The organism is Haloarcula halobia (assembly GCF_029338255.1).
GTDB lineage: Archaea > Halobacteriota > Halobacteria > Halobacteriales > Haloarculaceae > Haloarcula > Haloarcula halobia.
In genome coordinates, this window is record NZ_CP119787.1 from 1595176 (window position 1) to 1650014 (window position 54839).

The 54839-nt window shown below is 67.0% G+C and carries 57 protein-coding genes, 3 rRNA genes and 2 pseudogenes (2 of these 62 only partly in view); 28 read left to right on the forward strand and 34 right to left on the reverse strand.

Features of this window, described 5'->3' with window-relative positions; genetic code table 11:
- Positions 1 to 338: the start of a CAP domain-containing protein gene (locus P1K88_RS08495; RefSeq protein WP_276414028.1), read on the reverse strand. The gene continues 430 nt to the left of window position 1, outside the view; 338 of the gene's 768 nt are visible here — the first part of the coding sequence; it begins with the start codon at positions 336 to 338; the stop codon falls past the left edge of the window.
- Positions 339 to 476: 138 nt separating this feature from the next.
- Here P1K88_RS08495 and srp19 point away from each other — a divergent pair, with 138 nt between their 5' ends.
- From srp19 to P1K88_RS08510, 3 genes are read left to right on the forward strand one after another with little or no spacing between them, the layout of a single operon-like run.
- Complete coding sequence (gene srp19, locus P1K88_RS08500; RefSeq protein WP_276414029.1) at positions 477 to 755, forward strand: signal recognition particle subunit SRP19; 279 nt, start codon at positions 477 to 479, stop codon at positions 753 to 755.
- A complete protein-coding gene (locus P1K88_RS08505) occupies positions 752 to 979 on the forward strand; it encodes an H/ACA ribonucleoprotein complex subunit GAR1 (protein WP_276414030.1) in 228 nt (75 codons plus the stop codon). Before srp19 ends, P1K88_RS08505 begins: the two co-directional genes overlap by 4 nt.
- 46 nt (positions 980 to 1025) lie before the next feature.
- Entirely contained in the window at positions 1026 to 2057 is a 1032-nt protein-coding gene (locus tag P1K88_RS08510; RefSeq protein ID WP_276414031.1) for a presenilin family intramembrane aspartyl protease PSH, read from the forward strand.
- Positions 2058 to 2065: 8 nt separating this feature from the next.
- On the opposite strand, the gene P1K88_RS08515 is transcribed toward P1K88_RS08510, so the two are convergent.
- Complete coding sequence (locus tag P1K88_RS08515) at positions 2066 to 3073, reverse strand: ornithine cyclodeaminase family protein (RefSeq protein WP_276414032.1); 1008 nt, start codon at positions 3071 to 3073, stop codon at positions 2066 to 2068.
- Between the two features lie 115 nt (positions 3074 to 3188).
- Complete coding sequence (locus P1K88_RS08520) at positions 3189 to 3407, reverse strand: DUF8015 family protein (protein WP_276414033.1); 219 nt, start codon at positions 3405 to 3407, stop codon at positions 3189 to 3191.
- A gap of 499 nt (positions 3408 to 3906) precedes the next feature.
- Between P1K88_RS08520 and P1K88_RS08525 the strand changes: the two genes are divergently transcribed.
- Entirely contained in the window at positions 3907 to 4071 is a 165-nt protein-coding gene (locus P1K88_RS08525; protein ID WP_276414034.1) for a DUF7331 family protein, read from the forward strand.
- 88 nt (positions 4072 to 4159) lie between these two features.
- Here the strand turns inward: P1K88_RS08525 and P1K88_RS08530 are convergent, their stop codons facing one another.
- On the reverse strand, positions 4160 to 4579 hold the full coding sequence (locus tag P1K88_RS08530; protein WP_276414035.1) for a DUF3054 domain-containing protein: 420 nt from the start codon (positions 4577 to 4579) through the stop codon (positions 4160 to 4162).
- 36 nt (positions 4580 to 4615) lie between these two features.
- Entirely contained in the window at positions 4616 to 5179 is a 564-nt protein-coding gene (locus P1K88_RS08535; RefSeq protein WP_276414036.1) for a class I SAM-dependent methyltransferase, read from the reverse strand.
- Positions 5180 to 5304: 125 nt separating this feature from the next.
- Here P1K88_RS08535 and P1K88_RS08540 point away from each other — a divergent pair, with 125 nt between their 5' ends.
- From P1K88_RS08540 to P1K88_RS08555, 4 genes are all read left to right on the forward strand, one after another.
- Positions 5305 to 5457: a hypothetical protein gene (locus P1K88_RS08540; protein ID WP_276414037.1), complete on the forward strand. Its 153-nt coding sequence runs from the start codon at positions 5305 to 5307 to the stop codon at positions 5455 to 5457.
- A 67-nt stretch (positions 5458 to 5524) separates the two neighbouring features.
- A complete protein-coding gene (locus tag P1K88_RS08545; protein ID WP_276414038.1) occupies positions 5525 to 6046 on the forward strand; it encodes a GNAT family N-acetyltransferase in 522 nt (173 codons plus the stop codon).
- A 155-nt stretch (positions 6047 to 6201) separates the two neighbouring features.
- Complete coding sequence (gene fen, locus P1K88_RS08550; protein WP_276414039.1) at positions 6202 to 7182, forward strand: flap endonuclease-1; 981 nt, start codon at positions 6202 to 6204, stop codon at positions 7180 to 7182.
- Positions 7183 to 7340: 158 nt separating this feature from the next.
- The gene (locus P1K88_RS08555) at positions 7341 to 7484 is read left to right on the forward strand and encodes a hypothetical protein (RefSeq protein WP_276276968.1); all 144 of its coding nucleotides are present in this window, start codon (positions 7341 to 7343) and stop codon (positions 7482 to 7484) included.
- Between the two features lie 49 nt (positions 7485 to 7533).
- Here P1K88_RS08555 and P1K88_RS08560 read toward each other — a convergent pair whose 3' ends face one another.
- The 4 genes and pseudogenes from P1K88_RS08560 to P1K88_RS08570 form a co-directional block, all read right to left on the reverse strand.
- The gene (locus P1K88_RS08560) at positions 7534 to 8091 is read right to left on the reverse strand and encodes a hypothetical protein (protein ID WP_276414040.1); all 558 of its coding nucleotides are present in this window, start codon (positions 8089 to 8091) and stop codon (positions 7534 to 7536) included.
- An 87-nt stretch (positions 8092 to 8178) separates the two neighbouring features.
- Positions 8179 to 8640, reverse strand: a complete 462-nt coding sequence (locus P1K88_RS18435; RefSeq protein WP_379786854.1) for a TOBE domain-containing protein — start codon at positions 8638 to 8640, stop codon at positions 8179 to 8181.
- Positions 8634 to 9316: pseudogene (locus tag P1K88_RS18440) on the reverse strand (ABC transporter ATP-binding protein). The gene P1K88_RS18435 and the pseudogene P1K88_RS18440 overlap by 7 nt, the downstream one beginning before the upstream one ends.
- 7 nt (positions 9317 to 9323) lie before the next feature.
- Positions 9324 to 9719 (reverse strand): annotated as a pseudogene (locus tag P1K88_RS08570) (carbohydrate ABC transporter permease); the annotation flags it as partial.
- Positions 9720 to 10042: 323 nt separating this feature from the next.
- Between P1K88_RS08570 and P1K88_RS08575 the strand changes: the two are divergent.
- A complete protein-coding gene (locus P1K88_RS08575; RefSeq protein ID WP_276414042.1) occupies positions 10043 to 11449 on the forward strand; it encodes a class II fumarate hydratase in 1407 nt (468 codons plus the stop codon).
- Between the two features lie 34 nt (positions 11450 to 11483).
- Here P1K88_RS08575 and P1K88_RS08580 read toward each other — a convergent pair whose 3' ends face one another.
- Positions 11484 to 12311 carry a hypothetical protein gene (locus P1K88_RS08580; RefSeq protein ID WP_276414043.1) on the reverse strand — a complete coding sequence of 276 codons (828 nt, stop codon included), beginning with the start codon at positions 12309 to 12311 and terminating at the stop codon, positions 11484 to 11486.
- Between the two features lie 82 nt (positions 12312 to 12393).
- Here P1K88_RS08580 and gatE point away from each other — a divergent pair, with 82 nt between their 5' ends.
- Together gatE and P1K88_RS08590 are read left to right on the forward strand one after the other, a co-directional pair.
- Complete coding sequence (gene gatE, locus P1K88_RS08585) at positions 12394 to 14268, forward strand: Glu-tRNA(Gln) amidotransferase subunit GatE (protein ID WP_276414044.1); 1875 nt, start codon at positions 12394 to 12396, stop codon at positions 14266 to 14268.
- A 70-nt stretch (positions 14269 to 14338) separates the two neighbouring features.
- On the forward strand, positions 14339 to 15811 hold the full coding sequence (locus P1K88_RS08590) for a DUF7504 family protein (protein WP_276414045.1): 1473 nt from the start codon (positions 14339 to 14341) through the stop codon (positions 15809 to 15811).
- Positions 15812 to 15818: 7 nt separating this feature from the next.
- Here the strand turns inward: P1K88_RS08590 and P1K88_RS08595 are convergent, their stop codons facing one another.
- Genes P1K88_RS08595 through P1K88_RS08605 form a run of 3 tightly spaced genes read right to left on the reverse strand, consistent with a single transcriptional unit; the run spans position 15819 to position 17684 of the window.
- On the reverse strand, positions 15819 to 16538 hold the full coding sequence (locus tag P1K88_RS08595) for an RNA methyltransferase (RefSeq protein WP_276414046.1): 720 nt from the start codon (positions 16536 to 16538) through the stop codon (positions 15819 to 15821).
- Positions 16535 to 17059 carry a DUF8114 family protein gene (locus P1K88_RS08600; protein ID WP_276414047.1) on the reverse strand — a complete coding sequence of 175 codons (525 nt, stop codon included), beginning with the start codon at positions 17057 to 17059 and terminating at the stop codon, positions 16535 to 16537. Before P1K88_RS08600 ends, P1K88_RS08595 begins: the two co-directional genes overlap by 4 nt.
- A 52-nt stretch (positions 17060 to 17111) precedes the next feature.
- A complete protein-coding gene (locus tag P1K88_RS08605; protein WP_276414048.1) occupies positions 17112 to 17684 on the reverse strand; it encodes a DoxX family membrane protein in 573 nt (190 codons plus the stop codon).
- 432 nt (positions 17685 to 18116) lie between these two features.
- On the opposite strand from P1K88_RS08605, the gene P1K88_RS08610 reads away from it, so the two are divergent.
- On the forward strand, positions 18117 to 18800 hold the full coding sequence (locus tag P1K88_RS08610; RefSeq protein ID WP_276414049.1) for a 6-hydroxymethylpterin diphosphokinase MptE-like protein: 684 nt from the start codon (positions 18117 to 18119) through the stop codon (positions 18798 to 18800).
- A gap of 1 nt (position 18801) precedes the next feature.
- On the opposite strand, the gene P1K88_RS08615 is transcribed toward P1K88_RS08610, so the two are convergent.
- The 15 genes from P1K88_RS08615 to P1K88_RS08685 form a co-directional block, all read right to left on the reverse strand.
- Positions 18802 to 19800, reverse strand: coding sequence for a TIGR04024 family LLM class F420-dependent oxidoreductase (locus P1K88_RS08615; protein WP_276414050.1), 999 nt, complete (start codon positions 19798 to 19800; stop codon positions 18802 to 18804).
- A gap of 160 nt (positions 19801 to 19960) precedes the next feature.
- Positions 19961 to 21070 carry a glycosyltransferase family protein gene (locus P1K88_RS08620; RefSeq protein ID WP_276414051.1) on the reverse strand — a complete coding sequence of 370 codons (1110 nt, stop codon included), beginning with the start codon at positions 21068 to 21070 and terminating at the stop codon, positions 19961 to 19963.
- A 3-nt stretch (positions 21071 to 21073) separates the two neighbouring features.
- Positions 21074 to 22252: a dihydropteroate synthase gene (gene folP / locus P1K88_RS08625; protein WP_276414052.1), complete on the reverse strand. Its 1179-nt coding sequence runs from the start codon at positions 22250 to 22252 to the stop codon at positions 21074 to 21076.
- A gap of 48 nt (positions 22253 to 22300) precedes the next feature.
- Complete coding sequence (locus P1K88_RS08630; RefSeq protein ID WP_276414053.1) at positions 22301 to 22801, reverse strand: dihydrofolate reductase; 501 nt, start codon at positions 22799 to 22801, stop codon at positions 22301 to 22303.
- Between the two features lie 186 nt (positions 22802 to 22987).
- Complete coding sequence (locus tag P1K88_RS08635; protein WP_276414054.1) at positions 22988 to 23500, reverse strand: HTH domain-containing protein; 513 nt, start codon at positions 23498 to 23500, stop codon at positions 22988 to 22990.
- A 564-nt stretch (positions 23501 to 24064) separates the two neighbouring features.
- Positions 24065 to 25138: a methionine synthase gene (locus P1K88_RS08640; protein ID WP_276414055.1), complete on the reverse strand. Its 1074-nt coding sequence runs from the start codon at positions 25136 to 25138 to the stop codon at positions 24065 to 24067.
- Between the two features lies 1 nt (position 25139).
- Positions 25140 to 26132 carry a 5-methyltetrahydropteroyltriglutamate--homocysteine methyltransferase gene (locus P1K88_RS08645; RefSeq protein ID WP_276414056.1) on the reverse strand — a complete coding sequence of 331 codons (993 nt, stop codon included), beginning with the start codon at positions 26130 to 26132 and terminating at the stop codon, positions 25140 to 25142.
- A gap of 64 nt (positions 26133 to 26196) precedes the next feature.
- On the reverse strand, positions 26197 to 26820 hold the full coding sequence (locus P1K88_RS08650) for a HemK2/MTQ2 family protein methyltransferase (protein WP_276414057.1): 624 nt from the start codon (positions 26818 to 26820) through the stop codon (positions 26197 to 26199).
- Position 26821: 1 nt separating this feature from the next.
- Positions 26822 to 27679 (reverse strand): 16S ribosomal RNA methyltransferase A, encoded by an 858-nt coding sequence (locus P1K88_RS08655; protein ID WP_276414058.1) that lies wholly within the window; start codon positions 27677 to 27679, stop codon positions 26822 to 26824.
- Positions 27680 to 27716: 37 nt separating this feature from the next.
- Positions 27717 to 28289, reverse strand: a complete 573-nt coding sequence (locus P1K88_RS08660; protein WP_276414059.1) for a DUF655 domain-containing protein — start codon at positions 28287 to 28289, stop codon at positions 27717 to 27719.
- 96 nt (positions 28290 to 28385) lie between these two features.
- Positions 28386 to 28742 (reverse strand): RNA polymerase Rpb4 family protein, encoded by a 357-nt coding sequence (locus P1K88_RS08665; protein ID WP_276414060.1) that lies wholly within the window; start codon positions 28740 to 28742, stop codon positions 28386 to 28388.
- A 3-nt stretch (positions 28743 to 28745) separates the two neighbouring features.
- Positions 28746 to 29039: a 50S ribosomal protein L21e gene (locus tag P1K88_RS08670; RefSeq protein WP_276414061.1), complete on the reverse strand. Its 294-nt coding sequence runs from the start codon at positions 29037 to 29039 to the stop codon at positions 28746 to 28748.
- Positions 29040 to 29154: 115 nt separating this feature from the next.
- Entirely contained in the window at positions 29155 to 29421 is a 267-nt protein-coding gene (locus P1K88_RS08675; RefSeq protein ID WP_276276993.1) for an elongation factor 1-beta, read from the reverse strand.
- Positions 29422 to 29423: 2 nt separating this feature from the next.
- Entirely contained in the window at positions 29424 to 29603 is a 180-nt protein-coding gene (locus tag P1K88_RS08680) for an HVO_2753 family zinc finger protein (protein ID WP_276276994.1), read from the reverse strand.
- Between the two features lie 76 nt (positions 29604 to 29679).
- The gene (locus tag P1K88_RS08685) at positions 29680 to 30276 is read right to left on the reverse strand and encodes a DUF2391 family protein (RefSeq protein WP_276414062.1); all 597 of its coding nucleotides are present in this window, start codon (positions 30274 to 30276) and stop codon (positions 29680 to 29682) included.
- Between the two features lie 256 nt (positions 30277 to 30532).
- Between P1K88_RS08685 and P1K88_RS08690 the strand changes: the two genes are divergently transcribed.
- The gene (locus tag P1K88_RS08690; RefSeq protein WP_276276996.1) at positions 30533 to 31492 is read left to right on the forward strand and encodes a transcription initiation factor IIB; all 960 of its coding nucleotides are present in this window, start codon (positions 30533 to 30535) and stop codon (positions 31490 to 31492) included.
- A gap of 121 nt (positions 31493 to 31613) precedes the next feature.
- Here P1K88_RS08690 and P1K88_RS08695 read toward each other — a convergent pair whose 3' ends face one another.
- On the reverse strand, positions 31614 to 32321 hold the full coding sequence (locus tag P1K88_RS08695) for a bacteriorhodopsin (RefSeq protein WP_336407602.1): 708 nt from the start codon (positions 32319 to 32321) through the stop codon (positions 31614 to 31616).
- A gap of 2 nt (positions 32322 to 32323) precedes the next feature.
- The gene (locus tag P1K88_RS08700; RefSeq protein ID WP_276414063.1) at positions 32324 to 34645 is read right to left on the reverse strand and encodes a methyl-accepting chemotaxis protein; all 2322 of its coding nucleotides are present in this window, start codon (positions 34643 to 34645) and stop codon (positions 32324 to 32326) included.
- A gap of 181 nt (positions 34646 to 34826) precedes the next feature.
- Between P1K88_RS08700 and P1K88_RS08705 the strand changes: the two genes are divergently transcribed.
- The 8 genes from P1K88_RS08705 (at position 34827) to P1K88_RS08740 (ending at position 43779) form a co-directional block, all read left to right on the forward strand.
- Positions 34827 to 36233, forward strand: coding sequence for a protein kinase domain-containing protein (locus tag P1K88_RS08705; RefSeq protein WP_276414064.1), 1407 nt, complete (start codon positions 34827 to 34829; stop codon positions 36231 to 36233).
- Positions 36223 to 36948, forward strand: coding sequence for a hypothetical protein (locus P1K88_RS08710; RefSeq protein ID WP_276414065.1), 726 nt, complete (start codon positions 36223 to 36225; stop codon positions 36946 to 36948). Before P1K88_RS08705 ends, P1K88_RS08710 begins: the two co-directional genes overlap by 11 nt.
- 88 nt (positions 36949 to 37036) lie before the next feature.
- Positions 37037 to 37747, forward strand: coding sequence for an SDR family oxidoreductase (locus tag P1K88_RS08715; protein WP_276414066.1), 711 nt, complete (start codon positions 37037 to 37039; stop codon positions 37745 to 37747).
- A 480-nt stretch (positions 37748 to 38227) separates the two neighbouring features.
- The gene (locus tag P1K88_RS08720; protein ID WP_276414067.1) at positions 38228 to 39571 is read left to right on the forward strand and encodes a sodium-dependent transporter; all 1344 of its coding nucleotides are present in this window, start codon (positions 38228 to 38230) and stop codon (positions 39569 to 39571) included.
- 54 nt (positions 39572 to 39625) lie between these two features.
- The gene (locus tag P1K88_RS08725) at positions 39626 to 41026 is read left to right on the forward strand and encodes a sodium-dependent transporter (RefSeq protein ID WP_276414068.1); all 1401 of its coding nucleotides are present in this window, start codon (positions 39626 to 39628) and stop codon (positions 41024 to 41026) included.
- A 51-nt stretch (positions 41027 to 41077) separates the two neighbouring features.
- Entirely contained in the window at positions 41078 to 41992 is a 915-nt protein-coding gene (locus P1K88_RS08730; protein ID WP_276414069.1) for a DNA-3-methyladenine glycosylase family protein, read from the forward strand.
- Between the two features lie 25 nt (positions 41993 to 42017).
- On the forward strand, positions 42018 to 42293 hold the full coding sequence (locus P1K88_RS08735) for an acylphosphatase (RefSeq protein WP_276414070.1): 276 nt from the start codon (positions 42018 to 42020) through the stop codon (positions 42291 to 42293).
- Between the two features lie 52 nt (positions 42294 to 42345).
- Complete coding sequence (locus tag P1K88_RS08740) at positions 42346 to 43779, forward strand: NAD(P)H-hydrate dehydratase (protein ID WP_276414071.1); 1434 nt, start codon at positions 42346 to 42348, stop codon at positions 43777 to 43779.
- Between the two features lie 12 nt (positions 43780 to 43791).
- Here P1K88_RS08740 and hflX read toward each other — a convergent pair whose 3' ends face one another.
- The gene (hflX, locus tag P1K88_RS08745; RefSeq protein WP_276414072.1) at positions 43792 to 45102 is read right to left on the reverse strand and encodes a GTPase HflX; all 1311 of its coding nucleotides are present in this window, start codon (positions 45100 to 45102) and stop codon (positions 43792 to 43794) included.
- 971 nt (positions 45103 to 46073) lie between these two features.
- Here hflX and P1K88_RS08750 point away from each other — a divergent pair.
- The 7 genes from P1K88_RS08750 to P1K88_RS08780 all read left to right on the forward strand — a co-directional run bounded on the left by P1K88_RS08750 (position 46074) and on the right by P1K88_RS08780 (position 53045).
- Positions 46074 to 46310: a UPF0058 family protein gene (locus P1K88_RS08750; RefSeq protein ID WP_276414073.1), complete on the forward strand. Its 237-nt coding sequence runs from the start codon at positions 46074 to 46076 to the stop codon at positions 46308 to 46310.
- Between the two features lie 137 nt (positions 46311 to 46447).
- Entirely contained in the window at positions 46448 to 46678 is a 231-nt protein-coding gene (locus P1K88_RS08755) for a DUF7120 family protein (protein ID WP_276414074.1), read from the forward strand.
- Between the two features lie 69 nt (positions 46679 to 46747).
- Positions 46748 to 47044: a translation initiation factor eIF-1A gene (locus P1K88_RS08760; protein WP_276277008.1), complete on the forward strand. Its 297-nt coding sequence runs from the start codon at positions 46748 to 46750 to the stop codon at positions 47042 to 47044.
- A gap of 752 nt (positions 47045 to 47796) precedes the next feature.
- Positions 47797 to 49264 (forward strand): 16S ribosomal RNA (locus P1K88_RS08765).
- 364 nt (positions 49265 to 49628) lie between these two features.
- A 23S ribosomal RNA gene (locus P1K88_RS08770) occupies positions 49629 to 52556 on the forward strand.
- Between the two features lie 124 nt (positions 52557 to 52680).
- Positions 52681 to 52803: ribosomal RNA gene (gene rrf, locus P1K88_RS08775) — 5S ribosomal RNA — on the forward strand.
- The 16S, 23S and 5S rRNA genes sit together here, the layout of an rRNA operon.
- Positions 52804 to 52886: 83 nt before the next feature.
- The gene (locus P1K88_RS08780) at positions 52887 to 53045 is read left to right on the forward strand and encodes a hypothetical protein (protein WP_276414076.1); all 159 of its coding nucleotides are present in this window, start codon (positions 52887 to 52889) and stop codon (positions 53043 to 53045) included.
- A gap of 18 nt (positions 53046 to 53063) precedes the next feature.
- On the opposite strand, the gene P1K88_RS08785 is transcribed toward P1K88_RS08780, so the two are convergent.
- The 3 genes in view from P1K88_RS08785 to P1K88_RS08795 are tightly spaced (at most 13 nt apart) and all read right to left on the reverse strand, a layout consistent with a single transcriptional unit that may run on beyond the window.
- Positions 53064 to 53846 carry an ABC transporter ATP-binding protein gene (locus P1K88_RS08785; RefSeq protein ID WP_276414077.1) on the reverse strand — a complete coding sequence of 261 codons (783 nt, stop codon included), beginning with the start codon at positions 53844 to 53846 and terminating at the stop codon, positions 53064 to 53066.
- Positions 53837 to 54640, reverse strand: a complete 804-nt coding sequence (locus tag P1K88_RS08790; RefSeq protein WP_276414078.1) for an ABC transporter permease — start codon at positions 54638 to 54640, stop codon at positions 53837 to 53839. The genes P1K88_RS08785 and P1K88_RS08790 overlap by 10 nt, the downstream gene beginning before the upstream one ends.
- Before the next feature lie 13 nt (positions 54641 to 54653).
- Positions 54654 to 54839 carry the 3' end of an ABC transporter substrate-binding protein gene (locus P1K88_RS08795; protein WP_276414079.1) on the reverse strand. The gene runs 825 nt beyond the window's last position, so 186 of the gene's 1011 nt are visible here — the last part of the coding sequence; the start codon falls outside the window, past its right edge; the stop codon is at positions 54654 to 54656.

A 54839-nucleotide genomic window follows, 5' to 3' on the forward strand; every position in this document is an offset into this window, starting at 1 on the left:
TGGAGCGGGTCCAGCCCCCTGGACTGTCGCTCCTCGTTGATGAACTGCTCGACGTACTCGGTGACGTTGTCGTCGTTGAACTGGCGCGGCGAGACCGGAGTCTGAGCCGTCTCAGTCTCCGTTTCGGCCGGTTCGTCGTCTGACGTCGGCGTCTCGGTCGCCGCTGTGCCGTCGCTGTCGTTACCCGTCGGTGTCTGCGTCGGTTCGTCGGGCGCGCCGCCGTCGGCCACTGCCGGCGCCGGACTGCCACCGCCGATCTGCATACCGATGAGGGCGCCGACACCGACCGCAGAGAGCAGGACGATTATCCCGACCACGATGATACCCTTGTTAACCATCTCGAAACCGGGTAGACGACGTGAGTATGTAAGTGTAAGGTCGATTCTACCGCGGTGACGAGGTCCTCCCTAAGTTGCGACCCGGAACCCACCTGTCGGTTCGGAAAGGCACATAAGGGTACGGTGGCGACGTTCGGTATGGTCGACAACGTCATCTGGCCGGCGGCGCTCGACGCCGGGGCCACCCGAAGCGAAGGGCGACGCGTCGCCCTGGACCTCGCGGTGGAGGACCCCACCGTCGACGAGATCGCCAAGGCGGTCCAGCAAGTCGGGTACGACTCGGTCATCGAACGGGACAAGACGTACCCGCGCGAGTACGAACAGCGGGGCCGGGTGCTGGTGAAAAACGCCGACGACGCGAGCAAGAGCGATCTGCTCGGTGCCGTGGCGGCGTACCTCCAGGTACTGCGCGAATGAGACGCGTCGGGGCCGTCGTCCGGACTGCACAGGGCCTGGCCGTCGTCCGGGCACCCGACGAGACCTACGCGGACGTCGGGACGGGCGTCCTCGACGAGGACTTGCGCCGGGTCGGCACCGTCGTCGACGTCTTCGGGCCGGTCGAGCGACCCTACCTCGCGGTCGACCCGACGGACGCGGTGCACCTGCCCGGCCTGCTCGGACAGACGCTGTACGCCCGCTGAGTCGTGGCTTCGAAACGCTGAAACCGACGCTCGCCGACCGTCCGGTATGGACACGCGCTGGCGAGTGGCCGCCGCGAGCGGGCTCATCGCACTCATCTTCCTGGTCGTCCAGCTGGGGGCGCTGGCGCTGGTCGAGCCCTTCCAGTCGGCGGGCTACCAGGCCGTCGAGGACCCGTCGGACCCGACCAACAGCCTCGCGTACGTCTTCGCCATCCTCGTCGCGACGGCGGTGATGCTGGCGGCGTTCAAGTTCAACGTCGACCAGCTCATCCGCGCGGTCATCGTCTTCTCGGGCGCCTGGCTCTCGCTGTTCGTCTTCCGGGTGGTGGTCCCCCCGGTCCTGACCGTCGGCGGGCTCAACGTCGTCGCCTGGGGCCTCGCGGCACTGATCGCGGTCGGCCTGCTGGTCTACCCGGAGTGGTACGTCATCGACGCCGCCGGCGCGGTGATGGGTGCGGCGGCCGCGGGCCTGTTCGGTATCAGCTTCGGCGTCCTCCCGGCGCTCGTCTTACTCACTGTCCTGGCCGTCTACGACGCCATCAGCGTCTACGGGACCGAGCACATGCTGACGCTGGCCTCCGGCGTGATGGACCTGCGCGTCCCCGTGGTGCTGGTGATTCCCCTCTCGCTCTCGTACTCGTTCCTCGACGCCGAGACGCCCGCACCTGACGAGGACGACGACGCGGACGGGCCCAGCGCCGACCCGGCTCTCGCCGACGGCGAGGGAGCATCCGGGCCCGACGAGAGCCGGGCCGACGCGAGTACCGGCGGGCCACTGGACCGGGACGCGCTCTTTATCGGCCTCGGCGACGCGGTCATCCCGTCGGTGCTGGTCGCGAGTTCGGCGTTCTTCGCCCCGGCGGGCGTCGCCACCGTCCTGGGCGTCCCCTTGCCGGCCGTGACGGCGATGGTCGGCACCTTCGCCGGCCTGGCGGTGCTGCTCTGGATGGTCCTCAAGGGCCGGGCCCACGCCGGGCTCCCGCTGTTGAACGGCGGGACCATCGCGGGGTACCTCGTCGGTGCGCTCGCGGCGGGTATCACGCTGGTCGACGCGCTGGGGCTCGCGCCGTACCTGTGAGTCTCCGGTTACCGGCCGGTGAGCGCCTGGCTCGCCGGGGCGAACGCGATCTCCTCGCCCAGTCCCGCTTCGAGCGCGCGGTCGTAGAGCAACTTACCGGCCGCCACCGTCTCGATGGCCGTCCCGCCGGAGTCGAAGACGGTCACGTCGTCGCGTGACTCCCTGCCGGGGGCCGAGCCGGCGACGACGTCGCCCAGTTCGGCGTGGACGTGGTCCTCGTCGACCACGCCCGCCTCCAGCGCCGCGATGAACGACCCGGCGTCCCGCGTGACGCGGGCCCGGAGGTCGGGTACGTACGTCGCCCGCGCGACAGTCTCGGCGTCGAGCTCGCGCTTCTCGGGATGGTACTGTCCCATCGCTGTGACGTGCGCGCCGTCCTCGAGCACCGCCCCGTCGAAGACCGGTTCGCTCGCGGTGGTCGCGGTGACGACCACGTCGGCCCCCTCGACGGCGGCGGCGGAGGACGCCACGGCCGCCACCGTCGGGTCGAGCTCCTCGTTCAGCTCCGCGGCGAACGCCTGGCGGTGCTCCGGGGTCGGGGAGTACACCTCGACCCGGTCGAAGTCCCGCACCGTGACGGCCGCGCGGACCTGACCCCGGGCCTGTGCGCCGCTGCCGATGATCGCGAGGTCAGTGGCGTCAGCACGCGCGAGCGCGTCGATTCCGACCGCGCCGGCCGCGCCCGTCTTGAACGGGTTCATGCTCGCCCCGTCGACGAGGGCCAGCGGCGCGCCCGACTCGGCGTCGAATATCGGGAGCGCGAAGTGGGCGTCCTGGGCCCCGAAGCCGGCGGCGTAGGTGTACCCGCCCATCGCGCCCGTCTCCGGGAGGATAGCGAGGTAGCCGGTCAGCATGCCACCGGGGGCATCGTTGAACAGCGTCGTGCGTGGCTCTGCCGGGGCGCCCTCGCCCCGCTCGCGGTACCCCTCACGGACCGCGTCGACGTACTCGGCGGGCGTCGCCAGGTCGGCGACGTCGTCGCTGGTGAGAAATAGCGCGGTCGAATCAGCTGTCATGTGTCGGTGTTTGCCCGAGCGGGCCTTAACCCATGTGGCGGGTGATCGAACGGGAAAATTCTCGAGCAATCGCTCGGAACTGGACGGAGGAAAGAACGCTGACGGGTTCAGCGACTCAGTCGGCGGTCTGGAGCGACTCTGCCTGCGAGGTGTCGGTCGGGGTCGGGTCGACCGGGGCACGGACGAACATCGCGTGACCGATGAGGCCGACGGCGACGACTGACGCCAGCGGAATCGCGGTCGTGAGTTCGAAGCCGGAGAGCGTGAGCCCACCAGTGATGCCTGCCATCGCGAGCGGGATGAGACCGAGGACAACGTCGTAGTAACCCGTCATGAGTACGATTATTCCTATGTACCATGGGTACATAAGTGTTTCCCGTAGCCAACAGATAGTATTCTCAGTAGGTACTAAGTAGTTATTGTGTACCCAAGGAAAAACTAACTCATAACTTATGAGTCGAATCTGTGTGGAAACTTCCGGTAACGTCCTCCTACCGTTTATATTGTGCCGGGTGAGCGGCACCCGGACTGGGGCGGGCGCACTCGCACACAGTGGAGTTCGCGTTCTATCTGGTCGTCGGACCAGTGGATCTGGGGGGCGGCCGCCAGTGCCAGCGGAGGACACAGCGTATCGAGGCGTAAGAACAGCCCCCTGGACACTCTCAGCGGTTCGCAGGCGACGAGGACGTCCCTCGGTTCCGTCGCGGTCGGGCCCGCCACTCGTCGCGGGAGCCGATTTTCCCCGCTGATAATCGGGAAGGAGCGCTTATTATGTGAGACCGGATACCACGATATGGAGGGACAGTGCGGCAAGGGACCTGTCCTCAGCATCAATGAGCACCAACGCTACGGACGATACCGCCGACGTCGCGGGGAACGCGAAGACGCGATACGCCGAGTTGAGCATCGGAGACGACGAGTTCGTCATCTACGACCGTGAGAACCACCAGGCGTGGATCCAGTCCTCGAAGACAGTCCCGGTAGGCGACCTTCGATAGCCACGTCACCCCTGGCGTGGGGCCGGGCCCCGGCGACAGCCGCCGCCGGACGCTGCGTGTGACACCCCCTTCCCGGAGCCACCTTTTTTTACTCTGATAAGATCAGCGTCGCGAGCAGGCGCCACCCACAGAGGAGCGCCCCCCCGACGACCGTCGAGACGAGCGCGAACGTGAGCGCGGCGTCCCCGTGGAACACCGCGGTGGCCCGGAGCAGCTGGGCGACGACCACGGCGACGACCCACCCGCCGAACGTCGCCGCGAGGGTCCGCCCCGGTGGCAAGTGCGACCGGGCGGCGTAGAACCCGCCGGCGACGGCGACGAGTCCCCACCCGACGAGAAACGGGGCCAGCGTCCCGCCGACCCGGCCGGGGTTTACCAGCGGGTCGATGCCGTGTGAGTACTCGCCGGCGACGACGAAGACCAGGAGCGCGAGCACGTCCCCGAGCGCGAGCACGGCGGTCCTGGACGACAGTTCGACTCGACCGCTCTCGACCGTCGAGACGCTCATACCCGCCGTTGGGGATGGCGGTACTTTGCTCTCCCGCTATCGACGGCCGGCGACCGTGTAGGCGAACCCACCCTCGACGACCGTCGGTGTCAGTCCGGCGTCGTTCATCGCGGACGAGAGGTCCGACGGCGTGTAGAACGCCGAGTCGAACCCGACGAGCCGCTCGGCGGCGACCAGGCCCCGGCCGCGCACGGTGGTCGGGTCGAACTCCCTGACGACGAGGACGCCACCGGGGCGCAGGACCCGGGCCGCCTCGGCGAACACCGCGTCCACCTCCCGGATGTGATGGAGCGCGTCGACCACGAAGACGGCGTCGACGGCCGCCGAGCGAACCGGCAGTCGCGTGGCGTCGCCGACGACCCCGGCGATGCCGTTCTCGTGCGCCCGGGCGATCATCCCCGGCGCGGCGTCGACCACCGTCCGTTCGGGGACGTCAAGTCGCCTGACGGCCCGCCCCGGGCCCCCGCCCACGTCCAGCGCGTGTGCTATCTCCCGGTCGGCGACGGCGAGTCCCGCACGGAGCTTGCTCACGCGTGCGCGGGGCATCACCAGGTCGTAGGCTCGTGCGAACCGGTCGAACCGGTCGACGTCGGCGTGCATGTCCCCTCGTTCGCGACCCGGGTACTTACAGGCCCGTCCCCCGGCGGCGGCCGCGGTCACAGTGAGAGCGGGTCCCGCCCAGCAGGCCCATAACCGCCCGGCCCGTAGCATCTCGCGCTCCCCACATGATTCCACCACTCGCCCGGCGCTGTCCCGCGTGTGGCTACTGGACCTGGAGCCGGCGGTTCGCCGCGGTTCCGGACGCGGACCCGCGACGCGTGACCTGTCCCGCCTGTGGCCACCAGTTCCAGGTGCCCGACGACCCGCGGGTGCTCTGAGCGGTGCGAGGGTTCTCGTCGTCTTCGGACTCCAAACGTACTTTTCGCCGGGCGACGACTCCCGGATATGGAGTTCGCCCTGCTGGGCTGGCCAGAGGACGGCCATCGCCTCCGTCTGGACCACGAGCACTTCGCCTACGCCGGGAAGTTCGTGATGACCACGACGGGGAAGGCCGTCGTCGGCGACGACGGCGTCGTCGCGGCCGCCGCGTTCGATGCCGACCGGACCGACCCTGACACCCTCTGTATCCGCTACGTCACGGTCCGTGAGGACCGGCGGGGCGAGGGAATCGGGAGCGAGTTGCTCCGCTTCGTCAGGGGGCGGGCTGTCGACCGGGGCTACGAGCGGGTCACGATCGGCGTCAACAACCCCTTCTCGTACCAGGCTGCCTACAAGGCTGAGTTTGCCTACACCGGGACCGAGCAGGGACTGGGCGAACTCGAACTCGCGTGGCCGGGTGACCGATCCGCCGGGCGCTATCAGGCGGGCCTCGATGCGTTCCGCGAGCGTGACCTCTCCCAGGAAGAAGCGGCCTTCCTGCGCGCACACGAGGGGACCGCTCCGCCGCACGCAGACGAGGGTGGGTGAGGGGCGGCCACGATCGGCGACGCCTCGCGTCGCTCCAACATCCTGCACTGCCCTCCACGGCTCCCTTCGGTCGCCGTTCCGGTTCGAGACGCCGACCGAAGGGAGGCGTCTCGCTACCCGGGAGCTTCAAACCGATGTCGGCCCAACCTCCGCCGATGGGAAACGCAGACCTCCGCTCGCTCGCAGTCATCGAGGACGTCTCGTTCGACGACCTGGACGGGAGCGTCGTCGCCGTCGACGCCCACAACTGGCTCTACCGGTATCTCACGACCACGGTGAAGTTCACCGGCGACGGGAAGTACACCACCGCCGACGGCGAGGAGGTGGCCAACCTCATCGGCGTCGTCCAGGGCCTGCCGAAGTTCTTCGAGCACGACCTGACGCCCGTGTTCGTCTTCGACGGGGCCGTCACCGACCTCAAGGACGACGAGGTCCAGAAGCGACGCGAGCAACGCGAGCGATACGAGGCGGAATTAGAGGCGGCCCGTGAGGCCGGCGACGCCGTGCGCGCGGCGAAGCTCGACTCGCGGACCCAGCGCCTGACCGCGACCATCGTCGAGACCACCCGTGACCTGCTCGACCTGCTCGACGTGCCCGTCGTCGACGCGCCCGCCGAGGGTGAAGGCCAGGCCGCCTACATGGCGCGAAAGGGCGACGTCGACTACGCCGGCACCGAGGACTACGACGCGCTGTTGTTCGGGGCGCCGTTCACGCTTCGCCAGCTCACCTCGAGTGGCGACCCCGAACTGATGGACTTCGAGGCGACCCTGGAGCGCCACGACCTCACCTGGGAGCAACTCGTCGACGCCGCCATCCTCATGGGGACGGACTTCAACGAGGGCGTCGCCGGCATCGGACCCAAGACGGCCGTCAAGACACTCCACGAGCACGGCGACCTCTATGGCGTCCTGGAGGCCCGCGGCGAGCACATCGACCACGCCGACCGCATCCGCGACCTCTTTCTCGACCCCGCGGTCACCGACGACTACAGCGTCCGGACGGACCTGGACCCGGACGTCGACGCGGCCCGGCGGTTCGTCACCGAGGAGTGGGAGGTCGACGCCGACGAGGTCGCTCGCGGGTTCGAACGCATCGAGGAGTCGATGGTCCAGACCGGGCTGGACCGCTGGACGTGATGCGCAAACCCGCCGGGAGACTGGGTAATACGACCTTACTCCGGGTTTGAACGTCATTACTCCAGTTCCGTTGACGCAAACTATCTAGCGGGTCAGACGCGGGGGTTCTATACACATAGCGACCACGCTCATACGCCTCTCCCCGTTCTATACAGTTGATGAGTGACGCAGTGTACCTGGTCCAGAACAACGGCGAAACCCGAATCGAGCTCGACGAAGAGAGTTATGATCGGATTATCGACAGCCCCCGGGCGAAGGTTATCGGGCACCGCCGCAACGGTCCCATCGTGAAGATCCGGTAACCACCTCTCGTCGCCCTGCGGCACCGCTCGCGAAGTACCGACGCCACCCTCAGGATTCCTCGATCAGCTGGTCCCTGAGCTGTCGTATTCGCTGCTGGAGGCGCTCGACCTGTTCGTCGACCTGGCTCTCCGCCTCCCGCTGGATCCCCTCGAGCTGGCGTTCGGTCTCCTCGAGGAACGACAGCGTCTGTGACTCGAAGTCTTCGTGGACCGCAAGCAGCATCTCGAGTTGCTTATCGACCGTCTCGAGGTACGACGCCGACGCGTCCTCGAGGCCCTCCACGCTCGACTCCGCGGCCTCGACGGCCTGCTGTCCGGCTTCGCTCGCCGCGTCGAACTGCCCGTCGATGGCCGTCCTGACCTGGTCGATGCCCGCCGCCGATTCCGGGACGAGCTGTTCGATAACGTCGAGGGTCTGGTGGAGCGTCTCTCGGGTGGTCTCGGCACCGCGCTCGTTCATGTCCGCCCCGCTCTCGAGGCCCGAAAGCATCGCGCGATTGAGCTGGCGCTGGAACTCGAGGCTGTGTGTCAGTGCGCGCTGGCTCCCCTCTATGGTCTGGCGCTGGAACTCGAAGGCCGACTGGAACGGGTTCGTGTCGTCCGCCATACGGGGCCGTAACGCCGCGATATCACATCAAGCCTCGCCTGGAGGCCGACCGTGCGGCCAGACGGACGTGCCGTCCTCGGCCGTCGGTCAGACCGCCGACTCGATCTGCTCGACCGTGTCCATGTCACGGTTCAGGATGGCCTCGCCGGTCGCTCCGTCGAAGACGTGGATCGCCTCCTCGGGGAACCGGACGGTGACCGCGTCGCCGGCCGTCACGGTCCGCATCCCCTCGACCGTCGCGATGAACGACTCGTGGTCGCCGGCCGCGAAGTGGAGGTGGACCGTGTTCACGTTCCCGCGGGGCTCGACGACGTCGACGACGGCGTCGTAGTCGCGGTCGTTGTCCGCTCCGTCGACGAGTTCGACGTCCTCCGGCCGGATGCCGAGCGTGAGGCCCGTCTCGTCACCGAGGCTCTCTGCGACCGACGCCGAAAGCGGGTACTCGAAGTCGCCGGCGACGAGCGTCGCGCCCTCCCGGGTCACCCCGAAGAAGTTCATCGCCGGTTCGCCGACGAACCCGGCGACGAAGCGGTTGTTCGGTTCTAACACTCGAGCGGCGTCGCACACTGCTGGAGCGTCCCGCCGTCGAGGATGGCGATGCGGTCCGACATCGTCATCGCCTCGGTCTGGTCGTGGGTGACATAGACCGTCGTCACGGCCAGGTCCTCCTGGAGGTGCTGGAGTTCGGTGCGCATGTCGGCGCGCAGTTTGGCGTCCAGGTTCGCCAGCGGCTCGTCCATCAGGAACACCTCCGGATCCCGGACGATGGCACGGCCCAGCGCGACGCGCTGTTGCTGGCCACCCGAGAGTTCGCCGGGCTTGCGATCGATGAGGTCGTCGATGCCCAGCAGCTGGGCCGTTTCGTCGACGCGCTCCCGTAGCTCGTCTTTCGGGAGGTCCGTCGACTGCTCAAGCCCGAACGCCATGTTCCGCGGATGGTCATGTGAGGGTACAGCGCGTACGACTGGAACACCATCGCGACGTCGCGCTGGGCCGGCGGTTGGTCGTTGATGACCCGATCTCCGAGCCGTATCTCGCCGCTGGTGACGTCCTCCAGGCCGGCGATCATCCGGAGCGTGGTCGACTTCCCACAGCCGGAGGGACCGACCACACAGAGGAACTCGCCGTCCTCGATGTCGACCGACACCTCGTCGACCGCGCGGATCTCTCCCTCGTCGTCGTCGTAGAATATCTTCGTGATGTCGTCGAGTGTCAGTTGTGCCATCGGTAGATCACTCCGCGACTCCCCTCGCGAACTGTTCGCCGAAGACGATGTACACGAGCAGGGTGGGCAGCGCCGCGATGACCGCGCCGGCCATCGTCAGCGTGAAGTCCTGCTGGACCCCGCCGGTCAGCCGGACCAGGCGCTGGGTCGCCACCTGCGTGTTCGGGTCGTTCAGCAGGACGAGCGCGAACAGCAGGTCGTTGTACACCTGCGTGAACTGGTCGATGAGCGTCACCGCGAACATCGGCAGCGACAGCGGGAAGATGATGGTCTTGGAGATGCTGAACGCCGTCGCCCCGTCGAGGCGGGCGGCCTCTACCATCTCGTCGCTGATGGCCTGGTAGTACGCCCGGAACAGCGGCCTACAGATGGGGATGCCGTAGGCCGCGTGCGTGATGGTGATCGAAGGCCGTGCGGGCGCGAACCCGCCCGGCGTGGTGCCTGCGGTCCGCGCGGGTCGCCCCCGGACTGCGAACTCACCGTGCGTCGAGACAGGTGACACTTAACGATTCCGAATGGTAATGCACAATTCTACGGGGTTTAGACGGTGCAATTCGAGTGATTCGCGGTTCTCGACTCCGCTCGGGGGCCTGCCACATCGAGGTCGTCCGGCGGCGGTCCGGGACGATGGCAGGTGAGCGTTTCTCCCCGTGGACATCGACGTCTCGCTGCACAGTTCGGGTGTACCGGTGGCTTTTACGACCCGGCCGTCGACCGTCCAGCTGTATGACCGACGAGTTCCGGACCGAACAGGACAGTCTCGGTGAGATGGCGGTCCCCGCGGACGCGTACTGGGGGGCACAGACACAACGAGCGGTCGAGAACTTCCCCATCAGCGGCGAGACGTTCGGTCGGCGGTTCGTCCGTGCGCTGGGCGTGGTGAAGAAGGCGGCCGCCCGGGCCAACCGCGACCTGGAGGCGATTCCCGAGGACAAGGCCGACTGTATCCTCGAGGCCGCAGACGAGGTCATCGCCGGCGAGCACGACGACCAGTTCCCGGTCGACGTCTTCCAGACCGGTTCGGGCACCTCCTCGAACATGAACGCCAACGAGGTCATCGCCAACCGCGCGACCGAACTGTACGGCGGCGAGGTCGGAACCCGGGAGATCCACCCGAACGACCACGTCAACTTCGGGCAGTCGAGCAACGACGTCATCCCGACGGCCATGCACGTCGCCGCCCTCGAGGCCGTCGAGAAGGACGTCATCCCCGGGCTGAAGGTCCTGCGCGACGAACTCGCCGCGAAGGAAGCCGAGTTCGACGACGTCGTCAAGACCGGTCGCACCCACCTCCAGGACGCCACGCCAATCACGCTGGGCCAGGAGTTCTCCGGCTACCGGACCCAGATAGAGAAGGGCATCTCCCGGGTGCAGGACACCCGTGGCCGACTCGCCGAACTCGCGCTCGGGGGGACCGCCGTCGGGACGGGACTCAACACCCTGCCTGAGTTCCCCGGGAAGGCCGCCGAGTACATCAGCGAGGAGACGGGCATCGAGTTCCGGGAGGCCGACAACCACTTCGAGGCCCAGGCCGCCCACGACGCCATGGCCGAGGCCCACGGGGCGCTCCGGACCGTCGCCGGGTCGATGAACAAGATCGCCAACGACCTCCGGTTGCTCGCGTCGGGGCCACGCAACGGGCTCGGCGAACTCGACCAGCCCGAGAACCAGCCCGGTTCCTCGATCATGCCCGGGAAGATAAACCCGGTCGTCGCCGAGTCCGTCAACCAGATCCACAAGCAGGTCGTCGGCAACGACGCCGCCGTCTCGGCCGGCGCCGCCGAGGGGCAGATCGACCTCAACCTCTACAAGCCCGTGCTCGCCCACAACTTCCTCCAGTCGGCCCGCCTCGTCGCGAACGGCAGCGAGGTGTTCGGCGAGAAGTTCGTCGCCAAGCTCGAGGCCGACCGCGAGCACTGCGCCGAGCGCGTCCAGCAGAGCATGGCGCTGGCGACGGCGCTCAACCCGGCCATCGGCTACGACAAGGCCAGCAAGGTCGCCAAGCGCGCCCTCGCCGAGGGCAAGACCATCCGGGAGGTCGTCCTCGAGGAGGGGTATCTCGACGAGGACGAGGTCGACGAGGTGCTCGACCCCGTGAAGATGACGAAACGCGGCGTCCTCGGCGACGACTGAGCGAGGGGCAGACGACAGTCTGGTCGCGGTAGCGTCAGTCCCCCGCCGTTTCGTTGGCGGTGTCGATCCGCGTTTTCGCCTCCCCGAGCCACCCCGGCGGTTCGACGGTCGTCCCGCCCAGCGCCTCGTAGCGGAAGCTGTAGCGTATCTCCTCTCTGGCCGTGACGTAGCGGATGTCCATGCGGGAGACGAGTCCCGTGACGTCGACGAGCAGCGCCACCCGGTAGGTCTCGGGTTCCGACAGCAGCGAGGCCCAGGGCGGCGCGCCGCCGGCGCCCACGACCCGGACGTACTGGCGCCCGTCGCGCTGGACGCGCGCGGTCCAGGTCTCGTTCGTGACGAGGTACCGGTCGACGTAGAAGGCGGTCTCGTAGGCGTACTGGTCGCGGTCGAAGTGTATCTCGCCGCCACGGTAGGTGACCGACCCGCCGGTGGCGCGGCGCTCGTACCACTGCTCGCCGTCGCCGTACGTCGACTGTCGGTACTCGGTGTGGTTGCCGTCGGCCGAAGTCCGGACCCGCTCCAGGTCGTGTCGGTACGTCCGCACTCCGGTGACGACCGTCGTCTCGTTGCGCCGGAGCGTCGTGGTCGTTCCGTTGTCCAGCGTCCGCGTCGCGACGTACCGCTCGTGCATCGTGTACGAGCGGTTCTCGAGGGCGTCCCGGTGGGCCGTCGCGAGCGTCTGCGCGCTGTGCAGACCGTCCTCCGAGATGCCCGGGGGCCACACCGGGGGCGGCGACGCGGCGGTCGGGACCGGGGCCGGCGTGACGGTCCTCGCAGGCTGCTCGCCGACCCCCGCGAGGGACGTACACCCGGCGGTGACGACGAGGACGGCCAACGCGGCCCAGTAGTGCCACCGCATACCACGCCGTTGGGCCCAGGGAGGAAAAAGGCGTCCGCCGGAAGGGTGCGTTTTTTGGCCCCCGGTCACGGACACGCTGACAATGACTGCCGCCGACTTCGACTACGAGGAGCTGGGGCTCGTGGCCGGGCTGGAGATCCACCAGCAGCTTGACACCGAGACCAAGCTGTTCTGTAACTGCCCGACCGCCCTGCGCGAACCCGATGCCGCCGAGCGGTCGTTCACCCGGTACCTCCACCCGACCAAGAGCGAACTCGGCGAGATAGACGAGGCCGCCCTCGAGGAGAGCATGGTCGACCGGGAGTTCGAGTACCTGGCCTACGACACGACCTGCCTGGTCGAGGAGGACGACGAACCCCCCCACCGCATCGACCGGGAGGCGATGGACACCGCCATCGAGATCGCACAACTGCTCGACATGGACGTCGTCGATCAGGTCAACGTCATGCGCAAGATCGTCGTCGACGGCTCGAACACGACGGGGTTCCAGCGCTCGATGCTGGTCGGCAACGACGGCGAGATCGAGACCAGCGAGGGGGTGGTCGGGGTCGAGGACATCCTCCTGGAGGAGGAGTCCTGCCAGCGTATCGAGGAGACCGCGGACGGGGTCCGCTTCTCGCTGGACCGCCTGGGGATCCCGCTGGTCGAAATCGGCACGAAACCGGACATCAGCACGCCGGCACAGGCCCGCGAGGCCGCCGAGCGCATCGGGATGTTGCTCCGGTCGACCGGGAAGGTCAAACGCGGCCTGGGTACCATCCGTCAGGACGTCAACGTCTCCATCGCCGACGGGGCCCGCATCGAGCTGAAGGGCGTCCAGAGCCTCGACGACATCGAGGCTCTGGTCCGCAACGAGGTCCGGCGGCAGGTCGAACTGCTGGCCATCCGCGACGAGCTCCAGGCACGGGACGCGAGCGTCGGCGACCCACGGGACGTCACCGAGGTCTTCGAGGAGACAGACTCGGGCGTCATCGAGGGCGCGCTCTCCTCGGGTGGGCGCGTCCGGGCCGTCCTGCTGTCCGGGTTCGACGGGCTCGTGGGTCGCGAGATTCAGCCCGACCGTCGCCTCGGGACGGAGCTGTCCGACCACGCCAAACGCCACGGCGCCGGCGGCATCTTCCACACCGACGAGCTGCCGGCCTACGGGGTCACCGAGCCCGAGGTCGAGGCCCTCCACGAGGCGGTCGGGGCCGGCCCCGAGGACGCCGTCGCCATCGTCGCCGACGACCCCGAGACGGCCGAACTGGCCATCGAAGCCGTCGTCGACCGGGCCGAGACGGCCCTGGAGGGCGTCCCGGAGGAGACCCGCGACGCCACCGCCGAGGCCACCTCCCGGTACCTCCGTCCGCTCCCCGGCGCGGCCCGCATGTACCCCGAGACGGACGTGCCGCCGGTCGAACCGGACCCCAGCGACGTGGCGACGCCGGAACTGCTGACCGAGAAGGTCGAGCGCTACCAGGCCGAGTACGACCTCGACGAGGGACTGGCTCGCCAGGTGGCCTACGGCCAGCGCTGGCCGCTGTTCGAGTCGGTCGTCGCCGACGGCGTCGACGCCACGCTCGCCGCGGGGGTGCTGGAGTCGAGGCTGACCGAACTCCGCCGCGACGACGTGCCGATCGACGCCCTGACCGACGCCCACCTCGGGGACACGCTGAGACTGGTCGACGGCGGCGAGGTTCCACGGGAGGGTATCGAGGATCTCCTGACCGCGCTCGCCGAGACGCCGTCGCTGTCGGCCGAGGAGGCCGTCGACCAAGAGGGCCTGGGCGGCGTCGACGAGGACGAGGTCCGCGAGGCCATCGTCGAGGTGGTCGAGCGCAACGCCGACCAGGTCGAGACGGAGGGCATGGGCGCGTTCTCGGCGCTGATGGGCGAGTGCATGGGTGCGCTCCGCGGGAAGGCCGACGGCGACGTGGTCAGCGACGTGCTCCGCGAGGAGATACAGAAGCGCACCTGAGCGCTCGGAATCGGGATCCGAGGAGCGATCGAGGCGATATCTTTCTATCCCCGGGGGGTCTACACCCGGTATGTACGACGTAGGGGACCTGCTACCAGTCGATGGCCTCGACCCGGGCTCGACGCTCCTGCTGGTCGGGCCACCGATGACCGGGAAGCGACTCCTCGGCATGCGGCTGCTGGAACGGGGGTTCGCCGACGGGGAAGCGGCAGCGCTCGTCTCGACGGACTCGAGCGCCGTCGACGTCCGCGAGATGCTGGGACAGATCCACGGCGAGTCCGTCGACGGGCTCCCCTTCGGCGTCGTGGACTGCGTCGGGGAGATGCAGAGCCGCGACGAACTCGGCCCGCTGGACCACCGGGTCGGCTCGCCGGCCGACCTCACGGGCATCGGGATGGAACTGACCGACCTGCTCGAGACTCTCTACACCGAGCACTCGACCCGCCTCCGTCTCGGTCTCTTCTCGCTGACGACCATGTCGATGTACGCTTCCGTCGAGCAGGTCGTCCGCTTCCTGCACGTCCTCAGCAATCGCGTCTCGGAAGTCGAGGGCGTCGGCTTCGTCGTCGCCCACTCGGATACGATGGACGACGAGGCCCTCACCCAGCTCCGGTCGTTCGTCGACGGCGTCGTCGAGGTCCGGGAGGACGACGGGACCACCGAGCTCAGGGTCCTGGGCGTGACCGACGAACCCACCGACTGGGTTCCGTTCGCGAGCTCGCTCGAGCGCGAGCCGTCGGTGATAACCCCCGCCGACGGGTCGGCCGACGTCGACGTCCCTGCGTCGCTCCAGGCGGTCATGGACGAGATACAGATGGGGCGACCCACGCTGAGTATCTGCAACTACGACCGGGCCCCGGAGACCCTCTCGGAGATCGAGCGGTACTTCGACCGTCACAACGTCGCGGTCCGGGAGGCGACACTCGACGTCGACGAGCCCCGTTCGTTTGCCCTGCTTCACCACGGCGACGACCTGCTGGCCTCGGAGAACGTCCAGTCGCTCCGGAGCGCCATCGAGATCGACTCCGGCGAGACAGCCGCGTTCGCCGAACGCCGGGCCTCGGACCTGCTGACGCGGCTCGAGGAGTCCATCTTCGGCGCTTCGGCGGCCGACAAGTCGCTGCTCATCGACGTCAGCCACAACATCGAGCTGCTGGCCGAGCGCAACGGCGGCGGCCGACTGCACGCCGGGTTCCAGCGCTTCTCACGCCTCGTCGACGACGAGCGAAGCGCCCGCATCTACCGGAAGCTCTCCCGTGCGGGGACCGACGTACACGTCTACGGCGTGCCGGACGCCGACATCGACCTGAACGGGGTCGTGCCCCACGGCCACGACGTGCCGGAGATCGCCAACTCCTGGTTCGTCGTCTACGACGGCAACGGCGACCCGGACCAGCAGGCTGCCCTCCTCGCCTTCGAGACCGGCGACAACGAGTACAACGGGTTCTGGACGTACGACAGCGAAATCGCCAGTCGCCTCGACGCCTACCTCACCGAGACGTACGTCGACGCCGCGTCGGAGGCGGACCTCCCGACCGACTGAGAGCGACTCACTCCTCGCTGTCGAGGCGGAGACGCCCCTTCCGAAAGAGCCCCCGGAGCGTCTTCGCCTCGCGTCCGGTCGGGTGCGCGCGCCCGAGCAGGCGCCTGAACATCCGCCGGGCCTTGGGCTGTTTCTCTGCGGGGTGGCCCACGGCCTCGAGGAAGGCGGCGAACTCGTCGTGGACGCCCTCGAGGGCCCGCTCGTCCGCTCGTGCGTGCAGCGAGTCGGGGTGCTGGTCGCGCTCGACGGTCACGTCCCGAAGTTCGTAGAGGACGATCGTCGCCGCCTGACCGAGATTCAGGACCGGGTAGTCCTCGCTCGCGGGAATCGAACAGATCTCGTCCAGGCGTGCGAGCTCGTCGTTGATCAGCCCCACGCGCTCGCGGCCGAAGACGATGCACGTGTCGCTTTCCACACCGGCCAGCGCGTCGGCCAGGTCCCGCGGCGTCGTCGCAGGATACCTGACGTGGTTCCGGTCGTCCTCGTTGGGAACGGCCGTACAGCCGACGGTGTGGTAGTTCTCGACCAGGTGGTCGAACGTCACCTCGCGTGCGTCCGGCAGGATGTCCTCGCGGGCCTGCCCGGCGAAGCCGTAGGCCTCGCCCTCGGGGTCTAACTCCGGCGGGTCGACGAGCAACAGGTCCGAGAGGCCGAAGTTCTTCATCGAGCGGGCGATGGTGCCGACGTTGCCCGGCGTCTCGGCGTCGACGACGGCGACCGATATCATACGTCCAGGTCGTCGAGGTTCACGTCGATGGCCTCGAGGTCCGACTCGTCCATCTGCTCGAGTTCCTCCTCGAGCCCCGGGATGGCCTCGGATCGACTCGGCGCTTCCGGGAGGGCCGTCGGGTCCTCGTCGACGTGTTCGAGGCCCTCGTAGCCCGCCGGCGCGCGCCCGCCGTCGACGAACCACTCGTGGAACGCCTCCTGCATGGCGGTGTCGCCGGCGTACTGCTCGCCGCCTTCCTCGCGGAACCAGTAGAGGAAGTCCGGTTCGTGCTCCGAACAGAGGACCACCTCGCCGAGCGGTTCGCCGTAGATGACCTCGGCGACGTTACACTCCTCCGGGTGCTCGCGCCCCATCGAGAGCCAGCAGGCGTCACACGGGTCGACCACCCGGTCTGCCAGCACCAGGATGCGCTGGCGTGTATCGGGTTCCATGGTCTTCAGCGGGCGGACGCGCCCGTTGGAGTCCAGGACGTCCGCGTCGAACCGCCAGCCCCGCAGACCGATGCTCACCTTGTCCATACCGGTGGCTAGTCGGTTGCGAGACTAAAAGAGCGCGATGTGGCTGCTGGTACTAGCCCAGCAGGAGTTTCAACCACTTGTTGTTCTGCACGAACGACAACTGCTCGATGCGGCTGTCGAGCCCGAGGATGCGGCCGGAGCCGAACGCGCCGAGACCGAACAGCAGGGCGGCGTAGACGATGTGGTCGTCGACGACCCAGCCGTGTGCTAGCGGGAGACCGGCCAGCAGACCGCCCTGGAGCGCAGCCATCCAGTAGAATATCATCATCACGGCGCCCCAGAACGCGGCGAACCGGACCGCCGCGCCCAACAGGAGTGCCAGGCCAGCCAACGTCAGGCCGAGCATGTTCAGCCAGTCGATGAGCGGGTTGCCGGCCATCGCGGCGAACAGGCCCGTGAAGGGGTTGCCCTCGGGGACAGCGTTCAACAGGAACCCGGCGGCTGTCCAGTTGTTCTCCGGGTTCGCGTCCATGTAGGTGACGAGTTTCGTGATGCCGCCCTGGAACAGCGTCCAGCCCATCACGATGCGCATGAAGAACAGGGAGTAGCCGACCCAGTTCTCCGAATAGTCGAACTGTACGTCTCGGCCGAGGATTTCCGACTGTAGGGTTTGGCGAGTCGCCATGTATAGTAGTTCAACAAGTCAGTATATTATTCTTTTTCCCGTTCTCGGTGCCTGAGAAGAGAACTCGACGGGTGATTTCGTCCCTCAATAGTGCGGTTTCGGCTGGTCTCGGGGCTTTCTGTGCCCGCCGCGACGGCTCGATCGCCGATGTGTGCGTCGCCGGGCCTCGACCGGCCACGCGCTTCTCGCTCGCACCGGTCGTATGACCGATGCTCCCTCGTTGAATGCGCTGACGACGCTACACGGCCGTATCAGAATACTGGTAACTAATCCGAACGTTCAGGACAAACAGGTGGCAGTAAGAGAAAACTTATACCGGTGGCCTCGAAAACGTGTGATGAAAGCCGAAAGGGCACCCGGGTAGGGGTACACGGACGTGCCACTTCGGCTCAAAACTCACTTTATCGAGAGACGACCCTGAGAGCACCTGCTATGGAGTTCGAGACGTGGGAGCCGGTCTACGAATCGCTGCTCGCCGACTTCGGGTATCCGCGGCCCGGCGACGAACGCGCCCGTGACCGACTGGCGACGCTCCTGGCCGACCAGTCGACCTACGACCTCGCGGACCTGTCGCTGGAGGGCGCGAGGGTGGCCATCGCCGGCGCCGGCCCCTCGCTCGAGGCCGAGGCCGACCGTGCCAGCGCCGCCGACGTCGTCCTCGCGGCCTCGACGGCGACTGACCGCCTCGAGAGAGTCGGTATCGCCGTCGACTGCATGGTGACCGACCTGGACAAGAACCCCGGGACCGGGCGGCAACTGACGGCGTCCGGACGTCCGGTCGTCGTCCACGCCCACGGCGACAACGTCCCGGCCCTCGAGCGGTGGGTCCCCGAGTACGACCCCGCGTTCGTCGTGCCGACGACGCAGGCCACACCGGCGGGACCGGTCCGGAACTTCGGGGGGTTCACCGACGGCGACCGGGCGGCGTTCCTCGCGGACCACTTCGGCGCCGCAGAACTCGAGTTCGTGGGCTGGGACTTCGAGGACCCGAGCGTCGACGCAGCGAAGCGGCACAAACTCCGGTGGGCGGAACGCCTGCTCCACTGGCTCGAGCGGCGCCGCGGCGAACGCTTTCCCGTCCTGGACGGCCGGCGCGACGCCATCGACCCGATCTGAGTCAGGGCGCGAGGACGTCCATGGTCGCGTCGATGGCCTCGCGGTCTGCCGCCCGCGGGAACGAGACGTTGATCGCGTCGACGCCCTCGATGGCCTCGAACTGCGCCAGTCGGTCGAGACACTCGTCGGGCGTGCCGGCGACGGCGATCTCGTCCAGCAGCGCGTCGTCGATGGCGTCGATGGCGGCGTCTTTCTCGCCGGAGGCCCATCGCTGGGATATCTCGTAGGCCGTCTCCTCGTAGCCCTGTCTTTCCAGCGCGTCCCGGTAGAAGGTCCCCATCCCGCCGACGTAGAACGCGACGTGCTGGCGGGTGAGGTGACGCGCCCGCTCGCGGTCGGCCAGCGCACAGCAGGGCAGTGACAGCGTCACGCGCTGAGCCGACCGGTCCCGGTCCCCTAGCTCCGCGCCGGTGTCGAAGTCCGCCAGTCGCTCGCGGATGCCGTCGGCCGTCAGCATCAGTGCGTGCCAGCCGTCGGCAAACCGGCCCGCCAGTTCGACCGACTTGGGTCCCATCCCGCCCGCGTCGACCGACGGGACGGGGTCGGGCGGATCACAGCGGAGCCGGAAGCCCGACAGCTGGAAGACGTCGCCGTCGTAGGTCACCGTCTCGCCCGCGAGGACCTGCTTGACGACGTCGACGACCTCGCGGGTCCGGCGCAGCGGGCGCTCGAAGTCGACGCCGTGCCAGCCCTCGACGACGATGGGACCCGACGGCCCGAGGCCGACCCGGAGGCGGCCGTCGGACACCTCCTGGAGCGTTGCGGCGGTCTGCCCGATGAGCGTCGGTGAGCGAGAGTAGACGTTGAGTATCGAGGTCCCGATGCCGACCTCGTCGGTCTCTCTCGCGATGCTCGTGAGCGTGGTCACGGCGTCGCGGCCCCACGTCTCGGGCAACCAGACGCGCTCGTAGCCGCGGTCCTCGGCGCGCTGGCTCATCCCGACGAGCGTCTCGACCGACGGCTGGGCGGCCACCGGGAGGTAGACGTCGCGGACTGTCATCCACGGGCCTCCGGCGCCGCCGTGGCGTTGGACATGGAGCCCACTGTGGTCGGGCGTGTGATAAACCCACAGGCGCGTGGCACGGCCGCCGTTGAAACGGGTTTCAACAGCCCGATGGTTGACAGACGTACCTCCGGCGTACCGCCGTCCGCCCGGGCTCTCAGTTCGCGTCGCCGTCGACGGCCCGCGTTCGTGCCTCCCGGGCCGTCTCGACGACCGTCGCGGGCGCGAGGTCCACGGCGGTCCAGGGGGGGAGTCGCATGTCCCGACCCGGCGGCTGGATGCCGACGGCGTAGGCTTCGACCTGGTCGAGCTCGGCCGCCCGGTCGTGGGTCAGGCCGTTGAACGCGGCGTCGGCGGCGTACTGGTCGACCAGGCGCTCGCCGGCCGCGAGGTACCGCTCGGTCAGGCTCCCGTAGTCGGGGTCGACGCCGGCCTCCTCGACGGCCCGAAGGAGGGCAGCGCCGACCTGCTCGGACATCGACGAGAGACCGCCGCGGCCGCCGACGGGTTTGTGGTCGTGCCGGTGGACGCCCAGGTCGACCTGTGCCGACTTCGCGGGCCCGACCTTCCCGTAGGTCTCCCCGAGCATGCCGACCTCGAGCCCCCAGGCTCGCTGTGACCGGAGCCGGCGTGCCGCGTCGGCGGTGACGGCGAACTCGCCGGCCAGCGGGTAGCGGAACGCCGCGAGATAGCGGACGAACGGGTGGGGGTGGCGCTCCTCGAGCGCGCGCACCAGCGGCGCGATGAACAGGCGGACGAGCCGACCGTAGAGTCGGCCCTCCTCGACGCGGGCGTAGTAGCCCTTGACGAACTCGTGGTCCATCGTCAGCGGTGCGAGCAGTCGGGGCACCGTCGACTCGTCGTAGGTCGTCGCGTCGGCGTCGTGGACTGCGACGTAGTCGGCCCGGTCGGCCGCGATACCGAGGCCGAGCCAGACGTCACGGCCCTTCCCCGTGGGCCCGCCGAGGCCGTGGTCCTCGAGCAGCGTCGCCAGCGCCGGGGCGTCACACCACACCGTCGTCACCGACAGGTCGAACCGGGCGACCCACTCGCGAAAGCCCTCGGCTACCGCCGCGGGCGCCCGCAGCGGCACCACCACCTCGGCCGGACCCACCGCCTCCAGCGGGCCGAAGACGAACTCGGGCGTGACGGCCTCGAGTGTGTCGCCGGCAATCGGGACGACGACGGCGCTGTCGGCCACCGGCGCGTCGGGCGTCGGGTCTGTGAGGTCGTGCAGCGTCGTGACGAGTTCCTGTGCGTAGTCCATCGGTCAGGTCCGGAGTGCGTCGACGAGGGCGTCACAGTCGGCTTCTGCGGGGAGGCGGTCGGCGAGCGCAGAGAGCGTGTCCCGGCGGCCGCCGACCAGGAGGCTCCCGTCGCCGGTCCGGACGACGGCACCCGTCTCGCTGGCTGCCTGCACGAGCGCGTCCCTCGCCTCGGGGTCCAGTCCCCCGACCTCGAACACGGGGCCGGCGAACGGGTCCCCGTCGCGGTCGGCGGCGCCGATCCGCTCGAGGTGTCGGGCCACCTCGCGGGACTGGCGGACGTCGAGCTCGGTGACGGTCACGCCGTCGCGGACGACCTCCCGGCGGTCGGTGAACGCGGCCCCGATGGTCGCGGCGTCGACCGTCTCGCGGACGTCGTGGGTCCGCACGACGTGGGCGCCCCGCTCGACGGCCATCGAGGTGGCCGCCAGGCTCACCGGCAGCGCCTCGTCGGTCGAGCGGTCGGCCAGCTCCCGGAGGAAGTTCTTGCGGTTGATCGAGACCAGTATCGGGAGGTCGAAGGCGCGGAACTCCCGCAGGCGCCGGAAGGTCTCGCGGTCGTCCCCGGTGGTCTTTCGCTCGCTCCAGCCACCGAACGCCGGGTCGACGATGGTCTTGTCCGTGAAGCCGTTCTGCTTGAGTGCCTCGTAGACGCGGTCGACGTAGTCGGCCTCGCTGGCCCACTCGGGGGACTTCCGCTCGGCCCAGTCGACGTCGTCGACGGCGCCCGGGCGTTCGAGGTCCGGCGGACTGGCCATCTTGCCCACGGCCACGTCGTACTCCCGGCAGACGACCGGCATCTCGGGATCGGCGAACCCACAGATGTCGTTGACCATGTCGAAACCGCGTTCGAGCGCCGCCTCGGCCACCTCGGCGTACCGGGTCTCGATGGAGAAGACGGCGTCGCCGCTGACCGACTGGATGGTCTCGACGGCCGTGTCCAGGCGGTCGAGTTCCTCTTGGGCCGAGAGCACGTCCAGGCGCTTGTTGGCCGACTCCAGGCCGACGTCGACGATGTCCGCGCCCTCGTCGATGAGGTCCTCGTCGACGAAGGCCGCTGCCTCGCCGGGGTCGTCGAAGACGGAGGGCTTGTAGGGCGACTCCTCACTGACGTTCAGCACTCCCATGATGCGCGGCGGGTGGTCGTCGCCGATCCCCAGACCGGCCGCGTCGACACGTCGCATATCCTGCCTGTAGGACCGGGCAGGGTAATCGTTGGCGGTTGCGGCGGCCTACGCTGCCTCCGCGTCGCCCGGCGGGCGGGGGCTCTCGTGGGTGTACTTGACGACGTCGAACTCGTCGAAATGGTCCCGACCGGTCACCGACCAGTCGGTCCCGAGGTAGGGAAACACCCTCGCGCCCGTGGCACGCTCCGGGAGTTCCGAGACCAGTGCCCGGTCGGCGTAGGGGAGGAACGTCGAGTACACGTTCTGGCCGCCGATGACGTAGCCCACGGCGTCGCGTGACGCGACGGCGTCGACGGCGTCGGGGACCGTCGAGACGAACGTCGCGTTCGCGGCCTCGTACTCGCCCGGGTCCCGGGTGAGGACGACGGGGTGGGTCCCGCGGACATCGGTCATCCCCGCCCAGGTCTTCCGGCCGACGACGACCGGGTGACCGGCCACCCGCTCCTTGTACTGCCGTTCGTCCTCCTCGTAGTACCACGGGATGGTCTCGCCGTCGCCGATGGCGCCCGTCTCGGCCACCCCCGCGATCAGCACGAGCTCTGTCATACCTCCGCTACGGCCCGACGTGTAAAGTCAGTGTCCACGGGACGCCGCTCGCGTCACCCGGCGACTGTGCTGGTCCGGACGGGGACTATCCCCGGGAAGGAAATACACTAGCTACGGCGAGAAACCAAACAGACGTAGCGAAGGAACGAGACGGAGACGGCCGGCGACGTGTGATTCGCGTCGGACTCAGGCGGTGATCTCGACGCCGGGTTCGAGCCACGGTTCGGTACGGCCCACGGTGACAGACTGGAACTGGGAGAGCCAGTTCTCGTCGCCGCTCTCGAAGGCCTCCAGCGCGTCGCCGACGGTGAACGTCCGTTCGGCGTCGCTGCAGGGGAACACCGCCTCGAGCTTGGTGTCGTCGTAGATGGCCAGCGAGACGACGGGGAAGACGACGACGTCCTCGACGCGGTCCATGCCCATGTACGTCCGGTTCCGGCGCTCGAACGCCGGTTCGAGCGTGTGTCCGTTGCACTCGGCCCAGTCACGGAACTCCTCGTAGGTGGCCAGCGCGCCGGAGCGCTTGTCCTCGGCCATCGTCCGGATGCGCTGCCACTCGCCGGAGACCATCGAGTCGGTGAACACGCCGTTGGCCTCCAGGCGCTTGACCCGGTTCAGGACCTGTTGCTGGGCGTCGAATGTGCCGTACGTGTCGCCTCGGAGATACAGTTCCGCCCGAAGCTGTGAGTCGACTGTCATGGTTCTCTCGTACCAAAATTCATCAGATACCAACATAACTCTTTCCCAGGGATAATCATGACTCACTCTATAAATTCTCACCAAGGAACTGCGCCAGAGGAAAATCCAGTACTGGGAAAATAGCGATTCTGGGTGTTTCGGACTTGCCAAATTGTGTCAACTGGTGCCAATTATATTACCGCGGTGGTCGATGCCGGTTTCGGCCAGCGTCGAACAATTTGCGGACGAGGCCACGGACTTCTATTACAATTCTGAAACCAGTGAGTCCGGCGTGTTCCGGTATTCGGACCTTCACACGAGGGTAATTATCGGCGACAGGAGAACGGTACCACGGGGCCCGTCAGTCGTCCGCGCTGGCTTCCGCACCACTTCCGACGACTTCTATCTCGCCGGCGTCGAGTTCCTCCTCGATCTCGCGGGCGGCCTGCACCATGTCGCTACCACTTTTTACCTCGTCGGGAAGCCTCGCTGCGCTCGGCTCCCACTCCTCGCAAAAACATGGGGAAAAAGACCCGAATCGCTTCGTGATTCGCGGGAACCGCTTCACGATGCTCTCTATCTCTCTTAATCGTCCGCGCTGGCTTCCGCACCACTTCCGACGACTTCTATCTCGCCGGCGTCGAGTTCCTCCTCGATCTCGCGGGCGGCCTGCACCATGTTCTCCATCTTGCCGTAGGCGACCTCGCGCGGGAGCAGTTTGACGCCACAGTCGGGCGAGATGGTCAACCGCTCGGGCGGGACGACCTCCAGTCCCTTCAAAATGTTCTCCTTGATCTCCTCGACCGACTCGACTTCGGCGACGTGGGCGTCGACGACGCCCATCGCGAAGTCCTTGGTGAACTCGTGCTCTTTGAACACGTCGAGTTGCTCGTAGTCGCCGTTGGCCAGTTCGAGGTCGTACTCGTGGACGGGGTAGTCCAGGATCTCGGGGTAGATCCGGGAGTAGTCGCCGTAACAGACGTGCAGGCCGAGGCGGACGTCGTCGGGAATCTCGTCGACGATGCGCTCCAGACACTCGCCGACGATGGCGTGGTCGTCGGGCGTCGTCGCCAGCGCGGGTTCGTCGATCTGGATGTAGCGCGCGCCGGCCTCGACGAGCGCCTCGATCTCCTCGTTGACGAGGTCCGCGAGGTCGTAGGCCAGCGCCTCCTCGCTTTCGTAGATCTCGTTGAACGACCAGTTCGCGAGCGTGTACGGGCCGGTGATTGGCACCTTGACCGGGCGCTCGGCGACCTCGTCGGTGAACTCGAACTCCTCGACGAGCCACTGCTCGCCGTACTCGACCTCCTCGGCGACGGAGGGCTTGTCGAAGTAGTTGTGACCCCACACCTTCACGCGGCCGTTGAACTCGTAGCCGTCGATGCGGTGGGCGAAGTACTCGACCATCTCGTTGCGCCGCATCTCGCCGTCACAGACGACGTCCAGGCCACAGCGCTCGTGCTCGTGGGTGATGAGCCGCGAGGCGTCGTCCTTCGATTCTTCCCACTCTGTCTCACCGAAGTCGGCGTCCTCGTCCTCGTACAGCTCGCGGGCGCGGTCGTGCCACTTGGGTTTGGGGTACGAACCGACGACGGTCGTCAGCAGGAAGTGGTCGTTGGGGTGATTCTCGGGCTTGAACTGGTCACGTGGTCCTGTCATGTTAGGCCTCCACAGCGAGGTCGGTGGCGTTCGCGAGCGATTCGAGCTTGGCTTCGAACTTGTTGACCGGCAGGTAGAACAGCTCCGTGTTGGCCGTCGCGTAGACGGTGTCGTAGGCGGTGTTGGTCTGCTGTTCGAACCAGTCGACGCGGTCCCGGATGGTCTCGGGGGACTCGACGAGCGTGTTCTGGCCGTCGACGACGCCGAGTGCGACATCGTCTTTGGTCCCGTACTCCTGGACGTTGTAGACGTTCTGGTCGTGGTCGGCCACGAGGTCGAAGCCGATGGCGTCGACGTCGGCGTCCATCAGGTGGGCGTACACCTTCTCCTCGATGGCACCCCAGTAGGTGTGGGCGACCACGTCGGCGTCGGTGGCGCCGGCGACGGCGTCGATGGCCTCGCTGGCGCGTTCGTCCGGGCCGTCACCGGGAGCATTCTCGACCAGCGACGGTTCCAGCAGGAACAGCGTCTCGACGTCGGGGAACTGCTCGACCTCGGCGGCCAGAAAGTCGGAGACGGCCTCGAGGAACGCGGCCTCGTCGCCGTAGTGCTCGTCGGTCGCGAGGTCCGAAAGCGAGTACGGCCCCGGAAGCACGGCCTGCAGGCCGTCGTCGACCAGTTCGCTCGCGGCGTCGAGTTCGGCGGCCACGTCGCCATCGGGCGTCAGGTCGCCCTGGACGACCGGCTCCCGATAGAAGTTGTTGTTGTCGTAGTAGCGGACGATGCCCCGTGTCTCCACGCTGTCGTGGACCGCCAGCGGGTGTGCGAGCATGTCGTCCCAGCGGAGTTGCCCCTCGACGATACGGTCGAGGCCGGCGTCCTGCTGGACCGCGACGACCTCCTCTCGGGCGCGCCGGTAGGCGTCGACGACGTCGTCGCCCTCGTCGCCCGCGATGAGGTCGCTCTTCTGGTGGCCCTTCAGGTCGGACAGCTCGTCTTTGGCCCAGTCCGGTAGCGGGAACAGGCCCGGAGTCGTCGCGACTAATTGTGTCATTACGCCCGGCTATGAAATGACGGGCTTTAATATTTCCTATTCAAGAAAATACCTCACAGTAATCTCACTGGACGAACCGCAGGACGACGAGTTCCTCGTAGGGATGGTTCTCGCTCGCGGCGCGCTCGCTCTCGAGGCCCCTGTCTCGGGCATACGAACGGACGGCAGCGGGGTCGGTGAGGCTGCTGACCAGCAGGAGCGCGTCGCCGCCGGGCGCTAAGACCCTCGCGATGTCGTCTAGGAACGGGTCGATCAGGCGCCGGCCGTCCTCGCCGCCGGAGAGGGCGTGTTCCATCCAGTCGTCCCACTCCTTCTCCTCGGGCGTCGGGAGGTAGGGCGGGTTGAACACCACGAGGTCGAAGACGCCGTCGCGGAACGGCGCGACGAGGTCACCGCGGACGACGTCGACGCCGTTCGCGGCTGCCTGGCGACAGGCCAGCGGGCTCACGTCCACGCCGACAGCCACCGCCCCGGATTCGACGAGCACCGACGCGACGTAGCCCGACCCGGTGCCGACGTCCAGGGCCCGCTCGCCCGCCTCGACGTACTCCTCGGCGGTCCGTGCCAGCAGGGCCGAGTCCTCGGCCGGCTGGTACACCGACTCGACGCCGCGCGCGTCGGCGAGCGCCGGTCGGCCCCCGCCGTCTCTGTCCGTGTCTCCGTCGTCGTCGGGGCTCCCCTCGTCCATCCTACTCCTCCGGGTCGCCGACGTCGTAGGCCAGCGTCGCCAGCGCCGCGAAGTCGGCCGGTGCGAGTTTCCCGGCGCGGGCGCCCATCAGGTCCTCGTCGGCGGCGTTGACGACGGCGTCGGGGTCACCCAGCCCGGAGATGTGGGCGGTGTTCCGAACGGCGTTGCGCATCGTCTTCCGGCGCTGGGTGAACACCGCCTTCAGGAAGTCCATGAAAAAGTCGTCGCTCGGGACGCTGTAGTCTGGCTCTCGCGGGGTCGTGCGCACGAGCGCGCTCGTGACCCGCGGCTGTGGGTCGAACGCCTCCGGCGGCACCGTTTCGACGACCTCCACGTCGGCGTAGTGCCCGGCGGTCACCGAGAGGCGGCCGTAGTCGTCGGTCGCCGGGTCGGCGGCCATCCGGTCGGCGAACTCCCGCTGGAACATCAACACGAGCGGGCGACCCGCCGGCAGGAGGCGGAAGGCGATCTCCGAGGACGCACCGTACGGGAGGTTCGAGATGCTCGCGGTGAACGCGGGCAGATCGACCTCCAGCGCGTCGCCCTCGACGACGGTGAGACGGCCCGCCTCTCTCTCCGGCGCGAACTCCTCGCGGAGGTGGGCGGCGAAGGCGGGGTCGCGCTCGACGGCGGTCACGCGGTCGGCGACGGCGAGCAGGCGGTCCGTCAGCGCCCCCGGGCCGGCGCCGACCTCGAGGACGTGCGAGAGGTCCACCCCCGCGTCGATGGCGTAGCCGGGGATGCGGTCGAGCACCCGGCCGTCGACCAGGAAGTGCTGGTCCCGTCGGGTGTCGGCACGTTTCCCGGCGCGTCTGACGAGTGCGTCCGGGTCGCGGCTACCGGTCGCTGTGTCGGTCATCGCCTGGGCCTAGATGGTCGGCGGTGAAAAGTGACGCCTATTCGCTCTCCTCGCGCCGGACGAAGATGCGGTACTTCAGGTCGTTCTCGCGCAGTTCCTCGAGGATGCGCTCGACGAGGATCTCCTTTGGCTTGTGGAGGCCGCTGACCCGCTCTTCCAGTTCCTCGAAGCTCTCGAAGGGCTTTCGCTTTCGCTCGTCGAGGATGGAGTTGCGCAGCTTCTTGCCGATGCCCGGCAGGAGGTTCAGCTGGTGGAGTCGCAGCGTGATTGGCTGGGCGTCGTTGTAGAAGTCGACGAAGCGCCGCTCGTTGCCCTCGACGATCTCCTCGACGGCGTACTCGACCTCCGACTGGGTGCCTCCGGGCAGGTCCTCGAACTCGACCTCGGTGATGCGGCCGAACTCCGTCAGGTCGACCCGGTCACCGAAGGAGACGTCCGAGTCCTCGTCCAGCACGAGTTCGTAGATAGAGAAGTCCTGGACGTCGAGCGCGAACGCGAGCGCCGCTTTCTTATGCTGTGGGCGGTCGTCGTCACTCCGTCCGTGCGGGAGGACGTCGAGGACCGCGCCGACTATCTCGTCGCCGCTGTCCTCGGGTTCCGTGGTCGTCATACCGGTCCGTACGGTCAGAACCTACTTAATGTCGGCGGGTGGGACTGATTTCCCCGTCGACGGTGCCCCGGAGAACTGCGGTGGGGCGTCGGAATCTCAGGCGTACTGCCGGACGACGTTGAGAATCTCGTCGAGTTCGTCGCCGTCCAGGGAGTACCGCTCCTGGGCGAAGACGGCGCGGAGCTCGTCCCGGTCGAGCGGCCGGAGGTTGGCGATCTTGTAGGCCGTCGCCTCGTCGACCTTCTCCAGTTCCTGCAGCTGGTCGACGAACTCGCGGGACTCCTCGGGGTCGAGCAACGCGAAGCGGTTGACGTGTTCGATGGCCCGCTTGAGCTCGTAGCGCATCTCGCGGTCCTCGTCGGCGGCCCGCTCCATCTCCAGGCCCTCGAGTATCTCCTTGGTCTCGGCGACGGTGAGATACTCCTCGGAGACCTTCTCTTTGAAGATGGTCATCGCTTAGTTCTCTTGGCGACGGAGGTGGGCGGGCTTGACGATGATGGTCTTCTCCTTGTTGCCGTCGACGATCTGGACCTTGTAGGCCGTGCCCTGTTCGCCGATGACCTCGCCGGTCTGACCGTCGAAGCGCGGGTGGAACCGGCCCTTCGGGACGGACGGGTCGATCTTCATGTGGACCTTCTCGCCGACCTCGTACTGCTCGACGGCGCGCTGTGGCGGGGAGGTCCCGCGGTCGCGGGGCTTGTTCTTGAGTTTGTCACGCGTCCCTTCGAGGGGTCCGTTGGAACTAGGCATTCTTGACCTTCGCTTGTCCACTCGCCCTAATAAAACGTGCGTTCCGCGGCCGTCGGGCGTCGACTGTGGCAGCCGCTGACGGGGCGCGTGGCCGAAAAGACGCGAGCCAGTCCGTTCAGAGGCGGCCGACGCTGTCGACGTCGACGGATTCGACGCCCTCGACCTCCGCGAAGGCCTCCTCGACGGCCTCGGTGCCACCGGTGTCGTCGGGCACGATGACGGTCGGGAACAGGGCGACGAGACCGAAGGCGACGTCGTCTCGCTCGAAGCCCTTGATCTTCGCTCCTTCGGGAAGCGCGCCCTCGAGACGCTCCTGGAGTGCGTCGAGGTCGACTTCCGGGCTCTGCGGCATGATCTTGATCTTGGCGGCGACTTTCCCCATCGTTATGGTCCTCGGAATCCACAGTCGGGACACTCATAGAGGTTGCTCTGCTTCCGGCAGGTGGCACACCGATAGATCTGGTGCCCGCAGTCCGGGCACTTGAACGCGGCGGCGTTCGTGCCGGCGATGTTGATGCCACACGAGACGCACTTGCGCGCCTGTTTCTGCTGGCTCTCGCTCATACCTCCCCGTATCCCACCGCGACTTTTAACGATTGCCAAACGTCTCGGGGGGCGAGACGGGGTGACACACCGTCGCCTAGCTCCCCGGGAGGATGTCCCCCAGGGCGGCCCCGATGGCCATCGGGACGAACGCGACGCTACAGACACACAGCGAGACCCAGGTCACCCGCGGGTCGGTCGACCACTCAACGACGCCCCAGGCGGTCAACACCGCGACGGCGGTCAGAAAGGCGGTGAGGGTGACCCCGACGAGTCGGCGCGGGACGACCCCGAAGAGCCGGTCCGCGACGCGGACGTCCTGGAAGTCGGCGACGTAGAGGATACCGACCACCATCGCCACCGCCGCCGCGACGGTGCCCGCAAAGTACAGCGGGTGACGGGCGATGTGGCGGCCGGCGTCGACGGTGCCGCTCTCGACGGCCATCGGGATGCCAAAGAGGAGCGACCCCAGCACCGCCTCGGCGAAGTCCGCCCGGTCGAAGCCCCAGACGACGCGCCCGAAGACCGGCGTCTCGTGGCCCTGGACGTCTATCGCGGCTCGCATCGCCTCGCGGACCTGCTCGCGCTCCATGGGAGTGTCGACGATGTCCTCCAGCGCTTCGAGTTCGTCGAACAGTGCGCCGATGGCGTCTTCCTCGTCGACGTCGGGTTGGTGGTTGTCGTCCTCGCTCATCCGTCGCCCCGCGCAGTCGACACCGACGCTGTTCGTCGGTGAACTTGTTGTCCGAGCGAGTGGGCAACGGCGACGGCGTCTCGCCCTCGCAGGCCGGCCACGGATTCGGCCACTTCCATGCCGACACCACTGACTGGGACCGGGTTAAGCCTTTACGCTGGGGTAGGAAGCCAGCGTCGCCGGATTTTCGACCGGCGACTCCCCTGGAACCACCCAAACATTTATATGTAGTTGGCTGTTCTCCGTAAAAGAACACATGGAACGTCCGACGCGCCAGCGCAACACCGAACAGGAAGAGCGCGAGCAGGAGTCCGAGGCCACAGGACAGCAGACCTGTCCGGAGTGTGAGTCGGAGTCGATATCCAGTGACGGCGGGGGAGAACTCGTCTGTGAGGACTGCGGGCTGGTCATTGAGGACGAGAACATCGACCGGGGGCCTGAGTGGCGGGCGTTCAATCACTCCGAGCGACAGTCGAAGTCGCGCGTCGGCGCGCCCACCACCCAGACGATGCACGACAAGGGGCTGACCACCCAGATCGACTGGAAGGACAAGGACGCCTACGGGCGCTCGCTCTCCTCGGAGAAACGCAGTCAGATGCACCGCCTGCGCAAGTGGCAAGAGCGCATCCGGACGAAAGACGCCGGCGAACGGAACCTCCAGTTCGCCCTCTCGGAGATCGACCGCATGGCCTCCGCGCTGGGCGTCCCCCGGTCCGTACGCGAGGTCGCGTCGGTCATCTATCGTCGCGCGCTCAACGAGGACCTCATCCGCGGCCGTTCCATCGAGGGCGTGGCGACCGCCTGCCTGTACGCCGCCTGCCGACAGGAGGGCATCCCGCGCAGTCTCGAGGAGGTGTCGGACGTCTCCCGCGTCGAGCAAAAGGAGATCGGGCGCACCTACCGCTACGTCGCCCAGGAACTCGAACTGAAGATGGAACCCGTCGACCCCAAGCAGTACGTCCCCCGCTTTGCCTCGGAACTGGAACTCTCAGAGGAGGTCCAGTCGAAGGCCAACGAGATCATCGACACCACCGCCGAACAGGGCCTGCTCTCGGGCAAGTCCCCGACCGGCTACGCCGCCGCCGCCATCTACGCCGCCTCGCTGCTGTGCAACGAGAAGAAGACCCAGCGCGAGGTCGCCGACGTGGCCCAGGTGACGGAAGTCACCATCCGCAACCGCTACCAGGAACAGATCGAAGCGATGGGAATCCACTGAGTCGGCCGGCCGCTCTTCTCTCGAAGGTCCACCTGTCCGTGAGCCACGCGCCGGCGCGTGCTCATGGGGTCACGATTCGACCGAAAAGATCGCCGTCTGCCAGGACCGCCGCCGGACCCGTTCAGTCGTCGGCCGGACGTGCCGTCGCGGTCTGTCCGCCACGCGACGATATCGTCGAGAGCCCGTACATCGCGATGAGGCCGAAGCCGACCTTCGTCACCACGTCGAGGTAACTGATGACCAGCGACGACGTCTCGACGTCCATCAGGCCGATGCCGGCCAGCCCCAGGAGCCAGACGACCGGGTAGACGAGCCACAGGACCACGACGAAGTTCCGCAGGGTCCGATAGAGGCTCAGTTCGAGGTCGCTGAGCGCCCGTCCGGCGGCATCGTCGACGGCGCCGTAGAGCAGGTAGACGACGCCGGCGAAGGCGAGCGCGCCGAGGCCAAACAGGCCGTAACTCAGCGGCGTGGCGGTCACCGCCCCGGCGAACCCGAAGACGATGGTCAGCGCCTGCAGGCCCACCAGCTTGACGAGGTCCTCGCGGGCCGCGTTCGCGAGCAGACCCAGGAAGAGGACGTTGATGGGCGTCGTCAACAGCCAGTCGACGTAGCGGACCACGTACACCGTGTGGCTCTCCGTCTGGACGGTCCCGACCCCGAGCACCAGCAGGGCGTACGCCACGATGGCGATGCCCGGAATCGCCACCAGCAGGAGGTAGCGCCGTCGGGTCGATTCGGGGACGAGCCGGTAGCCGTAGGCCAGGACGGCCGTCCCGAGCAGTTCGCCGAGCAGTCCCAGCGTGAACCAGGTCGTTATCGTTGCCATTGTCAGTCGTCGGTCTCCGCGGTCGGCGTGTTCGCGCCGACCTCACCGCTCGAGTCGACACGGAAGCGTTCGAGGAGCGATTCGAGGTCCGCGGCGCGCTGGCCCAGCTCGTCGGCGGCGTCGGCGACCTGTCCGATGGCGGCCTCCTGGTCGTCGGCCGCGCCCGCGACGACGTCGGCCTCCGTCGCGGTCTGCTGGCTGATCTCCGAGAGGTCGTCGATGGTCCCCATGACGTCCTGTGCGGTCCGGGCCTGTTCGGCCGTCGCGTGGTCTATCTCCTGGATACCCGTGTCGACCTCCTCGGTGTACTCGACGATGGTCTCCAGCGCCTCGACGGCCTCCTCGACGGTATCGACGCCCTCGGTGATGCGCTGGCTCGTCGACTCCATCGTCTCGACCGTGTCGCCGGCCTGGGCCTGGATGCGTTCGATGCGCGCCTCGATGTCGCTTGCGGCCTCCTTGGTCTCCTCGGCGAGGCCCTTTATCTCGTCGGCGACGACGGCGAAGCCGTCCCCGTCGCCGTCGGCGTGTGCCGCCTCGATCGAGGCGTTCAGCGCCAGCATGTTCGTCTGTTCGACGATAGAGGTGATGACGCTGACGATTTCGCCGATTTCGTCCAGGTCGTCGTCGAGGGCGTTGATCTCGGCGACCGTCTCCTTGGTCACGTCGTCGATCTCGCTCATCTCCTCGATAGCCGCCTGTGCGGCCTCGCGTCCGTCCTCGCCGACGTTCGCGGCCGACTCGGAGGTGTCGGCGACCTGCTGGGCGGCCGAGGCCACCTCCTCGGCCGTCGCCGAGAGGTTCTCCATCTCCGATGCCGCCGAGTCCAGCCCCTCGTTTTGCTCGGTCGCACCCTCGAATATCTCTTCGATGGACGAGGCGACCTGCTTGCTGGCCTCGTCGACCCGGTCGGCGTTGGACGCGACCCGGTCGCTCGACTGCATGACGTTCGCGGCGAACGTCTGCATGTTCGCGATGGTCGACTCCAGCGCGGCCAGCGTGGCGTTTATCTCCTCGCCGACGGCCGCCATCGCGTCGCTCATGCTATCGGTGTCGACCCGCGCGGTCAGGTCGCCGTCCGCGGCCGCGTCGAGCGCGTCGCTGTACTCCTGGGCCTTCAGTTCGAGGTGGCTGCTGAGCGCCTCCATCTCGTTGCGCTCCTCCTCGACGTCCGCCCGCGCCGCTTCTGCCTCCTCGCGGGCCGACTCGGCCGTCTCACGGGCGGATTCGGCCTCGGCGATCTGCTCTCTGAGGTTCGTCCGCATGTTGTCGAAGGCGTCGTAGAGCGTCCCGAACTCGTCGGTCCTCGAGGTATCCAGTTCCACATCGAGGTCGCCATCGGCCATCGCCTCGGCCTTCGCGGAGAGTCGTCGGAGCGACGCGATGGTGTTGCCACCGATGGTGACACCGACGAGTCCCAGGTTCACCACCGCGAGCAGGATGAGTCCCACCAGGTCGGAGTTTATCTGGTTGCTCAGGGCGTAGGCCTCCGACGGCGCGGAGTGGGTCATGACGATCCAGTCCTGGTCCTCCAGTCGGGAGAGCCCCATCACCATCGAGTCCGTCTCGACGAACGTGCTGTTGCCGGGTTCGAGTTCGCCCAGCGGGTCGCCGTCGAGCGTCGAGACCGGTGCGACCGTCCCGACCTTCGACGTGTTGTGGTGGAAGACAAACCGGCCGTCGGTGCCGACGACGAGCGTCCGTGACCCGGTACGCTGCCTGGATATCTCGCCGGTCTTCGCTTCCAGGTCGGTCATGTACACGAGCAGGCGGTCCTCGGCGCCCGGAACCGGTGAGACCACGGCGACGATGGGGTGGTCGACGACGGAGACGGAGAACGGCCGCGTCACGTAGGTGTCGTCGGGCCCCTCGAAGGTGGGGGTGTCCGTCGCGAACGGCGCGCCCTGCTCGGCGGCGTTGACGTCGACGAACTGCTCGTTCGAGCTCGCGAGTATCTCGCCCGACGCCGTGTCCACGTAGTGGACGGCGACGACGTCCGGCGGGACCGCATCGTCCGCGACCATACTCTCGAGGCGATTCTGTATCTCCGTGTTCGACCCCGTCGCGAACACCGGCCTGCTCGATGTCGTCCGGGCCTCGCGTCGCGTCGTCGACAGCCAGGCGTCCAGCTGGTCGGCCTGGGTGTCAGACAGGGCGGTCAGCTCGTCCGAGACGTCTGCTTCCAGCGTGGCAGACGCCTGGACGCTGACGAGCACCCCGAAGGCGACGACGACGACGATCGCGAACGCGAGTGCGGCGCCGAGCCGGCCGGCGTAACTGTCGCTGACAAAGTTCGGCAGCGGTGACGCGCTGTCTGATGCCATCGCCCAGTGGTACGAAAAAAACCACCTAAAGGATTCGTCCCCGATTCTCAACAGTGATAGAAAGGTCCGGTACTGCTCGAGGTCACGACGGTCCGGATGAACCGTCGGAACCGGCGTTCGCCCCGGTCGGTACTACCACAACAGTCATGCGGGACGCTTCTAGAGTGTACTGTCACGCACTATGTCGCCGGACGAGCGCGGCCCGAAGGACCCGCGGACGCTGGTCGCCGAGGTCATCACGGCCCCCGAGACGGGGCGTACGCAGCTCCCGGCCCTGCTGGGGTTGCTCGACGTTGGCGACCGGCAGGTCCGACTCGGCGCGGTGACGGCCCTCTGTGTCGTCGCCGAGGACCACCCGGCCACGGCGGACTACATCGTGCGCCGCCTGCTCGACCGGACCGGGGGCGACCAGTCCCTCGAGGTGGCTCTGGCGCTCGAGTACCTGGCCGCCCGGTATCCCGGGGCGGTCGAAACCGAGCTGGACGCCTACAACGCGACCCACGACGCGGACCGCGACCTCGGTGACCTGACGGCGGAGTTAGGCAGCGCGACGCTCCACGAATCGTCGCTGGGCCTCGACGTGGGTCGGACGACCGCCGTCGGCGACGCCACCACCGGGCGGCGGACCGACGACGACCCCGAGGACGTCGAGACCGACGACGATGCCGACGAGGCGGACGCCGACGGGACGATAGGCGGCGGTTCGACCGCCGATCTGTTGCCGGGCCGTACCGACTGGATCGCCATCGTCGAGCACGAGAGCTCGTTCGACCGCCTCTCCGTCCTGGCACCCCGCGACAGGCGGCGGTACGGGGACGTCTACCGGACGCTCGGGGCCGTCGACGGCACCGACGTCGCCGTCGCGATACGCCTGCTCGACACGCCCGATCCGGACACCGACGCCTTCCGGTCGGCCGTCGGGACACGACTCGACGACTGGGCCACCGTCGCCGGCCTCGACAACGTCGTCTCGCTGTACGACTGGGGCCACGAGCCGCACCTCTGGGCGACGACGGAGTACACCGACGAGACGCTTGCCGACCGCGGCCGGTTCGACCTGGCAGAGGCCGCCTGGCACGCCGAACAGCTGGCCCTCGCCGTCTCGTCGCTCCACGAACGGGGCGTCGTCCACGCGAGCATCGACCCGGAGAACGTCGCCTACTACGGGAACGTCCTGGCGGCCGACGACCGACAACCGCCGCTGCTGGACAACGTCGGGGCCATCCAGGCCTACCGGCACGTCACCGACCCGGCGAACTACCTCGACCCGCGCTACGCCGCGCCCGAGTTCTACGACCGCCGCTTCGGGCGCATCGACCACGCGACCGACCTCTATCACCTCGGTGCGGTCTGCTACCGCCTGTTCACCGGCGAGCCACCCTACGCCGGCGAGTTCGAGACGATCCGCGAGCGCGTGCTCCAGGACCCCCCGCCGACGCCGAGCGAGGCGGCCGACGTCCCCGCTGCCGTCGACGCCATCGTCGGCAAGGCGATGGGCAAGCGGAAACTCGCGCGCTACGAGTCGGTAACCCACCTAACACAAGAGATACGTACGCTGAAAGCGAGTCTCGAAGACGATGGTGGGTAAGGTGGCCGTCGAGCTCCAGTTCGTGGCAGGGAATCCCAACCTCACGTTCATCTTCTTCATCGCTCTGACCCTGCTCGCGACGCTGGGGCTTCGCTTCGCGTTCTACGCTGTCCGGAACCGCCGCGCCAGCGACCTGGTGGCGGAACACCGGCTGTGGGACTTCCTCGCCGTCGTCGGCCTCCTGTCGGTCCTGTTTGCCGTGCTCGGCCTGCTGGAGATCGTCACGACGCTCACCTTCCCGTACAAGGGGGCGCTCGTTTTAGCGCAGGTGCTGCTGCTGGCAGTGACGATGCGGTTGCTCTACCGGAACGTCGTCCCGTCGACCGGCGACCCCCACCGGTTCACGCGCCCCCTGACGTGGGCGGCCCTGCTCGTCGTCGGGGCCGTCTTCGTGGGCCTGGTCGTCGTCGGCCGCCACCCCGCGCTGGTCGGCGTGCTCGGCCTGAGCGCACTCGTGTTCGCGGCCGCGGGGTTCGCGTTCGGCCGGCGCGGTGCCGCGGCGACCCGCGTCCAGGGGACGGTGGTCGACACCTTGCTCCGGCACCTCCTGCCGGTCCTGCTGTTTGCCGCGCTCGTCCCGGCGGTCGACCTGGCGACGCTGGCCGGCCTCGACCGGGCCGTCGTCTTGCACGTCCAGGTCGTCTTCGTCATCATGACGGCGACCACGCTGATGACCGCGACCATCAAACTCCGGCAGAACCTCGCGAGCCTCTGACCGGAGCCGGTGGTCCGGCCAGTAGGGTCTGTCCGGTCGACCACCCGCGTGCTGAGCATTTATCACGTTTCCGACCGTTACGTCGGGTATGTCAGTCGAATTCGACTTCGACGGTGACGTAGCGCTCGTGACCGGCGTCGGCGGTGCCCTCGGAAGTGCGGCCGCACAGGCCTTCCTGGAGGCCGGGGCGACGGTCTGTGGGGCCGACGTCGTCGACCCCGAGAGCGAGGACTTCCTGCTCGAAGCGCCCGAACGTATCGACTTCCACCAGGGTGATTTCACAGCAGAGGCGGAGGTCGAACGCGTCGTCGGCGATGTTATCGACGAACACGGCCGGCTGGACTACCTGCTCAACATCGCCGGTACCTGGCGCGGCGGCGACCCGGTCCACGACACCGACGTCGATACCTTCGATTTCCTGTTCGACGTCAACCTCAAGACGATGTTCCTGGCATCGAAACACGCCCTGCCACACCTCCAGGAGACGGAGGGGGCCGTCGTCTCCGTCTCGGCCAGGTCGTCGCTCGAGGGCGGCGAGGGCGACGGCCTCTACCGGGCGACGAAGGCCGGCGTCCGCCTGCTGACCGAGACCATCGCCGAGGAGAACCTCGGGACGGTGCGGGCAAACGCCGTCATGCCCAGCGTCATCGACACGCCGATGAACCGCGAGATGATGCCCGACTCGGACCACTCGAAGTGGGTCGACCCGGCCGACATCGCCGCGATGATGCTGCTGCTGTGCTCGGACGCGACGTCGGTCACCAGCGGTGCGGCCGTGCCGGTCTACGGCGAGGCCTGACCGCCGGGCCTGCGCGTCGCCACCCTCGCCGGCCACCACCCCGGAGGTGGTGGGGTCGATGTGGCCGGGGCCTGTCGACAGCAGTGGCGCCAGCAACTCGCGCTCCCAGACCGGCCAGGAATCGGGTAGTCGGCTGGCGGGACCGGGTCCGCAACGGTCCCCTTGAGGTCGGCCCACGTCGCGGGACTCTCGTGGACCCACAGGGCGGTGACCGTCCTCCCGACGTCTCTCGATGCCACGCCGGACCCGGCACTCGACGAGACCGGAGAGAACGAACCTCCCCGTCGCGCCGCCTCCCGGACCGCCGCCAGGGACTCCGCTGCCGTCGCCGTCACGGCGAGGTCGTAGTCGTGGACGCTCACGAGCAGATGTCGCTCCCGCGGGGCTACGGGCGGCCGGAGGAGGTCCCCTCGGCGACGGTCAGTCGCGTCCGAACCGATGCGATTTTACCACGATGCGAGAGACTCCCCAAGATAGAGCATGTCCGAGCGAGAGACGTGGGCAACGAGAGTTGGATTCATCCTCGCGGCCATCGGGAGCGCAGTCGGTCTCGGGAACCTCTGGCAGTTCCCGTTCAAGACCGCGACCAACGGCGGGGCGGCCTTCGTCGTCTTCTACCTGGTGGCGGTGGTCCTCGTGGGCTTCCCGGCGATGCTGGCGGAGTTCGTGCTCGGTCGGCGGACCAACGTGAACGCCGTCGACGCGTTCGCCGAACTCGGCCACCGCCAGTGGCGCGTCGTCGGTGGCCTCGCGGTGTTCACCGGCTTCTGGATCCTGTCGTACTACAACGTGGTCGGCGGGTGGGTCATCCGCTACATCCTCGGGAGCGCGACGGGCGCGTACTTCGCCGACCCCGGCGGCTACTTCGGGGCCGTCTCCTCCGGGCCGGGTGCGGTCCTGGCACAGGCGGCCTTCCTCGCCGTCGTCGTCGGCATCGTCGCGCTGGGCATCGAGGACGGCATCGAGAAGGCGACGAAGGTGATGGTCCCCAGCATCGTGGTGCTGATGGTGGCGCTGGCCGCCTGGGTCGCCACGCTGCCCGGGGCCGCCGAGGGGTACGCCTTCTTCCTCTCGCCGAACGTCGACGCGATGATGGCCAACGCCGGCAGCATCATCCCCTTCGCGGTCGGCCAGGCCTTCTTCACGCTCTCGCTGGGGATGGCCATCATGATTACCTACTCCTCGTACGTCGGCAGCGACGACAACCTCGTGTTCGACGGCGGGATGGTCGTCGTCACGAACACCCTCGTCGGCGTCCTCGCCGGGCTGGTCGTCTTCCCCATCCTGCTGACCATCGGCGCGGAGATCACCACCGAGAGCGGCGGCGCGGGGGCGCTGTTCGTCGCGACGGCGGCCGGGTTCAGTTCGGTCCCCTTCGGCCGCGTCTTCGGCGTCGTCTTCTTCGGCGTCGTCCTCATCGCGGCGCTGTCCTCGGCCATCAGCCTGCTCGAGGTGACCGTCGCCTACGCCAACGACAACTTCGGGATTCCGCGGCCCCACCTCGCGTCCGCCGTCGGCCTCGTGTTGTTCCTGCTCGGCCTCCCCTCGGCGTGGGACACCAGGTGGCTGACGTGGTTCGACGACGTCGCCTACCAGCTCTTTCTGCCCGTCTCCGTGCTCGCGCTGGTCGTCTTCGTCGGCTGGGTCGTCGGCCGCGACGCCGTCGACGAGCTCCGGCAGGGGAGCGAGGGGCTCGGCCCCGTCGGGCCCGTGTGGCTCTGGACGCTGCGGCTGGTCGTCGTCGCGGCCATCGTCGGCACGCTCGTGCTGGGAGTAAACGAGCTGTTCCTCGTCGAGGACGCCGCCTTCTTCCAGCCCTTCTGACCGATCTGGGCCGCTCTCGACACGTTTTTACCGGCGAGCGAGGACCCTGCAACGATGACGAGAGCCACCTGGCGGACTCGACTCGGGTTCCTGCTCGCCGCCGTGGGCAGCGCCGTCGGCCTCGGGAACATCTGGCGGTTCCCCTGGCTGACCGCGACCAACGGCGGCGCGGCGTTCCTGTTGCTGTACGTCCTCGTAATCGTGCTCGTCGGCGTCCCCGGACTGCTCGGCGAGATGGTCATCGGTCGGCGCTCGCGCCGGAACCCGGTCGGCGCGTTCGGGGCGCTGGGCGGTCCGCGCTGGCGCGCCCTCGGCGGCGTGGCGCTCGTGGCCTCGGTCGTCGTCCTCTCCTTTTACTCGGTGGTCGGCGGCTGGATCCTGCGCTACACGGTCGCCAGCGCGACCGGCGCGTACTTCGGCGCGCCCGCCGAGTTCTTCGGCGCCATCGACTTCGGCGTCGGCGCGGCCGGCTTCCACGTCCTCTTCCTGCTGGCGACGGTCGCCGTCGTCTACGCGGGCGTCGACCGCGGCATCGAACTGGCCACGACGGTGATGGTCCCCGGCATCGTCGTCCTCTTCGGCGCGCTGGCCGTCTGGGCCGCGACGCTCCCCGGCAGTTCGGGCGGCTACGACTTCTTCCTCTCGCTGGACGTGGCCTACCTCCGGGCGAACTTCGTCGACGTCCTGGTGGCGGCGGCCGGACAGGCCCTGTTCACGCTCTCGGTGGGCGCTGGCGCGATGCTCACCTACGCCTCCTACGTCGACGAGGACCGGTCGCTGGCGGCCGACGGCACCGTCATCGCGGCGCTGAACACCGGCATCGGCGTCCTCGCGGGGTTGGTCATCTTCCCGCTGCTGTTCTCGCTGGGCGTCTCGCCCGGCGAGGGCGGTCCCGGCGCGCTGTTCGTCAGCCTCGCGGGAGCCTTCGCTGACCTGCCCTACAGCCGCCTGGTCGGCGTCGTCTTCTTCGGCGTCGTCCTGCTGGCGGCGCTGTCCTCGGCCATCAGCATCCTCGAGGTGCTCGTCGCCTACCTCGTCGACGAACGCGACATGGCGCGCTCTCGGGCGACCCTCGGCATGGGCGGGCTCTTTCTGGTCACCGGGACCGCCGCCGCGCTGTCGCCGTCGCTGTTCTCCTTGCTGGCGGACACCATCGCCAACCTCGCGCTGACCGCCGGCCTGCTCGGCTTCCTGCTGTTCGACGGGTGGGTGCTCGGCCGCCTGGCCCTAGAAGAGTACGAGAAGGGCGCGGGCCCCATCGCTCGCCTGGCGGGGCTCCCGTGGTACTACGCCGTCGCCGTCGTCCTCCCGCTCTTTCTGGCGTTCACGCTCGTCTCCGGCCTCGCCGGGGTCGTCGGCGTCTCGGTCAGTCCCCCGCAGGCAGTGGCCGTCGCCGTCGTCGGCGTGGTCACGGTCATCGCCCTCATGCGGACCCGTGCCGACCCCGCGCCCTGACGCCGGCCCGGATGGAAACCCGGAAAGGCGTCCGGGTCCTCCGGTCGGACGATGCACCGGAGTACCATCGACCTCGCCGCGCTCGCGGGCGACTTCGACCTCCAGTCGACCGTCGAGAGCGGGCAGTCGTACCTCTGGGACCGCGAGGACGGCCGGATGTACGACCGGGACGGCGAGACGGGGAGCGACGCCTGGTACTGGACGACGGCCCGGGTCGACGGCGACCCGGAAGTCGTCCGCGCGCGCCAGACCGATGGTGTCCTCGACTGGGAGGCCTCGTTCGACGCCGAATCACACCTCCGGGCCCGCCTGGGGCTCGACGACGACCTGCCGGCCATCCGCGGGACGGCCCCGCCCGACGCCGTCGTCGAGGAAGCCTACGACGCCTACTGGGGGATGCGCATCGTGCGCGACCCGGCCTTCCCGACGCTGATCTCGTTCATCTGCTCGGCGCAGATGCGCGTCGCCCGCATCCACGGGATGCAACAGGCGCTGCGCCGCGAGTTCGGCGACCCGGTCGCGTTCGACGGCCGGCAGTACCGCGCCTATCCGACGCCAGAGGCGCTGGCCGCTGCCAGCGAGGCCGACCTGCGAGATCTGAACCTGGGCTATCGCGCGCCCTACGTCAAGCGGTCGGCGGAACTGGTCGCCGACGGCGAGGTACATCCCGAAGACGCTCGGGGACGCGACTACGAGGACGCCCGCGCGGCGCTGACGGAGTTCGTCGGCGTCGGCGAGAAGGTGGCCGACTGCATTCTGCTGTTCTCGCTTGGCTACCTCGAAGCGGTCCCCCTGGATACGTGGATTCGCACCACCATCGCGGAGTACTACCCGGAGTGCGACCGTGGCAACTACGGCGACACCTCCCGGGCCATCCGCGAGGCCCTCGGCGGCGAGTACGCCGGCTACACGCAGACCTACCTGTTTCACTACCTGCGCTCGGGCGGTCGGGACACTAGAACCTAACTTTCGGCCCCCGCAACCTCGACCTATGTCACGCACGCGAGCGCACGTCTTCGTCAGCGGCAGGGTCCAGGGCGTCTACTTCCGGGCGACGACCCGCGAGACCGCACAGGATCAGGGCGTTAACGGCTGGGTGAAGAACTTAGACGACGGACGGGTCGAAGCCGTCTTCGAGGGCGAGGCGGCCGACGTCGAGGCGATGGTCGAGTTCTGCCACGAGGGGAGCACGCGGGCGAACGTCACCGACGTCGAGGTGACCTACGAGGACCCCGACGGGCTCGAGGGGTTCGAGGTCCGCTGGTGACCCGGCCCGCCGTCCCCGTACCGTTAGGAGGGTGGCCGGCGAACCCTCGCGCATGATCACTGGCTCAGCGATGGGCGTCGTCGACGAGAACGCGGCGGCGCTGGGCGTGCCGCGCAAGCAGTTGATGGAGTCCTCGGGGAACGCCGTCGCGGGGGCGGTCCGGGACCTCGTCGACCCCGGCGACTCGGTCACCGTCGTCGCCGGCCGGGGGAACAACGGTGGCGACGCGCTCGTGGCGGCCCGCTTTCTCGACGACGTCGACCTCCGGGTCCTCCTGCTCGGACGCCCGGAGACCATCACGACCGACATCTCGCGGGAGAACTGGGACGCCCTCCAGCGCGCCGAGTACCCCACGGAACAGGTCCGCGACGCCTCGGCGTTCGACCTCGGGAACCCGGACCTCGTCGTCGACGCGATGCTCGGGACTGGCATCAGCGGGGCGCTCCGTGAACCGGCCGCCACGGCGGCGGCCGCGATGAACGCGAGCGACGCGACGGTCCTCTCGGTGGACGTCCCCTCGGGCCTCGACGCCGAAGACGGATCGCTGGCCGAGAACGCCGTTTTCCCCGACCACGTCGTCACGTTCCACGACACCAAACCCGGCCTCCCGGACCTCGATGCGGGCGTGACCGTCGCGGACATCGGCATCCCCGACGCCGCCGAACTGTTCGTCGAGCGCGGCGACCTCCAGCGACTCGACCGCGACCCGGCCAGTCACAAGGGCGACAACGGCGAGATGCTGGTCGTCGGCGGCGGCCCGTACACCGGCGCGCCGGCCCTTTCCGCTCAGGCCGCGCTCCGTGCCGGCGCCGACCTGGTGCGCGTGGCGTGCCCGTCGGCCGTCGCGCGCGAACTCCAGGGCTACAGCGAGAACCTCATCGTCCGGCCCTACGACGGCGAGCGACTCGAACCCGCTGACGTCGACCGGGTCGCTTCCCTCGCGGCCGAGCACGACACGCTCGTCCTCGGGCCGGGGCTGGGCGACGCCGACGCGACGATTGACGCCGTCCGGGACCTCCTCTCGCGGTTCGACGGCACCGCGGTCGTCGACGCCGACGCCCTTGCGGTCGTTCCCGAAGTTGACACCGACGCGACCCTGGTCTGTACGCCCCACCAGGGGGAACTCGTCGGGATGGGCGGCGAGACGAGCGACGACTGGCGCGAGCGGGCCGACCTCGTCGAGTCCTTCGCCGCCGACCTCGGCCAGACGCTGCTGGTGAAAGGGCCCTACGACGTTATCTCGGACGGCGAGGTGACCCGCGTCGGCCGGACGGGCAACGCCGGGATGACCGTTGGCGGGACCGGCGACGTCCTCGCGGGCGTGACCGGCGCGCTCGCGTGCACGCAGGAGGCCCGCCACGCGGCCGCCATCGCGGCCTACGCGACGGGCGCCGCCGGCGACCTGGTGGTCGAGGATCGCGGCTTCGGCCTCGTGGCGACGGACCTGCTGGACGCGATTCCGACGGTGTTCTGGGGAGAACAGTAGGCGCGACCGCGCTCAGGCCGACGCGCCGACGAGGTCGCCCGCCTTCGCGCGCGAGCGCTCGACGATCGCCGGGCGGGCCTCGAACTCGATGACGACCTGGTCGCCGTAGTCGACGGTCTCGACGTGGGCGTGGTCGTGGATCCACGAGACGAGGCTCATGGTGTCGTCGGTCATCGGCAGCACGAGGCGTTCGCGCTCGTAGTCGGGCAGTTCGGCGTCGATGCGCTCGGCGAGGGCCTCGACGTTGAGGCCCTCCTGTGCGCTGACTGCCACGGGGTTCGGGGCCAGTGCCGAGAGGGCCTCCTTCTTCCGGCGGACCTCCTCGTCGTCGACCTTGTCGGTCTTGTTCAGGACGGTGACGATGGGGGCCTCGTTGCGCTCGTAGAGGGTGTCGTGGCTGGTCACCAGCTTCTCGCGTATCTCCTCGACGGACTCGGAGACGTCGACGACCAGCAAGACCAGATCCGCGCGATAGACCGAGTCCAGCGTCGACTTGAACGACTCGACCAGCCAGTGGGGCAGGTCCTGGATGAACCCGACGGTGTCGGTGACCAGTACCTCGCGCTTGCCCACTTCGGCGCGACGGGTCGTCGTCCCCAGCGTGGTAAAGAGGCGGTCCTCGCTCTCGGCGGTCGTATCGAGGTCCGGGTGGAGGTCCTCGTTCTCGTCGACCTCGAGGTCGGCCGCGAGACGGCGCAACAGCGTCGACTTCCCGGCGTTGGTGTAGCCCGCCAGCGCGACCAGGTCGAACCCCGACTCGCGGCGCTGCTCGCGGCGGTGTTGCTCGGTCTCCTCGATGGACGCGAGCTCGTCCCGGATGTTCGAGATCTGCTTTTTGATGTCCTCCTCGCGACTCTCGTCGTACTCGCCGAGCCCCATGAACCCGGGGCGCTCGTCGCGCTTCGCGAGGCTGGCCTTGGCCTCGGCGCGCGGGAGCTCGTAGCGCAGTTCGGCGAGTTCGACCTGGAGCTGGGCCTTCCGCGTGCGGGCCCGTTGCCCGAAAATCTCGAGGATGAGCCGGAACCGGTCGATGACGCGGACGCCGCTCATCAGCTCGTTCCCGATGTTGTAGGTCTGGTAGGGGCCCAGCTGGTTGTCGAAGACGACGATCGTCGCGTCCTCGCGAGCGACCGCGTTGGCCAGGCGCGCCACCTTCCCCTCCCCGATGTGGTAGGCCGGGTCCTCGGTGCGCGTCTGGGTTATCTCCGCGACGACGTCGTAGCCCGCCGCGCGCGCGAGGTCACGTATCTCCCCGGTGTCTGCGGTGCCGCTGTCGACTCGTTTCGCGATGACCGCTCGTTCCGTGGTGTCTGTCGCCGTCACTCGCTTCAAGGTACGTCGTCCGTTTATTTAATCTGCAGGGTGGGGTCCGGTCGTGTGCGCACACCGGCCCGCACCCGGAGGCGTTGCACCGTCGCGCGGGTAGCCGTGGTATAGACGAGTCGCACCGTTCCTGCCGGTGCTGTGGCGAGCGACCGGTGACCGGCCTCGTCGCGACGTCGCGCAGACGCCGTTGTCTCAACGCGACACCCGCCGTCGGGGCCCGTCCGGAACGGGCCTCTCGACGCCGTCGAGCAGTGACCTGGCGTCGGTAGCGACTTCTGACGCACCGCTACTCGGCGTCGCGCTGTGGAAAAATGGGTCGCAGGTGGTTACGCGGCAATGCTCGCGGCCGCGATGAACGACCAGCGGGTACCGCTGGAGGTCTCGGTTTCTTTCTTCGCTGCCTTCGTCGTGTTTCGGGGGTGTTTCCAGTTCATCACGACTACATACTCCCTCTGTGCGTATAAAGTGTTCGATATCTTATATATTGTCGTGGTTATTGATTAACAACGAGGACTGTGAAAGATATGTTTTCAGGCGTATCGACGCGAAATCCCACGACGGTACCGACGTATCGGACGGGGCAGCCCTGGTACCTATCGGAATTTCGACCTGTCCTGGCACCCCGTCAGGAGCCGTTTCGACTGCTCGGCGAGTCCGACGCCTGTAGTCGAGTCCGCTGCAACCGCCCTGCGCATCCGGCTGGATGGGAGGTACCAGTCCCCGCCGGCCGCCTGCCGATGGCCCGTCGGGTGAGGGGCCGGAGTCCGGTGTCTCTCCCCTGTGACGTGCACTTCGGCGCTGTTTTCACTCCTGATACTCCAGGTTACCCCGCTTTTGTTCCCCAGTCTCCAGAATCGGCACCCAATTCTCCCCTTCGATATCTTGAACCCGCCCAAACTGAGCGCCAAATCGTGGTAGTATGTGGCAAGATAGTACTATAACCCTCCGTCTGTTATGCTGTTGTATCCATGAGGAAGCAGGAGCTCATCCATCTTCACAGCCTGCTCGCGCAGGTACAGAACCACTACGAAGCCGACACAGGATCCGAGGTCGCCCAAGCGGAGTACACGGCGCTCGGCGTCAAGCCGACGTCCATCCACAAATCGAAGACCGACCACAAAGACGCCGTTTTTGCGCTCGCCGACGGCCTGACCGACGACATGCTCGAGCGCAGCGACGAACCGCTGACGCTCACCGCCGACTGAACCCTTCTGTGTCGGTATCCACAGTCCCCCCCTTTTTTCCGCCAGCCACCGGCTTCTCGCCCACCGGCGTCCTCACGTCCGCTCGCTGCCCTGCCACTACGTTTAAATATACCCTTGCTGAACCCCAGGGTAGTCAGATGCCGAAAATAGAGATCTCCGTTCCGGAACACCTCGAGATGCAGATTTCACAGCTGGTCGACCAGGGCGAGTTCCTCAACCGCGAGGACGCCTTCGAGAGCCTCCTCTCGACCGGACTCAAGGCCTACAAGGTCAGCGGCCCCAGCGAGGAAAACGACGAACCGGGCTTCGAGGACGATCCGCTGGAGGACAGCGGGATGATGGGCCACGACGACGAGTACGTCTTCTGAGTGTGCAAGTGTGGTACGCGGTACCTCAACCCTCAGTCAACTTATAGGCCGTGGGGGCGTAGTCTACCCGTGAGCGAAGATACAGGGCGACGGAACCTCCGTATGCCTACAAACGACGAGCTGTTCGCGGTCGTAACTGAACACCTGGGCGGGAACCACGTCCGAATCCGCTGTGAGGACGGCGAGACGCGTCTGGGCCGCATCCCCGGCCGGATGAAGTTCCGCACGTGGATCAACGAGGACGACATCGTCCTCGCCGAACCGTGGGACTGGCAGGACGAGAAGGCAAACATCGAGTGGCGCTACACCGGCCAGGACGCCGACCAGCTCCGTGCCGAGGGCCACGTCGACTCGCTGACCGCCTGAAGTTTTCTGTACCCTGTCTCGATGCGTCCGAGCGACAGCTCCAGGTCTCCTGTGAGTCGGCCGTGTGCCGACGGTCGCTGCGCCGCCGGCCCCGACACACTGGCCCGACGCAACCGGCAGTCCGTCCGCGAGGGGCTCTGGACGCGCGTGACCACTCGTGCGCACGCGGACGAAAACTCGACTGCGCGTTCGCGGGGCGCAACCTGCCCGTCTGCGACGACGTAGGCCTCTATATCTCTGTGTACTCCGGGAGAGACTATTGTCGGTCTCCGGTCCCGCCGCTGGATGCCCGGCGAACCGTGCGTCGGTGTATCAATCAGAACGCGAACCATTTCTACCACCGACCCTCCGCTGTCGTGCGGTTCGGTGTGTGACGGCGTGACGGCACGTACGAGCCATGTGGGGTCTGCACAGGGTGGGTCTGAGACGAGTCATTTATATATACCCCTCTCCTCGGAAGAAATGCGAAGGTCGCACGGGGCACCACCCCGGGCGAACACGGTCCGACGCGTCCTCGCGACGTTCGGGCCGTTCGCAGAGAGCACGTCGACGTCGCTTCGGCGACACCGACTCTCTCGACCGATGAGGATTCCACCCCTGCGGTCCGCCGTCAAGATGGAATCTGATGTGAGCCCACGGACCCATACAGCAGTTACCATCGATACTGGAAATCGATGGGTTACGCTTCCGACGGAGTGATACCACACTCAGACGTTGCATCGCGCAACGCCCGCCGCTGACTCAGTCAGCACATTCCGGTTGATCCTGCCGGAGGCCATTGCTATCGGAGTCCGATTTAGCCATGCTAGTCGCGCGGGTTAGACCCGCGGCGTATAGCTCAGTAACACGTGGCCAAACTACCCTACAGACCGCGATAACCTCGGGAAACTGAGGCCAATAGCGGATACAGCTCTCTCGCTGGAGTGCCGAGAGCTGGAAACGTTCCGGCGCTGTAGGATGTGGCTGCGGCCGATTAGGTAGACGGTGGGGTAACGGCCCACCGTGCCCATAATCGGTACAGGTTGTGAGAGCAAGAGCCTGGAGACGGAATCTGAGACAAGATTCCGGGCCCTACGGGGCGCAGCAGGCGCGAAACCTTTACACTGCACGACAGTGCGATAGGGGGACTCCGAGTGCGAGGGCATATAGTCCTCGCTTTTCTGTACCGTAAGGTGGTTCAGGAACAAGGACTGGGCAAGACCGGTGCCAGCCGCCGCGGTAATACCGGCAGTCCAAGTGATGGCCGATATTATTGGGCCTAAAGCGTCCGTAGCCTGCTGTGTAAGTCCGTTGGGAAATCGGCCAGCTCAACTGGCCGGCGTCCAGCGGAAACTACACGGCTTGGGGCCGAGAGACTTGACGGGTACGTCCGGGGTAGGAGTGAAATCCTGTAATCCTGGACGGACCACCAATGGGGAAACCACGTCAAGAGACCGGACCCGACGGTGAGGGACGAAAGCTAGGGTCTCGAACCGGATTAGATACCCGGGTAGTCCTAGCTGTAAACGATGCCTGCTAGGTATGTCACGCGCCATGAGCACGTGATGTGCCGTAGTGAAGACGATAAGCAGGCCGCCTGGGAAGTACGTCCGCAAGGATGAAACTTAAAGGAATTGGCGGGGGAGCACCACAACCGGAGGAGCCTGCGGTTTAATTGGACTCAACGCCGGACATCTCACCGGTCCCGACAGTAGTGATGACAGTCAGGTTGACGACTTTACTCGACGCTACTGAGAGGAGGTGCATGGCCGCCGTCAGCTCGTACCGTGAGGCGTCCTGTTAAGTCAGGCAACGAGCGAGACCCACATCCGTAGTTGCCAGCGATATCTAGCGATAGTCGGGTACACTACGGAGACTGCCGTTGTTAAAACGGAGGAAGGAATGGGCAACGGTAGGTCAGTATGCCCCGAATGGACCGGGCAACACGCGGGCTACAATGGTCATGACAGTGGGATGCGACGCCGAGAGGCGGAGCAATCTCCAAACGTGATCGTAGTTCGGATTGCGGGCTGAAACTCGCCCGCATGAAGCTGATTCGGTAGTAATCGCGTGTCAGAAGCGCGCGGTGAATACGTCCCTGCTCCTTGCACACACCGCCCGTCAAAGCACCCGAGTGGGGTCCGGATGAGGCCTGGATACCCAGGTCGAATCTGGGCTCCGCAAGGGGGCTTAAGTCGTAACAAGGTAGCCGTAGAGGAATCTGCGGCTGGATCACCTCCTACAGAACGGGACTGGGGCACTGCCCCAGCCCACAATCGTTGTCGGCATCCGCCGACGACACCGAAGCGGACTGCTGTATGGGCCCGCTGGGCTCACGAGACCTATCCGAGGCGGATACCCCTCGCGGGGTGTCGGGTGCAACTCCCGACGGGTCCGTATCTCGTGTCACGCCCGAACCGAGCCCCTTAAGTGTGGGACGGCGCTCGGACGTGATACGACGACTGATGCACCAACCCGGGTGAAACCGCGGTTGGGAAGGGTCGACTCGCCCACCTCTCCCACCTTGGGGGCGAGAATGAAACCGTGTGTACGTGCGATCCAGGCGTCCACTGGACTCGTTCAACTACAGTTCAACGAGTCACAATTGACGTTGGCTACTATGCCAGCTGGTGGATAGCTCGGCTCGAGAGCTGATGAAGGACGTGCCAAGCTGCGATAAGCCGTGGGGAGCCGCACGGAGGCCAAGAACCACGGATTTCCGAATGAGAATCTCCTCAGCAATTGCCTCGCGCAATGAGGAACGCCGGGAACTGAAACATCTTAGTACCGGCAGGAAAAGAAAGCGTAACGCGATGTCGTTAGTAACCGCGAGTGAACGCGATACAGCCCAAACCGAAGCCCTCACGGGCAATGTGGTGTCAGGGCCACCCCTCATCAGCCGACCATCTCGACGAAGTCTCTTGGAACAGAGCACGAAACAGGGTGACAGTCCCGTACTCGAGGTCAGTACGCTGTGCGGTGGTTCCAGAGTAGCGGGGGTTGGATATCCCTCGCGAATGTCGCAGGCATCGACTGCGAAGGCTAAACACTCCTCGAGACCGATAGTGCACAAGTAGTGTGAACGAACGCTGCAAAGTACCCTCAGAAGGGAGGTGAAATAGAGCTTGAACTCAGCTGGCGATGGAGCGACGGGGCATACAAGGTCTTCCGACGAATGACCGAGACGCGAGTCTCCAGTAAGACTCGGAAGAAGCCGATGTTCCGTCGTACGTTTTGAAAAACGAGCCAGGGAGTGTGTCTACATGGCAAGTCTAACCGGAGCATCCGGGAAGGCACAGGGAAACCGACATGGCCGCAGCCTCACGGCGAGGGCCGCCGTCTTCAAGGGCGGGGAGCCATATGGACACGACCCGAATCCGGACGATCTACGCGTGGACAAGGTGAAGCGTGCCGAAAGGCACGTGGAGGCCTGTTAGAGTTGGTGTCCTACAATACCCTCTCGTGATCTACGTGTAGGGGTGAAAGGCCCATCGAGTCCGGCAACAGCTGGTTCCAACCGAAACATGTCGAAGCATGACCTCCGCCGAGGTAGTTCGTGGGGTAGAGCGACCGATTGGTGTGACCGCCTCCGAGAGGAGTCGGCACACCTGTCAAACTCCAAACCTACGAACGCCGCTGACGCGGGGATTCCGGTGTGCGGGGTAAGCCTGTGCACCAGGAGGGGAACAACCCAGAGATAGGTTAAGGTCCCCAAGTGTGGATTAAGTGTAATCCTCTGAAGGTGGTCTCGAGCCCTAGACAGCCGGGAGGTGAGCTTAGAAGCAGCTACCCTCTAAGAAAAGCGTAACAGCTTACCGGCCGAGGTTTGAGGCGCCCAAAATGATCGGGACTCAAATCCACCACCGAGACCTATCCGCACCCGTCACAGGGTGACCGAGTAGGTTGGCGCTCTATTTGGGTGGAAGCAGGGGTGAGAACTCCTGTGGACCGAATAGTGACGAAAATCCTGGCCATAGTAGCAGCGATAGTCGGGTGAGAACCCCGACGGCCTCATGAATAAGGGTTCCTCAGCACTGCTGATCAGCAGGGGTTAGCCGGTCCTAAGTCATACCGCAACTCGACTATGACGAAATGGGAAACGGGTTAATATTCCCGTGCCATCATGCATTCAAAGTTGACGCCCTGGGGTCGACCACGCCGGGCCTTCGCCCGGTCGAATCGTCCAACTCCGTGGAAGCCATAACGGCACGAAGCGGACGAACGGCGAGACAGGGAAACGTGGTTCAACCTGGGGCCCGTGAAAAGACGAGCATGATGTCCGTACCGAGAACCGACACAGGTGTTCATGGCGGCGAAAGCCACGGCCTGTCGGGAGCAACCGACGTTAGGGAATTCGGCAAGTTAGTCCCGTAAGTTCGCGATAAGGGATGCCTGCTCAGGAAATGAGCAGGTCGCAGTGACTCGGAAGCTCGGACTGTCTAGTAACAACATAGGTGACCGCAAATCCGCAAGGACTCGTACGGTCACTGAATCCTGCCCAGTGCAGGTATCTGAACACCTCGTACAAGAGGACGAAGGACCTGTCAACGGCGGGGGTAACTATGACCCTCTTAAGGTAGCGTAGTACCTTGCCGCATCAGTAGCGGCTTGCATGAATGGATTAACCAGAGCTTCACTGTCCCAACGTTGGGCCCGGTGAACTGTACATTCCAGTGCGGAGTCTGGAGACACCCAGGGGGAAGCGAAGACCCTATGGAGCTTTTACTGCAGGCTGTCGCTGAGACGTGGTCGCCGATGTGCAGCATAGGTAGGAGGCGGTACACAGGTACCCGCGCTAGCGGGCCACCGAGCCATCAGTGAAATACTACCCGTCGGTGACTGCGACTCTCACTCCGGGAGGAGGACACCGGTAGCCGGGCAGTTTGACTGGGGCGGTACGCGCTCGAAAAGATATCGAGCGCGCCCTAAGGTCATCTCAGCCGGGACAGAGACCCGGCGAAGAGTGCAAGAGCAAAAGATGACTTGACAGTGATCTTCCTAACGAGGATCGCTGACGCGAAAGCGTGGTCTAGCGAACCAATTAGCCTGCTTGATGCGGGCAATTGATGACAGAAAAGCTACCCTAGGGATAACAGAGTCGTCACTCGCAAGAGCACATATCGACCGAGTGGCTTGCTACCTCGATGTCGGTTCCCTCCATCCTGCCCGTGCAGAAGCGGGCAAGGGTGAGGTTGTTCGCCTATTAAAGGAGGTCGTGAGCTGGGTTTAGACCGTCGTGAGACAGGTCGGCTGCTATCTACTGGGTGTGTTATGGTGTCTGACGGGAACGATCGTATAGTACGAGAGGAACTACGATTGGTCGCCACTGGTGTACCGGTTGTTCGAGAGAGCACGTGCCGGGTAGCCACGCGACACGGGGTAAGAGCTGAACGCATCTAAGCTCGAAACCCACCTGGAAAAGAGACACCGCTGAGAGTCCGCGTAGAAGACGCGGTCGATAGACTCGGGGTGTACGCACTGAGGTAACGAAGTGTTGAGCCCACGAGTACTAACAACTCGAAGCCATCAATCATACGCACTGTGACTCGTCGAGAGTATTTGAACGAGTCCAGGCGCAAACTGGATCGCACGATTACACACGGTTCTAGGACCGACCGAGACCGGTATCATCACGGTTCGACTCCGTGACTCGGCGTTAAGGCGGCCATAGCGGCGGGGTTGCCTCCCGTACCCATCCCGAACACGGAAGATAAGCCCGCCAGCGTTCCGGTGAGTACTGGAGTGCGCGAGCCTCTGGGAAACTCGGTTCGCCGCCGACCACTCATACCTTATTGCTCGCACGGAGAGCCATCTGCGGCTCTGCGTGCGGGCTTTTTGTATTTATACAGCGACCTCGACAGCCGTGAGTGCCGGATTTGTCTGTGCCGGCCGACGCTCGCACGTGCTCGACCGCGGCGTCACCGTCGTCTCCTGTCGGGACTCGCTGGACGGTCGTGACGCCGACGCGGTCGACCTGCTCGAGGGCGTGACGGCCGTCCCGACGGCGATATGGGGGAGTTGACCCGACGGCAGGCCCCGATCACTCGATGAGGGACAGGATCCGGTCGTAGTACGCCCCGAAGTCCTGGTCGGAGCGCGACCGGGGGCGTTCGACATCGATGGCGACGATCTCGCGGACCCGCCCGGGTTCCTTGGCCATCACGACGACGCGGTCGGCCAGTTTGACGGCTTCTTCGACGTCGTGGGTGACAAAGAGGACGGTCTTGCCCGTCTCCGACCAGATGTCGAGCAGTTCGTCCTGGAGCATCTTCTTGGTCTGGGCGTCGACGGCCCCGAACGGTTCGTCCATCAGCAGGAGGCCGGGGTCGACCGCGAGCGCGCGGGCGAGCGCGACCCGCTGTTTCATCCCGCCCGAGAGGTCCCGCGGGTACCTGTCGCCGAAGCCGTCGAGGCCCACGAGGTCGAGCAGCGCGTCGACGCGCCGGCGCCGGTCGGCTTCGGGGACGCCCTGTTTCTCCATACCGAAGGCGACGTTGCCGGCGACGGTGCGCCACGGGAAGAGGTGGTACTCCTGGAAGACCAGGCCCAGGTCGGGGCCGGGCCCGTCGACTCGGTCGCCGTCGAGGAAGACGCCGCCCGTGGTCGCTGCTTCCAGCCCCGCGATGATACGGAACAGCGTGGTCTTCCCACAGCCGGAGGGGCCGACGATACAGACGAACTCGCCGGGCTCGACCTCGACGGAGACGTCGTCCAGTGCCTGCACGGGCCCGTTCCCGCTCGACCCGGGGTAGCGCTTGCCCACGCCGTCGATGCGGACGCGGGGGGTCTCGTCCGGACCGAGGCCGGCGTCGGTCAGCGCCACGCCAGAACCCTCCGCTGGACCGCCCGGAAGGAGACGTCGACGATCAGGAAGAGCAGACTCAACACCAGGATGTAGGTGATGACGACGTCGACCTGGAGGTTGTTCGAGGCGCGCAGGATGCGCCGGCCGATGCCGGGGACGCCGAATATCTCGGAGGCGACGACGAGCATCCAGCAGCGGCCGATGCCGGTCCGGATGCCGGTCGAGATCTCGGGGAGCGCGGCCGGGATGACGACCGCACGGATCTGCTCGACGTCGCCCTGGACGCCGAGGCTGCGCGCGACGTCGAGCAGGTCCTCGGAGACCCCCTCGACGCCGCCGTAGGTGGCGTAGAAGTTGATCCAGAACGCGCCGACGGCGATGATGAACGCCGCGCCCGCGTGGTTGATGCCCAGCCACGCGATGGCGAAGCCGATGAGCGCTAGCGGCGGCACCGGCCGGAGGACGCGCACGACGGGCGCGGTGACGTCGTCCAACAGCGGACTCCAGGCGAGCGCGATACCGGTGGCGACGCCCGCGGCGGTGCCGACGACGGCCCCCGGGATCCAGTGGAGGATGCTGTTGCCGAGCGCCGTCGCCATCCCGCCCGAGGTAGCCTCCTCGAAAAACGTCGCCGCGACGGCGACGGGCGAGGGGAGGACGTACGACGGCTGGACGAGCGAGACGGCAAACCAGAGGCCGACGAACGCGGCGACCCCGACGACGCCGCGCAGTGCGCGCCGCCCGTCGAGGCCCCCGAACGGGTCGCCGCTCTCCTCGGACCGCTCTACTGTCTCTCCGACGTCGATAGCCATGCTCGTACCCCTCCTACAGGCTCTCGTAGGCGCCGTAGTCGAATATCTCCTCCAGCGCCAACTGCGACTCTATCTGTCCGTTTTGGGCAGCGAACTGGGAGAATATCTCCGTCCCGTTCTCGATCTCCCGCGGGTCGGTCACGAAGTTCGAGAGCGGTCCCTGGAGCGCCGAGAGCGCCTGGTCGGCGGGCATCCCGAT

Coding starts and splice junctions, on each gene's coding strand:
- srp19 (WP_276414029.1), top strand. CDS start 477: ATGGTCGACAACGTCATCTGGCCGGCGGCGCTCGACGCCGGGGCCACC.
- P1K88_RS08505 (WP_276414030.1), top strand. CDS start 752: ATGAGACGCGTCGGGGCCGTCGTCCGGACTGCACAGGGCCTGGCCGTC.
- P1K88_RS08510 (WP_276414031.1), top strand. CDS start 1,026: ATGGACACGCGCTGGCGAGTGGCCGCCGCGAGCGGGCTCATCGCACTC.
- P1K88_RS08515 (WP_276414032.1), bottom strand. CDS start 3,073: ATGACAGCTGATTCGACCGCGCTATTTCTCACCAGCGACGACGTCGCC.
- P1K88_RS08520 (WP_276414033.1), bottom strand. CDS start 3,407: ATGACGGGTTACTACGACGTTGTCCTCGGTCTCATCCCGCTCGCGATG.
- P1K88_RS08525 (WP_276414034.1), top strand. CDS start 3,907: ATGAGCACCAACGCTACGGACGATACCGCCGACGTCGCGGGGAACGCG.
- P1K88_RS08530 (WP_276414035.1), bottom strand. CDS start 4,579: ATGAGCGTCTCGACGGTCGAGAGCGGTCGAGTCGAACTGTCGTCCAGG.
- P1K88_RS08535 (WP_276414036.1), bottom strand. CDS start 5,179: ATGCACGCCGACGTCGACCGGTTCGACCGGTTCGCACGAGCCTACGAC.
- P1K88_RS08540 (WP_276414037.1), top strand. CDS start 5,305: ATGATTCCACCACTCGCCCGGCGCTGTCCCGCGTGTGGCTACTGGACC.
- P1K88_RS08545 (WP_276414038.1), top strand. CDS start 5,525: ATGGAGTTCGCCCTGCTGGGCTGGCCAGAGGACGGCCATCGCCTCCGT.
- fen (WP_276414039.1), top strand. CDS start 6,202: ATGGGAAACGCAGACCTCCGCTCGCTCGCAGTCATCGAGGACGTCTCG.
- P1K88_RS08555 (WP_276276968.1), top strand. CDS start 7,341: ATGAGTGACGCAGTGTACCTGGTCCAGAACAACGGCGAAACCCGAATC.
- P1K88_RS08560 (WP_276414040.1), bottom strand. CDS start 8,091: ATGGCGGACGACACGAACCCGTTCCAGTCGGCCTTCGAGTTCCAGCGC.
- P1K88_RS08575 (WP_276414042.1), top strand. CDS start 10,043: ATGACCGACGAGTTCCGGACCGAACAGGACAGTCTCGGTGAGATGGCG.
- P1K88_RS08580 (WP_276414043.1), bottom strand. CDS start 12,311: ATGCGGTGGCACTACTGGGCCGCGTTGGCCGTCCTCGTCGTCACCGCC.
- gatE (WP_276414044.1), top strand. CDS start 12,394: ATGACTGCCGCCGACTTCGACTACGAGGAGCTGGGGCTCGTGGCCGGG.
- P1K88_RS08590 (WP_276414045.1), top strand. CDS start 14,339: ATGTACGACGTAGGGGACCTGCTACCAGTCGATGGCCTCGACCCGGGC.
- P1K88_RS08595 (WP_276414046.1), bottom strand. CDS start 16,538: ATGATATCGGTCGCCGTCGTCGACGCCGAGACGCCGGGCAACGTCGGC.
- P1K88_RS08600 (WP_276414047.1), bottom strand. CDS start 17,059: ATGGACAAGGTGAGCATCGGTCTGCGGGGCTGGCGGTTCGACGCGGAC.
- P1K88_RS08605 (WP_276414048.1), bottom strand. CDS start 17,684: ATGGCGACTCGCCAAACCCTACAGTCGGAAATCCTCGGCCGAGACGTA.
- P1K88_RS08610 (WP_276414049.1), top strand. CDS start 18,117: ATGGAGTTCGAGACGTGGGAGCCGGTCTACGAATCGCTGCTCGCCGAC.
- P1K88_RS08615 (WP_276414050.1), bottom strand. CDS start 19,800: ATGACAGTCCGCGACGTCTACCTCCCGGTGGCCGCCCAGCCGTCGGTC.
- P1K88_RS08620 (WP_276414051.1), bottom strand. CDS start 21,070: ATGGACTACGCACAGGAACTCGTCACGACGCTGCACGACCTCACAGAC.
- folP (WP_276414052.1), bottom strand. CDS start 22,252: ATGCGACGTGTCGACGCGGCCGGTCTGGGGATCGGCGACGACCACCCG.
- P1K88_RS08630 (WP_276414053.1), bottom strand. CDS start 22,801: ATGACAGAGCTCGTGCTGATCGCGGGGGTGGCCGAGACGGGCGCCATC.
- P1K88_RS08635 (WP_276414054.1), bottom strand. CDS start 23,500: ATGACAGTCGACTCACAGCTTCGGGCGGAACTGTATCTCCGAGGCGAC.
- P1K88_RS08640 (WP_276414055.1), bottom strand. CDS start 25,138: ATGACAGGACCACGTGACCAGTTCAAGCCCGAGAATCACCCCAACGAC.
- P1K88_RS08645 (WP_276414056.1), bottom strand. CDS start 26,132: ATGACACAATTAGTCGCGACGACTCCGGGCCTGTTCCCGCTACCGGAC.
- P1K88_RS08650 (WP_276414057.1), bottom strand. CDS start 26,820: ATGGACGAGGGGAGCCCCGACGACGACGGAGACACGGACAGAGACGGC.
- P1K88_RS08655 (WP_276414058.1), bottom strand. CDS start 27,679: ATGACCGACACAGCGACCGGTAGCCGCGACCCGGACGCACTCGTCAGA.
- P1K88_RS08660 (WP_276414059.1), bottom strand. CDS start 28,289: ATGACGACCACGGAACCCGAGGACAGCGGCGACGAGATAGTCGGCGCG.
- P1K88_RS08665 (WP_276414060.1), bottom strand. CDS start 28,742: ATGACCATCTTCAAAGAGAAGGTCTCCGAGGAGTATCTCACCGTCGCC.
- P1K88_RS08670 (WP_276414061.1), bottom strand. CDS start 29,039: ATGCCTAGTTCCAACGGACCCCTCGAAGGGACGCGTGACAAACTCAAG.
- P1K88_RS08675 (WP_276276993.1), bottom strand. CDS start 29,421: ATGGGGAAAGTCGCCGCCAAGATCAAGATCATGCCGCAGAGCCCGGAA.
- P1K88_RS08680 (WP_276276994.1), bottom strand. CDS start 29,603: ATGAGCGAGAGCCAGCAGAAACAGGCGCGCAAGTGCGTCTCGTGTGGC.
- P1K88_RS08685 (WP_276414062.1), bottom strand. CDS start 30,276: ATGAGCGAGGACGACAACCACCAACCCGACGTCGACGAGGAAGACGCC.
- P1K88_RS08690 (WP_276276996.1), top strand. CDS start 30,533: ATGGAACGTCCGACGCGCCAGCGCAACACCGAACAGGAAGAGCGCGAG.
- P1K88_RS08695 (WP_336407602.1), bottom strand. CDS start 32,321: ATGGCAACGATAACGACCTGGTTCACGCTGGGACTGCTCGGCGAACTG.
- P1K88_RS08700 (WP_276414063.1), bottom strand. CDS start 34,645: ATGGCATCAGACAGCGCGTCACCGCTGCCGAACTTTGTCAGCGACAGT.
- P1K88_RS08705 (WP_276414064.1), top strand. CDS start 34,827: ATGTCGCCGGACGAGCGCGGCCCGAAGGACCCGCGGACGCTGGTCGCC.
- P1K88_RS08710 (WP_276414065.1), top strand. CDS start 36,223: ATGGTGGGTAAGGTGGCCGTCGAGCTCCAGTTCGTGGCAGGGAATCCC.
- P1K88_RS08715 (WP_276414066.1), top strand. CDS start 37,037: ATGTCAGTCGAATTCGACTTCGACGGTGACGTAGCGCTCGTGACCGGC.
- P1K88_RS08720 (WP_276414067.1), top strand. CDS start 38,228: ATGTCCGAGCGAGAGACGTGGGCAACGAGAGTTGGATTCATCCTCGCG.
- P1K88_RS08725 (WP_276414068.1), top strand. CDS start 39,626: ATGACGAGAGCCACCTGGCGGACTCGACTCGGGTTCCTGCTCGCCGCC.
- P1K88_RS08730 (WP_276414069.1), top strand. CDS start 41,078: ATGCACCGGAGTACCATCGACCTCGCCGCGCTCGCGGGCGACTTCGAC.
- P1K88_RS08735 (WP_276414070.1), top strand. CDS start 42,018: ATGTCACGCACGCGAGCGCACGTCTTCGTCAGCGGCAGGGTCCAGGGC.
- P1K88_RS08740 (WP_276414071.1), top strand. CDS start 42,346: ATGATCACTGGCTCAGCGATGGGCGTCGTCGACGAGAACGCGGCGGCG.
- P1K88_RS08750 (WP_276414073.1), top strand. CDS start 46,074: ATGAGGAAGCAGGAGCTCATCCATCTTCACAGCCTGCTCGCGCAGGTA.
- P1K88_RS08755 (WP_276414074.1), top strand. CDS start 46,448: ATGCCGAAAATAGAGATCTCCGTTCCGGAACACCTCGAGATGCAGATT.
- P1K88_RS08790 (WP_276414078.1), bottom strand. CDS start 54,640: ATGGCTATCGACGTCGGAGAGACAGTAGAGCGGTCCGAGGAGAGCGGC.